At 63.7% G+C, this 40,847-nt stretch carries 24 protein-coding genes; 14 read left to right on the top strand and 10 right to left on the bottom strand.

Going from position 1 to position 40,847, the window contains the following annotated elements:
* Positions 1–197 precede the first annotated feature (197 nt).
* Together ON45_RS23980 and ON45_RS21995 are read right to left on the bottom strand one after the other, a co-directional pair.
* Positions 198–515 carry a type II toxin-antitoxin system RelE/ParE family toxin gene (locus ON45_RS23980; RefSeq protein ID WP_083913987.1) on the bottom strand — a complete coding sequence of 106 codons (318 nt, stop codon included), beginning with the start codon at positions 513–515 and terminating at the stop codon, positions 198–200.
* Complete coding sequence (locus ON45_RS21995; protein WP_083913985.1) at positions 512–757, bottom strand: addiction module protein; 246 nt, start codon at positions 755–757, stop codon at positions 512–514. The genes ON45_RS23980 and ON45_RS21995 overlap by 4 nt, the downstream gene beginning before the upstream one ends.
* A 531-nt stretch (positions 758–1,288) precedes the next feature.
* Between ON45_RS21995 and ON45_RS00730 the strand changes: the two genes are divergently transcribed.
* The 8 genes from ON45_RS00730 (at position 1,289) to ON45_RS00695 (ending at position 19,958) form a co-directional block, all read left to right on the top strand.
* Entirely contained in the window at positions 1,289–6,514 is a 5,226-nt protein-coding gene (locus tag ON45_RS00730) for a DEAD/DEAH box helicase (RefSeq protein ID WP_040491065.1), read from the top strand.
* The gene (locus tag ON45_RS00725; protein WP_040491064.1) at positions 6,511–9,393 is read left to right on the top strand and encodes a DUF8741 domain-containing protein; all 2,883 of its coding nucleotides are present in this window, start codon (positions 6,511–6,513) and stop codon (positions 9,391–9,393) included. Before ON45_RS00730 ends, ON45_RS00725 begins: the two co-directional genes overlap by 4 nt.
* Positions 9,390–13,424, top strand: a complete 4,035-nt coding sequence (locus tag ON45_RS00720; RefSeq protein WP_040491063.1) for an Eco57I restriction-modification methylase domain-containing protein — start codon at positions 9,390–9,392, stop codon at positions 13,422–13,424. The genes ON45_RS00725 and ON45_RS00720 overlap by 4 nt, the downstream gene beginning before the upstream one ends.
* Entirely contained in the window at positions 13,411–14,310 is a 900-nt protein-coding gene (locus tag ON45_RS00715) for a hypothetical protein (RefSeq protein ID WP_040491062.1), read from the top strand. Before ON45_RS00720 ends, ON45_RS00715 begins: the two co-directional genes overlap by 14 nt.
* On the top strand, positions 14,307–15,449 hold the full coding sequence (locus tag ON45_RS00710) for a hypothetical protein (protein WP_040491061.1): 1,143 nt from the start codon (positions 14,307–14,309) through the stop codon (positions 15,447–15,449). The genes ON45_RS00715 and ON45_RS00710 overlap by 4 nt, the downstream gene beginning before the upstream one ends.
* Before the next feature lie 95 nt (positions 15,450–15,544).
* Positions 15,545–17,419 (top strand): AAA family ATPase, encoded by a 1,875-nt coding sequence (locus tag ON45_RS00705; protein ID WP_051062186.1) that lies wholly within the window; start codon positions 15,545–15,547, stop codon positions 17,417–17,419.
* Positions 17,419–18,672 carry an McrC family protein gene (locus ON45_RS00700; protein WP_051062185.1) on the top strand — a complete coding sequence of 418 codons (1,254 nt, stop codon included), beginning with the start codon at positions 17,419–17,421 and terminating at the stop codon, positions 18,670–18,672. Before ON45_RS00705 ends, ON45_RS00700 begins: the two co-directional genes overlap by 1 nt.
* Positions 18,669–19,958, top strand: a complete 1,290-nt coding sequence (locus ON45_RS00695; RefSeq protein WP_040491060.1) for a DUF6602 domain-containing protein — start codon at positions 18,669–18,671, stop codon at positions 19,956–19,958. Before ON45_RS00700 ends, ON45_RS00695 begins: the two co-directional genes overlap by 4 nt.
* Positions 19,959–20,175: 217 nt before the next feature.
* Here ON45_RS00695 and ON45_RS00690 read toward each other — a convergent pair whose 3' ends face one another.
* The 3 genes from ON45_RS00690 to ON45_RS00680 form a co-directional block, all read right to left on the bottom strand.
* A complete protein-coding gene (locus ON45_RS00690) occupies positions 20,176–21,378 on the bottom strand; it encodes an McrC family protein (RefSeq protein WP_158412114.1) in 1,203 nt (400 codons plus the stop codon).
* Positions 21,356–24,133, bottom strand: coding sequence for an McrB family protein (locus ON45_RS20775; protein WP_051062183.1), 2,778 nt, complete (start codon positions 24,131–24,133; stop codon positions 21,356–21,358). The genes ON45_RS00690 and ON45_RS20775 overlap by 23 nt, the downstream gene beginning before the upstream one ends.
* Positions 24,134–24,321: 188 nt before the next feature.
* Positions 24,322–25,407, bottom strand: a complete 1,086-nt coding sequence (locus ON45_RS00680; RefSeq protein WP_158412112.1) for a zinc-ribbon domain-containing protein — start codon at positions 25,405–25,407, stop codon at positions 24,322–24,324.
* Positions 25,408–25,605: 198 nt separating this feature from the next.
* Between ON45_RS00680 and ON45_RS00675 the strand changes: the two genes are divergently transcribed.
* The 3 genes from ON45_RS00675 to ON45_RS23975 all read left to right on the top strand — a co-directional run bounded on the left by ON45_RS00675 (position 25,606) and on the right by ON45_RS23975 (position 31,287).
* Positions 25,606–25,875: a helix-turn-helix domain-containing protein gene (locus ON45_RS00675; RefSeq protein WP_051062182.1), complete on the top strand. Its 270-nt coding sequence runs from the start codon at positions 25,606–25,608 to the stop codon at positions 25,873–25,875.
* Between the two features lie 342 nt (positions 25,876–26,217).
* Positions 26,218–30,522, top strand: coding sequence for a MobF family relaxase (gene mobF / locus ON45_RS00670; RefSeq protein ID WP_083913979.1), 4,305 nt, complete (start codon positions 26,218–26,220; stop codon positions 30,520–30,522).
* Positions 30,523–30,759: 237 nt separating this feature from the next.
* Positions 30,760–31,287 carry a helix-turn-helix domain-containing protein gene (locus ON45_RS23975; protein ID WP_083913977.1) on the top strand — a complete coding sequence of 176 codons (528 nt, stop codon included), beginning with the start codon at positions 30,760–30,762 and terminating at the stop codon, positions 31,285–31,287.
* 507 nt (positions 31,288–31,794) lie between these two features.
* On the opposite strand, the gene ON45_RS00665 is transcribed toward ON45_RS23975, so the two are convergent.
* The 5 genes from ON45_RS00665 to ON45_RS00650 form a co-directional block, all read right to left on the bottom strand.
* Entirely contained in the window at positions 31,795–33,558 is a 1,764-nt protein-coding gene (locus ON45_RS00665) for an ATP-dependent helicase (RefSeq protein ID WP_083913975.1), read from the bottom strand.
* Positions 33,551–35,290, bottom strand: coding sequence for an ATP-dependent nuclease (locus ON45_RS00660; protein WP_158412110.1), 1,740 nt, complete (start codon positions 35,288–35,290; stop codon positions 33,551–33,553). Before ON45_RS00660 ends, ON45_RS00665 begins: the two co-directional genes overlap by 8 nt.
* Before the next feature lie 236 nt (positions 35,291–35,526).
* Positions 35,527–36,438, bottom strand: coding sequence for a tyrosine-type recombinase/integrase (locus ON45_RS00655; RefSeq protein ID WP_148288461.1), 912 nt, complete (start codon positions 36,436–36,438; stop codon positions 35,527–35,529).
* 174 nt (positions 36,439–36,612) lie between these two features.
* Positions 36,613–36,789, bottom strand: a complete 177-nt coding sequence (locus tag ON45_RS22865; protein WP_158412108.1) for a hypothetical protein — start codon at positions 36,787–36,789, stop codon at positions 36,613–36,615.
* Positions 36,786–37,064: a hypothetical protein gene (locus ON45_RS00650; RefSeq protein WP_040491055.1), complete on the bottom strand. Its 279-nt coding sequence runs from the start codon at positions 37,062–37,064 to the stop codon at positions 36,786–36,788. The genes ON45_RS22865 and ON45_RS00650 overlap by 4 nt, the downstream gene beginning before the upstream one ends.
* 254 nt (positions 37,065–37,318) lie before the next feature.
* On the opposite strand from ON45_RS00650, the gene ON45_RS20770 reads away from it, so the two are divergent.
* From ON45_RS20770 to ON45_RS00635, 3 genes are all read left to right on the top strand, one after another.
* The gene (locus tag ON45_RS20770; RefSeq protein ID WP_051062180.1) at positions 37,319–38,107 is read left to right on the top strand and encodes a pentapeptide repeat-containing protein; all 789 of its coding nucleotides are present in this window, start codon (positions 37,319–37,321) and stop codon (positions 38,105–38,107) included.
* Between the two features lie 107 nt (positions 38,108–38,214).
* Complete coding sequence (locus tag ON45_RS00640; RefSeq protein ID WP_148288460.1) at positions 38,215–38,895, top strand: DUF8548 family protein; 681 nt, start codon at positions 38,215–38,217, stop codon at positions 38,893–38,895.
* Between the two features lie 100 nt (positions 38,896–38,995).
* Positions 38,996–40,552: a hypothetical protein gene (locus ON45_RS00635; RefSeq protein ID WP_040491053.1), complete on the top strand. Its 1,557-nt coding sequence runs from the start codon at positions 38,996–38,998 to the stop codon at positions 40,550–40,552.
* Positions 40,553–40,847: the final 295 nt, after the last annotated feature.

Below are 40,847 nucleotides of genomic sequence, written 5' to 3'. Positions count from 1 at the left end.
CGGGAATCGAACCCGCGTTCTCAGCTTGGGAAGCACTCGGGCCGCATCGGCATCGCGCCTGGTAGATAGCTATTCGACCAGCTCAGAGCCTATTTTCGGACCGTTCGTGTTGTTCGCTGTTGTGCCGAAATCCGCCCTGTTTCGCGTTGTTCTAGGCACGAATTAGGCACGCCGGTCAGCGCGCCCGCCGGGGTCGGTCACTCGTCGAGACGATCGATCCAGTATGCGGGTCTACGTCGCTCATGCATGACCGCGACAATGACGAGCTCGTCGGCCGAGACGGTTATGACGAGCTGGTACGGGAATCGCAGGATGGGGAGTCGACGAACGTCTTCGAGGTCTTCGAGCCTGGCGACGGGTGCACCCGGAACTCTGCGTCGACGAGCGAGGTCGATGGTTCGGTCGATTGCGTGGAGGAACTCTTCTCCGAGCCCGGCTCGTTGTTCGTCGTACCACTCGGCGGCTTCGAGCGTTTCGAGTCGTGCGGCTGGATCGAAGCGAACCGCACGGCTCACCTCTGAGCGAGTCGCCGTTCAGCTTCGGCGCGAACGTCGTCCCACGGAACCGTTGCACTCTCACCAGACTCGACTCGCTCGACGCGTCGCCGGATCTCGTCGGCCCACAATCGTTCGACGTCGTGATCGCTCGCGTCCTCGGGCGCTCGAAGGCTGGCGAGGAGCTCGGCGGCGATGTCCGCGCGCTCACGCACGGGCAGGTCGAGCGCTTCGGCCAAGACCGCTCGTCCAACTTCCGTCATGCTCACACCGTACCAAGGCGTACTCCGGCGCTCGTCTGCGCGCAGGAGTTGTTCGATGGCTTCTACGTCGATCTGGAGTGGCCCGATCTCACGGACTCGGTCGCGACGCGGACCTTGATTGCGTCGTAAAACATCCTGACCGTCGCGTACCGATCGGAAGCGGTCATCGGCGACTCTTCACCGGCCATGTCGAGCAGCGCCGCGGCGGGGGTGCGCAGGGTGAGACCGTCGAGTTCGTCGGGATGAATCGCTCCGACATCGAGCGCGTCTCGGAGGTAGGTGGCACCATGGCCGCACCAGGCCCAGAATCGTGACGGCGTCGGTCATGGCAAATACCCGGAAGCGCGTAGCACGGTCGAGCCGGTCCACACCCTCGGTGAATCTGTGTAGCTGTAGGTCGAGTTCTCGTTGGGTGGGGGAGAAGGCAGGCAATCGATCGTGTAGGCAATCTCGTGGCGGTGATCGGCGGCTGACGGGTCGGTCGCGTTCGGGGTTCTGCCACGAATTGACCGCTGCGAGTAGCTTCACAACGTGGACGTGTTTGGGGTGCGGGATCAGCTGGTCCGCGATTATCAGTCGTTCACCTCGTCGTTCGTCGAGGCGCGTGACGATCGGATTGCAGAATTACTGGAGAAACGATCGACCGAAGGGCGACAGTGGCCTCAACCCTGGCTCTCACTCAACCCGAACTTTGCGACGGGTGGATCCGTCGACGAACTCGTGGCCGCCGGCCTCCTTCATCCCACGTCAGGGAAGGTCTTCCGGGTGAAGGACAGCGAGTTGGATACAGGGGTTGGCTCGCCCATTCGCTTTCATCGCCATCAGCGTGAAGCGATCGAAGCGGCTCGGACCGGCAGCTCGTACGTCCTCACGACTGGCACCGGTTCCGGAAAGTCGCTCGCCTACATTGCGCCCATCGTCGATCGGGTGATCCGGGCGAAAGAAGAACGGCCCGACGAGCGCAGGGTCCGGGCGATCATCGTGTATCCGATGAACGCGCTTGCGAACAGCCAGATGAATGAGCTGCGCAAGTTCTTGGAGTTCGGCTTCGGCGTCGGCAACGAGCCGGTCACGTTCGCTCGCTACACGGGGCAGGAGACCCCCGACGATCGAGCCAAGATTCTGGCGCATCCGCCCGACATCATCCTGACGAACTACGTCATGCTCGATCTCGTCCTGACGCGGCCCGACGAGCGCAAGCACCTCATTCGGGCTGCCGAGGGTCTCGAGTTTCTCGTCCTGGACGAGTTACACACCTATCGAGGTCGCCAGGGGAGCGACGTGGCGATGCTGATCCGCCGGGTGCGCAGCGCGTGTAAGTCACCCGCCCTCCAAGTCGTGGGCACGTCAGCGACGATGACGACCGAAGGGTCGGCAACCGACCAGGCCGCACTCGTGGCCGACGTTGCGACGCGCTTGTTCGGGACTCGGGTCGACCCCGACCATGTGATCGGTGAGACGCTCCTGAGGGCCACCGACGAGCAACCGGCATCGGCGGACGAGCTTCGACGGGCGATCGACGCGAACCCACCCACCGAGGTGGGCGAGTTCGTCAACGATCCGCTTGCACGCTGGGTCGAGTCGACGTTCGGAATCGCCGCAGGTCCGTCCTCGGGCGAACTCGCTCGGCAACGGCCGACGACTGTGACCGCAGCGTCGGAAAGCCTCGCCGAGCTCACCGGTCGCTCTGCCTTCCAATGCCGGATGGCGATCGAGTCGACGCTGCTTGCGGGCTCATCGCTTCGGGGGCCCAACGGTCGCCCGATCTTCGCGTTCCGACTACACCAGTTCCTGTCGAAGGGGGACACCGTCTACGCGAGCATCGGAGCGGAAGGCGACCGGTATCTCACCGACCGCTACCAGGTGCGGGTACCCGACGACTCCGAGAAGGTGCTCCTTCCGCTCGGATTCTGCCGGGAGTGTGGCCAGGAGTACTACGTCGTTGCCAAGACCGCTCCGTATGGCCAGGAAACCTTCGTTGCCCGGCGCGACGCAGATGCCTCGGGCGGCGATGCGGTCAACGGCTACCTCTACATCTCGACGGACTATCCGTGGCCACTCGATCCACTCGCTGAGGGTCGGGTGCCCGAGCACTGGACGAGTGAAGGTGACGACAACTCGGCTCAAGTGTTGCCGGTGCGCAAGAAATACCTCCCGACCAAGGTGCACGTGCGGCCCGACGGCGTAAAGACCGACGCTGCCGAGGACGTTCCGGCCTGGTTCATCTCGACACCGTTCTCGTTCTGTCTTCGTTGCGGTGTCACCTACGACCAGCCACGAAGCAATGACTTCTCAAAGCTCGCCACGCTCGACCAGGAGGGTCGTTCGTCGGCGATGACGGTCGTGAGCACCAGCGTGGTTCGAAGCTTGCGCCAGGCCGAGGATCTCGCCGACGAAGCACGCAAGCTGCTCACCTTCGTGGACAATCGCCAGGACGCCTCGCTTCAGGCCGGTCACTTCAACGATTTCGTTCAGGTCTCGTTGCTGCGTGGCGCTCTTGCTGAAGCGCTTGCGGACGCGCCGGACGGTCTCACCCACGAGTCGGTTGCGCACCGTGTCACGGAGGCACTTGCGCTCGGGCCGAGCGACTTCTCCGCAGCACCTGATGCGATCATCGGCCACGACCAGACGATGAGCGCCCTGCGCCACGTCATCGAGTATCGGCTCTACGTTGATCTGAAGCGCGGGTGGCGCGTGACGATGCCCAACCTCGAACAGGTCGGGTTGTTGCGTGTCGAGTACATCGGCCTAGATCAGCTCGCCGAAGCCGAGCAGATCTGGCAGATCGACCCTCATCTCGCCGCAGCGCCACCCGCGCTGAGGGCCGAGCTCATGGGCATCTTGCTCGACGAGTTCAGGCGCGTCTTGGCGATCGACGTGGACTGCCTGAGTGCTCACGGGTTCGAGCAGCTCCAGCGGACCAGCCGCCAGCGCCTCAACGCGCAGTGGCAGATCGGCGAGAACGAGCAGCTCGAGGATGTCGGTGTTGCCATTCCCCAACCTGGTCGACCCGGCCTCGGGCGTGGCGTTCTCAACCTGACCTGGCGCGGCGGCCTCGGCCGCTACATGCGCGGCTCGAAGGGGTTGGGTCAAGCATCGGGATCACTCGCTACCGACGAGGCACAGAATGCGATCGATCTGGTGTTGAAGAACCTGACCGACAATGGTGTCTTGGCTGAGGTCGACGTTGCGGTCGGGCCACGCGGCCGGGGGCCGATCGAACGTGGCTATCGACTGCGCGCTGCATCGATCCGGTGGCTGCCCGGCGACGGCACACACGGAGCGACAGACGCGCTGCGCAAGCATCTGAATCCGGAGGCCACATCGCGGGTCAATCCGTTCTTCCGCGATCTGTATCGCGATGTGGCGACCTCCCTCGTGGGCATGACGGCGAAGGAACACACCGCACAGGTCCAAGCCGTCGAGCGCGAACGGCGCGAGAACGAGTTCCGGTCCGGCGAGCTGCCCCTGCTGTTCTGCTCGCCGACGATGGAGCTCGGTGTCGACATCGCCAGCCTCAACGCGGTGGGTATGCGGAACGTCCCACCCACGCCGGCCAACTACGCCCAACGCTCCGGCCGCGCTGGCCGATCCGGGCAACCTGCGCTCGTCGTGACCTACTGCTCAACGGGTAACAGCCACGACTCGTACTGGTTCCGCCGCAGCGATCAAATGGTGTCGGGTTCGGTGCAGGCGCCACGCCTCGATCTCGCAAACGAAGAACTCATCCGTTCCCACGTGAACGCAATTTGGTTGGCCGAAACTGGCCAGTCGATGAAGTCCTCGATCACCGACGTCCTCGAGTCAGATGGCGACGAGGCGTCGCTCGACATTCAACCCGAGATCATGGTCAGGTTGCTCGATTCTGACGCGCGACGGCGCGCCGAACATGCGGCGATTGATCTCTTCGACGACCTGCGACAGACGTGGGATGCGTCGGGCGGAGTGCCGCTGTGGTTCACCGACGACTGGCTCGGCGACACGCTCCGATTCGCTCCGCAGCGCCTCGACGACGCATTCGACCGCTGGCGCGACCTGTACCGGGGAGCCATGGACGAATACCGCGAGCAGGGCCGCCTCGCAGTCGACACCACCGCCGGTAAGTACGTGCGCAACATCGCAGCGGCGCGCGAACGGGAAGCTCGCGATCGACTGTCAGTATTGCGCAACGACGATGCGTCCGAGGGCCAGACCGACTTCTACCCGTATCGCTATCTCGCATCCGAGGGGTTTCTTCCCGGCTACTCGTTCCCCCGGCTCCCGCTGGCCGCATACATCCCGGGTAGCCGGCGCCAGGCCGGTCGAGACCAGCGCGGCGACTTCGTGCAGCGACCACGATTCCTCGCGATCAGTGAGTTCGGTCCTGGGTCGCTCATCTATCACGAAGGCGCTCGCTTCGTCGTCAACCGCATCCAGCTCCCGCGCAGCGCGGACGAACCCGGTCAGGTCGCGACCGAGACGGCATTGCGGTGTCAGGCGTGCGGCTATCACCACATCGATGCTGACGGCCTCGATCGCTGCGAGTTGTGCGACGCTCGCCTCGGGGCGAAGACCTACGATCTGATCCGGTTGCAGACCGTCCACACTCGACGTCGCGAGCGCATTTCGAGTGACGAAGAGGAACGGCGGCGCAGTGGCTTCGAGTTGGAGGTCAGCTACCGATTCTCGACCCGTGCCGATCGCCCCGACAAGCTGGTTGCCGCCGTGAACGATGCCGACGACACCGAAGTGATGGACCTCACCTACGGCGACGCAGCGACCATCCGGGTGGCCAACATCGGTCGCCGTCGCCGCAAGGACCGCGACGATCGCGGTTACTGGTTGCACACGGTTGAGGGCCGATGGCTGAGCGATTCGGCAGTGTCCGGCGCTGACGATGGTGGCGACGGGGATCTCGAAGGTGCCGACGACGTGCAGACACGGAAGAAGGTGATCCCGTACGTCGAGGACACGCGCAACATCGTGGTTGCTCGCTTCTCCCGATCACTCGACGATGCCACCGCCATCAGCCTGCAGTACGCGCTCGAACGCGGGATCGAGGCTGAGTTCCAGCTCGAGGATTCTGAGCTCACGACTCAGCCGCTTCCGGACCTCGACGAACGGGGGCGCTTCCTGCTGACGGAGTCGGCCGAGGGCGGCGCCGGCGTGCTGCGCCGGCTCGTCATCGAACCGACCGCGCTCGCCCGAGCGGCACGATCGGCGCTCGAGATCTGCCACTTCGATTCGGGCACTGGCGAAGATCTCGGCGCGGCCGAAGGCGTCACGGAACGATGCGTGCAGGGCTGCTACGACTGCCTCCTGAGCTATTCGAACCAGTTCCAGCACAGCCTCATCGATCGCACGCTCGTGCGCGATCTGCTGCTCGACCTCGCCGGCTCGGTGACCGCCACCGGTGCCGGCGGGCGATCGGCCGATGCGGCGATCGACTATCTGAGCGCATTCGCCGACTCGTCACTCGAACGGCGCTTCCTCGACTTCCTGCACGATGGTGGATTCCGCCTCCCCGACCGGGCTCAGGTCACGGTGGATGGTGCCCGTGCTCGACCCGATTTCGTCTATGACCGGCCGGGTCTCGATGTCGCCGTGTTCGTCGATGGCCCGGACCACGACACCGACCACGCCGCCGCCCGCGACGCAGCGGCCGAGGATCGGCTACTCGATGCCGGCTGGCATGTCGTGCGGGTACGCCATGACGACGATTGGTCCAGCGTGGTGAAGTTGCATCCCTCTGTCTTCGGACAAGGGAACGGTCGATGACCGACACCGTCAGCCCAACGCATTCCTTCGCGCCGGGCGCACTCGTGCGCACTCGTGGCCGCGAGTGGGTGGTGCTCCCTGAAAGCGAACCCGATCTCTTGATCGTGCGACCACTCGGCGGCGGCGACGACGACACTGCCGCAGTGTTCCCTGCGCTGGAGGAGGTGGTGGAGGCAAGCTTTGCCCCGCCGACCGTCGATGACCTCGGTGATGCGACGAGCGCCTCAATGCTGCGGACGGCGCTCCGGCTGGGCTTTCGCTCGACTGCCGGGCCGTTCCGTTCGCTCGCCGGCCTCGCCGTGGAGCCCCGCGCCTATCAGTACGTTCCGCTGATGATGGCGTTGCGGCAGGAGCCGGTGCGCATGCTCATCGCCGACGACGTCGGAATCGGCAAGACAATCGAGGCGGGTCTGATCGTGACCGAGCTGCTCGCCCAGGGCGATGCGAGCGGACTGGCCGTGCTGTGTAGCCCGGCGCTAGCGGAGCAGTGGCAATCTGAGCTGCGCGAGAAGTTCGCGATCGAGGCCGAACTGGTGCTGCCGTCGACCGTGACGAAGCTGACTCGCGGGTTGATGCTCAACGAGTCGCTGTTCGACAAGTACCCCTTCGTGGTCGTGTCGACCGACTTCATCAAGTCACACACCAGACGCCAGGAGTTCCTGAATCACTGCCCCAACCTTGTAGTGGTCGACGAGGCACACGGAGCTGTGTCGGAATCGGTAGCGGCAGGTGCGCGCACGCAGCGCTACGAGTTGCTGAAAGACGTTGCCGCCGATACATCTCGACACCTCGTGCTCGTGACGGCGACCCCGCACTCTGGCAAGGAAGAGGGGTTCCGCAATCTGATCGGCCTGCTCGACCCCGAGCTGGCGACGATCGACCTCGAAACGGCTGCGGGACGCACCAAGCTTGCACGCCACTTCGTGCAACGTCGCCGGGCAGACATTCGCCACTACCTCGACGAGGAGACGGCGTTTCCGAGCGATCGCGAGACGAAAGACGCTCCGTATGAGCTGACGGCCGACTACCGCGCGTTGTTTGACAAGGTGGTCGACTTTGCCCGAGAGCAGGTCGCCGACCCCGACTCACCGACGGGACAGGTTCGCCAGCGAGTGCGATGGTGGTCAGCGCTTGCGCTGCTTCGATCTTTGGCGTCGTCCCCACCGGCAGCTGCGGCGACTCTACGAACAAGGGCGAAGGCCGCCGATGCCGCATCGGTCGCCGAGGTCGACGCCATCGGGCGAGAGACCGTTCTCGACACGGGCGTCGATGAAGCCATCGAGTCGGCCGATCTCGTCGCCGGTGCCTCCGAGATCGCCGACGACGACGAGGGCGAGGACTACTTGCGACAAAGCCGGCGACTGTTGGGCCTCGCCGTGCAGGCCGAAGAACTCGCGGGACCAAAGGGCGATGCCAAGCTCAAGGCACTGATCAGCGAGGTGAAGGGCCTCCTCCAAGACGGGTTCGATCCGATCGTGTTCTGCCGGTTCATCCCAACTGCGGGATATGTCGCCGAGCACCTCGCCGCGGGCCTCGGCAAAGGCGTCAGCGTCGCGGCGGTCACCGGCGAGCTACCGCCCGCCGAGCGCATCGCCCGCATCGACGAACTCACCGCCGACCCCGATCGCCGCCACGTGCTCGTCGCAACCGACTGCCTGTCCGAGGGGGTCAACCTGCAGGAGCATTTCCAAGCGGTCGTCCACTACGACTTGGCCTGGAACCCGACGCGCCACGAGCAACGCGAGGGACGAGTCGACCGTTTCGGCCAGCGGCGCGACATCGTGCGTGCCACCACGTTGTTCGGCATCGACAACCAGATCGACGGCATCGTGCTTGACGTCCTGATTCGCAAGCACCGCGAGATCTCGAGAGCGACGGGTGTGGCGGTGCCCGTCCCCGATCGGAGTGACAGCGTCGTCGAAGCGTTGATGGAGGGCCTGATTCTACGCGGCCAGCGCGACCCGAGCCAGCTCACCTTCGACCTCGGGATGCAGACCCAGCGCGACGACCTTCATCGTGAGTGGGAGAGCGCCGCTGAGCGCGAGCGTCGATCGCAGACCAAGTACGCCCAGGGCGCAATCCACCCCGATGACGTACAGCGAGAGGTGTCCGCGGCGCGCGCGGCGCTTGGCCGCCACGCCGATGTCGAGCAGTTCACACGCGAATCGCTGCGAGCGCTCGGTGCGAGTGTCACCACCGATCCGAAGGTCGACGGGTTCGTTACTCACACGGCGACACTGCCGATCGGCCTGCGCGATGCCCTGCCACCGGGCCACCGCGAGCCACTGCCGTTTCACCGTGACTTCCCGGTGCCTCGTCGCGAGGCGCTGCTGGCTCGCACCGATGCACATGTCGCTGCGGTGGCTCGGTTCGTGCTCGATGCCACGCTCGATGCTCAGGCGCTCGGGCCCGGTGTTCATCGACCGGCGACGCGCGCCGGGGTGATGCGCACGGATGCGGTGTCAACGCGCACGACGCTGCTCGTGGTTCGATTGCGTTTCCATCTCGACCTGCCCGGCACAACCGGAGTCCGCACGGTGGTCACCGAAGATGCGGTGACCGTCGCCTTTGAGGGCGCACCGGCGAACGCAACATGGCTCGCCGACAACGCGACGGTGCAGTTGCTAGATGCGGAGCCATCGGCCAATGTCCCGGCCGACACGAAGGCGCACGCCCTGCAACGGGTCCTCGATGGTTTGGACGAACTCTCCGAGCATCTCGACGGGATGGCGCGTACGAGCGCGGACGAGCTGCTCGCCGCTCACCGGCGGGTCCGCGAAGGCGCGCAAGCCGCAAAGCGCGGGCTAAGCGTCCGTGCGGTCACCCCCGTCGACGTCGTCGGTGTGTACGTGCTCCTCCCGACGGGAGCGGCGTCGTGAGTGCTGATGCGTTTGTGTCGGTGCGGGTGGCGGGTTCGGCTCTGCCGGCTGATGTGTTGTCAGCTGTATTGGCCGACGCCGATGGTTTGGGCGGGCTGCGCGCGGATGACTATCGCCTGGAGTTGGGTGTCACACCGCGTGAGGCTGCGAACCGGGCCTGGAGTGTGCTGACGAGCGCGTATGCCGCGTACCGCAGGGCGCTTGCCGATCGGCCCGACGGCGACCCAGCGGTCGGGTTGACCCGTGAGAAGTGGCTGGCGATCGTGCTGCGCGAACTCGACTTCGGGCGGGTGCCTGCCACGCCGGCCGGTGGGCTCGTCGTCGACGAGCGTCAGTTCCCGATCTCGCACGAGTACCGCACCGACGCCGGCCTGGTGCCGATCCATCTGCTCGGCTGGGGCGTCGAACTCGACAAGCGCACACCCGGCCAGCCCGGAGCAGCTGACCGGGCGCCGCACGCGATGGTGCAGGAGTACCTGAACCGAACCGACGAGGCGCTGTGGGGAGTGCTCAGCAACGGGCGCCGTCTGCGCCTGCTGCGTGATTCCTCGACGTTGATCGGGCAGAGCTTCGTCGAGTTCGACTTGGAGGCGATGTTCGACGGTGAGGTTTTCTCCGACTTCGTCGTGCTCTACCTGCTGTGCCATGCGACCCGGTTCGACACCCGCAATCCCGACGGCACCTCCGCTGACGATCTCACCGCGGCGGACTGCTGGCTTGAGCGCTGGCGCACCCACGCCGCCGACACCGGCACCCGCGCACTGACCGCACTGCGCCCTGCCGTCGCCAAAGCGATCGAGGCGCTCGGCACCGGCTTCGCACGCCACCCACGCAATGATCTCCACCGCCAACTCGCTGACCGGAGCCTCGAGCCCGACGATCTGCACCACTCACTTCTCCGGCTCGTGTACCGGCTGCTGTTCTGCTTCGTTGCCGAAGATCGAGAGTTGCTTCTTGACCCCGAGACGGATCCGGCTGCCCGTGAGCGTTACCACGACTGGTTTTCGACGGCCCGCCTGCGACGCGTCGCCACCCGCCGGCACGGCAGTGGCCACTCCGACCTGTGGCACTCGCTGCGGCTCGTGCTCGACGGCCTGGGCAGCGAGGGAGGTCGACCGGAACTTGGCATTCCGGGCCTTGGTGGCATCTTCGAGCTGGGCAAGTCCGACATTGTCCGCGACCTCGAGCTCTCGAACGCGGCGCTGCTCGAAGCCGTTCGTCATCTGACAGTTGTGCAACCGGCCGGTGGCGGCCCTAAGCGGCGGGTCGACTATCGCAGCCTCGGCGCCGAGGAGCTCGGGAGCGTGTACGAGTCGTTGCTCGAGTTCATGCCGCGGTACGACACGTCGCAGCGTACGTTCTCGCTCGAGTCGGTGGTGGGTAATGAGCGCAAGACGTCGGGCGCGTATTACACACCGACGTCGCTGATCGATTGCCTGCTCGACTCGGCACTCGACCCGCTGCTCGACGACGCCGAGAAGGCCGCTGACCCTGAGCAGGCTCTCCTCGGCTTGACGGTGTGCGACCCGGCGTGCGGCTCGGGCCATTTCCTTGTTGCTGCGGCCAAACGCATCGCTGCTCGACTGGCAACGGTGCGCGCCAGGGCCGAGGGAGCGGAGGAGCCAACACCGCTCGACGAGCAAGCGGCGATGCACGACGTGGTCGATCACTGCATCTATGGCGTCGACCTCAACCCGCTTGCCGCCGAGCTTGCCAAGGTCAGCCTGTGGCTGGAGAGCGTTCAGCCTGGCCGTGCACTCAGCTTCCTCGACGCCCACATCAAAGTTGGCAATGCTCTGCTCGGCGCGACTCCTACCCTGCTCGCCGCTGGGGTCCCTGATGAAGCGTTCGCAGCGCTCGACGGCGACGACAAGCAGGTTGTCAGCGCGCTGAAGAAGCGGAACAAGGCAGAACGGGCCGGCCAGGACGATCTCTTCTCGGCCGCTGGCGTTCCAGTCGGCAACAAGAAGTTCGCCGATGCAGCCCGCGAGATCGAAGCTCTCCGAGCGCTGGACCTGGTGAGCGTGCACCTCGCACAGCGGCGACAGCGGGAATTCGATTCATCCACGGAGCTTGGCCGCGCCCGGTTCCTGGCCGACGCTTGGTGCGCCGCGTTCATGATTCCCAAGTCGGAAACAGATCAGGCCATCACCGACTCAACACTGCGGACGTGGTACCAGGGTGACCTACCTCCGAGCGATCATTCACTGCGACGCCTGGTCGAACGCACGGCCACCGAGTACCGCTTCTTCCACTGGCACCTCGAGTTTCCACAGATCCTTACAGTCGACGAGAGCATCGGAGGTCCGGGTTGGAGTGGCGGCTTTTCGTGTGTGGTTGGAAATCCCCCCTGGGAACGCACGAAGCTGCAGGACAAGGAGTTCTTCAGCGCTGTCGGGCGCGAGGACATTGCTGGGGCACCGAACGCAGCGAGGCGTCAACGCCTGGTCGAGGAACTTCGCGAGAGCGCCCCGGCACTTCACGAGCGCTACACCGTGGCTCGTCGCGGGTCTGAAGCTGTGAGTCACTTCTTTCGGAAGAGCGGGCGGTTCCCGCTGTGCGGCCGCGGTGACGTGAACACCTACCCGCTGTTCGCCGAGCACGGCACAAGCGTGACCGGCTCGGACGGTCGCTTCGGAATCATTGCGCCGACCGGCCTGGCGACGGACAACAACACGCAGCCGTTCTTTCGAGCGGTCCTCGACAGCGGTCGGCTTCGCGTCTTCTACGACTTCTTGAACAACGACCGGCTCTTTTACGGCGTTGGCAACCGGACGTTCAAATTCTGCATCATGGTGTTGTCGGGTAGTGGCGACCTCGAGATACCAGCCGACTTTGGTTCATTCCTCGCGGGCCCTGCCACTCTCAGCGAGCCCGGGCGGCGATTCACGCTGACGAGCGCCGAGATTGCCAGGATCAATCCGAACACGAAGTCGGCGCCGCTCTTCCGAACGCGCGATGACGCCAGAATTCTGCTCGGGGTGCACGATCGGCTGCCCGTCCTTCGACTTGATGCCGAGCCTGGGCTCTCGGGCTGGGACGTCCGCTATCAGCGCCACTTCGAGATGAGCACTGACTCTGGGTTGTTCACGACGACATCGGAGTTGCTCGACAGCGGGGCCGAACGTGTGCGCCCCGACCGATTCCGTTTGGGCAACGTCGAGTACGTACCCCTTCTCGAAGGGAAGATGTTCAACCACTTCAACCCGAGGTGGGGTGATTATGCGATGCGAGCGGAGGGAGTTGGCGACTCAGAACTACCCCGCGTCGACGTGTCAGTTCTGGACAATCCGGCTTATGCCAACCAGCCCCGTTACTGGGTGGAAGCTCCCGAAGTCGAGGGACGACTTCGGGAACGATGGGACCGAGATTGGCTTATCGCTTTCCGAGACGTAGCCCGGTCGTATAACGAGCGCACCGTGATCCCATGCATGCTGCCGCGGTACGGGGTTGGCCACACTGGGCCGTTGCTGCAGTTCGGTGAACCCACTGTCGAAGACGGATTGTTTCTCGTAGCCATGCTCTCTTCGTTTGCCACCGATTGGTGCCTTCGGTTGCGGCAAGGTGGGACGCACCTCACGTACGGCTACTTCAACCAAATCCCGGTCGTCCACCGCAAGAGGCTTGGGGACCCCTGCCCATGGAGTCCTGGGGAGAGCGTCGGCAGATGGTTCGCAGTAAGGGCTTGGGAGCTCCTCTACACAACTATCCAACTGGACGGCGCCGCTAAGGAACTCGGGGACGCGAGCGCGCCATTCCGTTGGGATGCGGGTCGGAGGACGGTCATCAGGACGGAACTCGACGCTGGCTTCTTCCTGCTCTACGAGCTGTCCCCGCCGGAAGTCCATCGAATCATGGCGAACTTCCATGTCGTGCAGCGCAAGGACGACGAGTCCCACGGTCGGTTCCGCACTCTGGAAGTGATCCTCGGCGAGTACCACGCCATGCAACGCGCCATCGAAACCGGTGTCCCCTACGAGAGCCCTCTCGACCCACCCCCCGGCAGCGGCCCCAGACATGACGCCGGATGAATTCACTCCGCTCAAGGCGGACTCGCAACTCTGCCTACGGGTGGCGGAAGCACTCGCCATTCGTGACGGACTGGCACCGCTCTCCAATTGGGATGACCCTGACGATCCCTTGAACACAGCCGGAGCGCCCCAGGGCCAGAAGTTCATCGACCTCGTTGCCACGTGCGCCGACGGCTGCATGCTTGCGCTAGAGCACACGACCATCGAGAGCTACGAGCAGCAACTTCACGAGCACCGGCAGATCGAGAAGCTCCTCACTCCGCTTACCGGGCAGCTTGCCGGCGAGCTTCCCCATGACCGCAGCTACAACCTGTTGATTGGAATCGGAGCCGTTGCGGACGAGTCTCTCGAACCAGATGACGTGCATCGGCGCGTCGGCGAATGGGTTCGACACGTGGCACCTGACCTCCTACCTGGTAGTGCAGCGACAGCGCCGAATCACTTCGTCGAGGGTGGCCCTCCAGACTTGCCTTTTCCCATAAAGCTGTACGCCTGGCCGCCCAAGACGAGCCCCGGAGGCGGAAGTCTCTCGATTGGAGTCGGGATCAGCGAATCCGACGCCGAGCAGGCAGAAGCTCGCCGAACACGATTCGAACGTGCGCTGAGGGCCAAGCTGCCCAAGCTCCTCGAACATGCGTCCGCACGCACAGTCCTCGTCCTCGAGGACCGAGATATCTCGATGTCGAATGCATGGGTTGCGCGGGAAGCGGCGCGAGAGGCTTCGGTCGGCCTGGCCCTGAGCGACGTAATTGTGCTGGTCGAGCCCCTCGGCGCTGCGTCCGCAGTGGTGCTCTACGAAGACAGAAACTGGACGGAGGATCTATCCGCGCGTCGACTGACGCTCTCCAGTTCGCCCCGACTTCCGACCCGACAGGCCGGACCGTGACAAGGAACGCCTCACCCCGCGACGCTCGCGCCGGGTACCAGATCTATCGCGGTGCTGGCGGCGAGATCGGGCTCGATGATCTCAATGAGCGGTTGGTGACCGCCGGCTACGGACCGGTATCGATGCGGATGCTCACGCACTACCGGCACCTCGCCGATGCGGGCTACAACCGCTACATCTCGATCAACCGGTTCGACGTCGCACGAGCGGCATCACGGCATGAGGATCTCGGGGCGAGTCCTCGGTACCCGTTCTTCGAGCGCGGTGAGGGGGTTCGCCTTCTCGTGGCCAAGGGAAGCCGGCTCTGGACCGCATACGCCAGCGTCGAGGCCGTCGGCGAGGCCGGAGCCGTACTTCGCTTCGTCGATGATGAGTACGCCACCGGGCTCGCGCAGATCAAGGCCCGCTCCGGTGACGACGTGAGCATCAGCTTCCTCGAATCCGGCGTCGAGCAGTCGGGCCGAGTCGTCGAAGTCGATCTCGGTGCACAACCACCGATGATGGAGATCCAGTTCGCAGGGCTGGTCTCCCTCGCTGACCTCGCCGTGGGCCAACCCGCCCCGACCGTTCCGCTCGGCTTCCGCCTCCGAACACGCGACGATGCCGAGCCGCCGACCACCGACCAGCTCGGACGCCGGCTGCATTCCGTCTTCGAACTCGTCGACGAGCTTCGGTCAATCGCCAACACCGCAGTCGGACCGACCGGCGCTGGGAGATACTCGGCACCTGCGGTCGTCGAGCGGTTGTCGGTCGCGTCGCCGGCAGATGTGGTGTTGACCGTCTCCGAAATCGTCCGAGTGATCGCGTTGCCGTCGGTGATCGGATTCACGATCCGCGAACTCGCCAAGATCCCACTGCAGCGGAAGACATGGCTCGAGGGCGACGTGCTCAGAGCCGAGCTCGACGATCGCGACGATGCCAAGGCCGCCCGTGAGATGCGCGCCGAACGTGACAAGGCGGTCGCAGAGCTGGCTGTGCAGGTTCAGCGACGACTGGAAGAGCGGTACCCGTTGCGACCGAACTCAGCGGCTGACGTTGAGCGGATGGTGGTTGATCGCGTTGGGCCGCTCCTTGACGCCATGGTCGACGCCGGAATCGTCGACGTCGAGGACCTCGACGTCGCCGCGTCGGACGAGTGAGGATGCGGCGACCGTTCTGCGGGTGCGCCAGTTCGCACTGACGCCCGCATCGCGTTCTCCCGGATGGTCGGAGGGCCAGCACGTAATGTCGTTGCATGACGACGGTGACGGCGACGGAATGGCAGACGCGGACGATGCGACCGATCCTCGAGCTGCTCGTCGACGCCGGTGGGACCCTTCAACGCAGCGATGTCCAAGCGGCGCTCCGCGAGGAATGGCAGCCCACCGACCCGCACGAGATCGAGATCCAGTCCAACGGACAAGAGCGGTGGTGGAGTTATGTCGCCTGGGGAACGAGCGACCTCGTCAAGACCGGCGTGATGGCCAAGGACGGATCGGGCACCTGGTCGGTGACCGACGCAGGCACATCGATGCTCGGCGAGATCGCTGACCCTCGTGCGTTCGCGAACGAGATCCGCCAACGTGCCCGAAAGATCCGCAAGTCAGCTCGACTCGCGCGGGCGGACGAATCGCAACGGGCGTGGCTCGTGCGCGGGTCGTCGGTGTTGGGTGCGAGCCTTGTTCCGCGTTGGCTCGACGAAGGGTGGTGCAGCTTGGCGGCCTCGCAGCTGCCAGCGATCACGTCGGAGACCGGGCCGGATGAGATTGCGGCGCTCGCCGAGGCTGCGTACGCGCACCTGAAGCATCAGGAACGGGTCGCCAAAGTCGCTGAGATCGTCGACTTCATCAGCCGGATGAAGCCCGGCGATCTCGTTCTGACGACGAGCGAGAGCGGGGTCTTCGTCGGCGAGATCGAAGGTGCCTCGGAGTACGAGTCCTCCGAGGACGGCCGATCCAATCTGCGGCGGCCGGTTTCGTGGCGCAATCCGGAGGCGGGCGTCGACTTCGCCGATCTTGCGGCCACCCTCCAGGCCAAACTCCGCACTGGATCGACCATCGCCGATCTCACCGGCGAACTCGAGATCATCGACAATCTCACCTCGGCCGATGACGACGTGGACTCAGCTGCCGACGACCTGGCGGCCGAGCGCCGCCGTCACCGGCGACTCGACCCGCTCCCTGCCGATGTAGCCACGAAGCTGCTTGTCTCATCGCAGTGGCTCGACGACTTCGTCGAACTCCTCAACGACTCGCGCCAGATCGTGTTGTACGGGCCACCTGGCACCGGCAAGACCTACCTGGCGCGCAAGATCGCTGAGAACCTCGTGGGAACCGAGCGTGTCCGACTCGTGCAGTTCCACCCGTCCTACACGTACGAAGACTTCTTCGAGGGATACCGACCGAGCGGCGACGATCGTTCGGGAACAGTGTCGCTCGAACTGCGACCCGGCCCGCTGCGTGCACTGGCCAGCGAGGCACGAGACCATCCCGAGCGGGCGTTCGTAATGATCATCGATGAGTTGAATCGGGCCAATATCGCCAAGGTGTTCGGCGAGCTGTACTTCCTCCTCGAGTACCGCGACGATGCCGTCGAGGTGATGTACGGCGGAGAACCGTTCACGCTTCCGAAGAACCTCTACTTCATGTGCACGATGAACACCGCCGACCGTTCGATCGCCCTCTTGGATTCGGCGATGCGTCGACGTTTCGCGTTTCTCGAGCTCCACCCCGCCACCGAACCCACGAAGTCGATGTTGCCGAAGTGGCTTGCCGAGCGTGAGTTGCCAGCCATGTCAGCTGAGCTGCTCAAGTTGACGAACTCCCTGATCGACGATCGTGACGCGCACATTGGCCCGTCGTACTTCATGCACGACGACCAGTCCGCGGCTCGCATGCGTCGCGTGTTCCGCACGCAGATCGAACCGCTCCTGCAAGAGACGTTCTACGACCGATGGTCATCACTGGGTTCGCGGTTCGACTTCGATCGCCTGTGGGCAGAGGTCGGCAGCGACGCTGCACCGATTGGTTCGGGCAGCGGTCGCTTCGAGGCGTCGAACAACCCGGTGTTTGAGTCAGTCGATTCGTCCGAGCTTCCCTCGCCCGTCGCTGAGCCAACAAGCGACACCTGATGATCGAAGTCGAGGTCGTTGAGACCGGCCCGGGCCGGACATACCAGCTCACGAACAGCCAGGCCGGGCTGCTTCAACAGAGCAAGCTGGTCACGGTTCGGCTTGGCGTAGATGGTGCGTGGGAGGTCAGCGGTGCTGGCAAGGTTGGCGTCGCCCGAATCGGCGACATGGTGGTGCGTGCCCGGCCGAAGGTGTCGATCCATCGGCTCTTCTACCTACTTGGCTACGGACGCAATCTCGCATGGCGCGACGACCTCGTGCCGTATGACTCAGCGGCGGGTCTCGTCCACGTGATCGCCGAATCGTTCGCTCGACAAGCCGACCGGGCACTCGGCCGCGGGCTGATCCACGGTTACGTCGAGCGCGACGACGAACTTGCTGTCGTTCGCGGGAGGCTTCGGTCAACCGAGCAAGTCACCCGGCGCTTCAGCCAGATCACCCCGCTGCTCGTGCGCTACGACGACTTCACTCCCGACGTCGCCGAGAACCGGATCCTCAAAGCCGCCAGTCGAGTCCTGCACACACTCCCAGATCTCGACGCCCAGGTCAGACGGCAACTCCGCACCATCCTTGATCGACTCGCCGCCGTCACCGACCTGCCCTTCGGCGCCCCGCTGCCGACGTGGCGACCGAACCGACGGAACACTCACTACGAGACATCGCTCTGGTTCGCCGACCTCGTCCTCCGGCACCACTCGGTCGACCTTCCACCCGGGTCGATCGAGATCAACGGATTCATGGTCGACATGCCCAAGGTGTTCGAGGACTTCGTCACGATCGCGCTCTCGTCCTCGCTCGAGGGCATCGACGGCCACGTCGTTGCGCAGGACCCGCACACGCTCGACGCGGCGGGCCGCGTCCAAATGAACCCGGACCTTGTCTGGCATCGGGGCGGACAGCCCGTGGCCGTCATCGATGCCAAGTACAAGGCGGAGAAGCCGGCCGGCTACCCCAACGCAGACCTTTACCAACTGCTTGCCTACTGCACGGCACTCGGACTGCCAGAGGGCCACCTCGTGTACGCGAAAGGCGCGGAGGACCCTGCGGTCCATGTCGTTCGCCGAGCCGGAGTGCGCCTTGTCGCCCACGCCGTCGACCTGGATCAACCGACTGCTGATCTCGAGAGGGACATGTCCGCGCTCGCAGGTCGGATCGTCTTGGCGACCAGGACTAATCGTGCCGACCCTGATCCAATCGAACGTGGCCCCTCGATTGACCCAACGGCTGGAACAGCCCCACCGAGCTGCGAATGATCACTACCGTCGCCGACTTCCTTGGTGAGCTCAAGGACGCAGAAGCCGCGCGACTCGACGCCATGGAGATCGAGCACGGTCCAACCATCGGCAGCATGTACGAAGGCTTGTCTGCGGAGCTTCTGGAGCGAGCTGTTCCGCCGCAACTCGGACTGCAGATCGTCAACGGGTTCGTCACCGACGGACTCGGAAACAGATCGGGCCAAGTCGATTGCATGCTTGTGCGAGGGGAAGGTGACGTCATCCCGTACACGGACAGCTTTGTCTGGCCGGTGAAGGATGTAATCGCCGTCTTCGAGGTGAAGAAGACTCTGTATCACGACCAGCTTGTCGACGCCTTCGCCAAGCTCCGCTCCATCCGGGATCTCGACTCTGCGTACAAGATCGCGCTGCGAAACAGCGCGGGGACCGTGGACATCGGTTCCGCCCAACGAGCGTTCGCCGAGACAACGAGGACGGTCGCACCCGACTACGAGGAACTCAGCTCTCTACCGATCTCCTCGCAGCTGATCTTCCATGCGCTCGTGGGGGAGCAACTCGCTCCCGTCGGAGTTGTCCTCGGCTACCACGGGTATGCAACCGAAGAGGCCTTTCGGAAGTCCCTGCTGGATCATCTCAAGGTGAACATTGGCACTCTCGGGTACGGTCCGGGATCCTTCCCTCAGCTGATGATCTCCGGGCGATTCTCGGTGGGCAAGGCCAACGGGCAGCCCTACTCGGCCCGACTGCACGGGAACTGGTGGCCGTTCTACTTCTCCTCTCGCCTCAATCCCGTGCTTCTCCTGCTCGAGTACGTATGGACGCGCCTCGATCTGGAGTTCGGGATTGGCGGACTATGGGGCGAGGACTTGTCGGTGGACGTCCTCAGCCCATTCCTCCTGGCCGAGGGCACGCAGCAGGGGACGCAGATGGGCTGGAATCTTCAGTGGGTTGAGTTGGACGAGGCGACGCTTGCAGAGACGCCTGGTCGAGAGCCGTGGGAGCCGGCCGTACTCAGCGAGGAGGAGTTTGTGGTGATCACTCAACTCTGTCGAGGCAGCCAAGTCTTCTTCGACGACCCGGACTTCCTGACCTACCTCGACGAGCACTCCGTAGAGCCTGCGACACTGCAGGATCGACTGCTCGATACGGGACTCGTCGCGATGAACGGCATCGAGATGGAGCTGATTACCGATCGCTGTGCAACAGCATTCCTGCCCGATGGCAGACTCGTCGCCGGCGAGGACAACACGGGGCGACTGACCCGATGGGTGGAGAAGTTCACGACAGAGTGGAAGGCAGTGTGAGCGATACAGGCCTTGACGGTGACGCGATTGCAGGCGGTCACGAGACGGTCACAGGATTCGCCGGACGAGGCCGATCGATGCGGTGCCAGACGGACAGCACGGACGTTGAACCCGCACGAAACCTGGCGCAATGGACCAGACCGCACCAGACGGACGGTTTCCGGCAGTCTTAAACCTCTCCAACCGACGGAACCGGAGAATAGCGGTCCAACTACAATTACGATGCTGGTGCGGTCACCACCTTGGCGAGTGCAGTCACGTTCGCTCGTAGGTCGTCGATTGAGCCACTGATGTCGAGGGCTGTCGTGACGATCTCGACGCCAGCGTTGCGGATGGTCGTGGAGTCATGGATCGTGTCGCCGAGATCGGCATACACAAGTACGCCTCGCCGTAGGCCGAGCCGGGTGCAGTAGGCGAGCATCTGGTACGCATCTGCGTTGGGAAAATCGTCGCTCGTGGCTCGTTTGTACTTGGCGTCGATCACCGCAAGGCAGTGATCGCCAGACCACCAGGTGACGTCAGGCTTCATCGCCACGGTGTCTGCTTCGTCGAGGAAGGTCTGTCGCTGGCCGACCACCCGACCGCCACGGCTTTCAAGCGCCCGTCGCAACTCAGCTTCGACGTACTTCTCGAAGACGTGATTCATATTGAAAAGGAAGGCGGATCCTCGTTGTGTTCGGTCAGGAAACTCGAGTGAGCCCTGCTCGACGATCAAACGAGCGAGCGCCAGGGAGGCGCGGTAGCGGTCGTTCAATCGAGTGAAGTGAAACGCGGGAACGCTCATCCCCGTCGGCCACGGTTCGACGCCGTCGAGACGAAAGCGAAGGTGGGCGAGACGGCGGGACAGGGCGGGATCGGGAGTATGCCGTTCGACCAGACCGAACGCCGTCTTGAGAACACGGTTCTCGACGACGTTGACCTCGTATTCGTCGTATCGGAGCTCGATGGGCAACTGAATCCCGGCGCGCCGACTCAGTTGTCGATCAAACAGGACTCGGCCGCGCAGTCTCCGCTCAGCCTCCTCGTGGGTGACGTATCCCTGAATCGGCGTCGGCCGAAGCGCAGCTTCGCCGTGGTACGCCAGTGCGTGCGCGAGTGCTGAGAGCGGATCATCGGCGGCGCCGAGCAGAGTGTCGAGTTCTTCCCACGCGCTGGAGTCGTGGCTGTACGAGGCGAGGTAGAGCAGACGGCTGACTGCAACCTTGGGGACAATGCGGAGCTCGACGCCGCCGTACCGAAGGACGCCAACCTTGTGTTTGGCCTTGATCGTGTGAAACCCGGGCGCGAGCGATGGCGCCACGGACACGTGCCCGTCAGCGTGCATGTCGGCCGCGACCTTCGGACCGATCTCGATGTCGACCGACTCGTACTCGGAGAGTGAGTACTGACGCAAATGGTCAGCTCGGAGCGTCGTCGCCAAGCGCATCACCGTCCGCGAGGGCGCCCGCCGGCTGCCTCGCTGAGCGACTCGTCTCAACCGCTCGTTGCAGAGCGATCAGCTCGAATCTGTCTGCTGTGCCTGGCTGGCCATAGAAGTGTTCGGTCAGCAGCGGCATGATTGCGTGCTTCCAGATCCGCTCGAGTTCGCGCTGTTGATCGACGCGTTCAGTCATGAGGTAGGACGGGCCGATCGAATAGTCCGAGTCGTCGAGGCGCCTGTTCAACTCTTCCAGTAGCTCGGCTACTCCGTCGTCGAGTCGTTCTCGTTTCAACCACTCTCGTAGGAGTCCGGAAATGGGCTTCTCGGTCGGGGAGAACTCGATGAAGTAGAACCGCCGGCGGATTGCGGCATCGACCATCGCAATCGAGCGGTCGGCGGTGTTCATCGTGCCGATTAGGAAAAGGTTCTGCGGCAGCGAGAACTCATCGTCGGAGGTGTTGCCGTACTGCAGAATCAAGCTCTCGTCCCGATACTCCAGCAGGTAGTAGAGCTCGCCAAAGATCTTCGCCAGGTTGCCTCGGTTGATCTCGTCGATGATGAGAAAGTACGGGTCGTCTGGGTTCTGCCGGGCGGCTTCAGCCAGATCCTTCACAGGCCCAGGGCTGAGCTCGTAGGTCATGTTGCCATCGGTGACGCGGGGTCGAAATCCCTCGACGAAATCCTCGTAGGTGTACGACGGATGGAATTGCACCATTTGATAGCTGCCACCGTTCGCAGTGAGTTGGGTGGCCAGCTTGGTGGCGAGGTACGTCTTGCCGGTTCCGGGCGGCCCGTAGAAGATGACTTGCTTCTTCGACGACAACATGTCGACGATTTCCTGTAGCCATTCGCGGTCAAGCATCCACGTCCGCGCGGTGTCGATGTCGATCGCCCGAAGCTGGGCCTCAGGATGTACCAGTGGCTGCACTTCGTCGGAGTCGACGAAGCTTCGCAATTCGTCGGCCAGCTCACTGATCTCGGTGACGGTGAGCAGAGTGCGGAGACGCGAGTACAGCGCTGGGCTGACATCGGCTCGGTCGACAGGCGCATCACCGTTGGCCCATTCAACGTCCCGGCTCCACTCGACTGCTGCCGGGTCAAAGACGGCGTCGCCGACGATCGTGCCGAAATAGATGTCGGACTTGTCGGGCATCACGACCAAGTCACCGGGCTGCATACGCGTGGTGAACCGGTGAAGGTTGCCTGCGCTGGTTCCGACAGCGTTGTTGGACAGGTCCGGGTCCGAAGCCCTGAGCGCCGATCGCACGTCATCGATTGACGATCCCGCTGGGACGTCGATATCCCAGAACACCTTCGTCTTCGCCTCTTCGAGCGCTTCGGCCGCACCGGTCCCGTCGTCGCGTTTCACACGAACGATCCACGCTCGCGCTCCCTCCATGGTGGCCTGCGCTTGAGCTGGGGGTCGTGGGAGCTCGACTCCGAGCGCTTCTTCAACGTGGACGACCGCTTCTTCGCTGAACGACTTGTGAAACGGGGTGTTGCGGCTTGCCGTTGCCTTCACAGCAGCCGTGAACCTGTCGGAGAGCGCAGCCTTTGCCGTACCAAAACCGCTCGGCAGGTTGACCTTGATGTAGTGAGCGTCTTCGGGAAACGAATACGGAGGAAGCACCTCCGCGTTGGCGCCCGCCTCCGCGAGCGCATCCACGAGCTCTGACTCGGACCCCGTCGCAAAGAACCCGACACCAGCACCCGAGGCGCTCAGCGCGCGGTTCGGTCCGACGTTCAGCGAGATTCCGTTGTCTCGGCGAGACACGGACCACGAATACGCATTCACTTGGTCGGCCGCTGTGATGGCCTCCGCCATCGCGCTCAGAAAGCCGAGGCGGTCGTCGGCGAGAGGAAAGACGGCTTCGATGTCTTCGCTCAACGACGTCGGTCCGGTGCGCGCCGCTGGTGGACTCTTGGCGACGTCCCAGAGCGGCCGGACCTCATTCGAGTACCAACTGAATTCGGGTCCGAACCGTTCCGAGAGAGCACCGCGGACGGCGAGAAGCTGGCGATCCAGATCGGGGCTATCGCCCGCAACTTCTTGAAACCCGGCAATGATTCGCTTCTTGTGGTCGTTCGAGCTGATGTCCTCGAAGTTGCCCGGAAACAGGAGAAAGAGCACGGCGTTGCGCTGTGCATTGGCTCGACGCTGCGGAAGCTCGACCAACATGGCCTTGAACGCCCACGGGTCCTCGAGCAGGCGGGACCGATCCTCTTCCGACAAGTCTGACCAGTGGGCCGCAAACTCAATGAGGAACTCAACGAGGTAGTACCGGTTCGTATTGAACCCGGCGCCACCGTTGATGAGGCCGAGGCCTAGCGGCTCGACAAACTGCTTCGGAACCTCGAAAGGTTCGGGAGCGAGCGCTCCCACCCCATTGATGTTCTCGAGCTTCTTTTCGACGGAGACGTTCGACAAGGCCAGCAGGTGGATGTACAAGATCTCGGCCGCGAGAAGATGAACCTCCTGCGACGCTCCGGCGAGCTGATCAGCGAGCTTCTCGCTGAACGATCGGGCGGAATCGTCGTACTGCTCGACGAGACGGCGGCGAAAATCCGACACAACATCCGAGGTCCAGGCCATTCGCTCAGGATCGAAGAGCGACGCACTGGTCAGCAGTGATGTATCGCGCCATTTGCTCGCAGCTTTGTAGGTCGGTTCGTACGTGGGGTCGCCCACGCGTCGAACCGGTACATCGCCGAGGTCGCCGGCGACTTCGCGGTTCTGGAGATCTTCGTCTGCCACGGTCGTTCCCTTCGGTACCTGCGACTTTCTAACAGATCAGTTGTTCGGGGGTCCGGTGCCGACGGCACGCGCGATGAGAGTCGCTCTCGGGTTGCAGCTTGAGCGTCGCCGGTACCTGGGATTTCGGTACCCGTCGATAGCTGTCCGGATCACGTCGGCGTCGATGGGACGGGCTGGCCCGCGGTTGCCTACGGGTAGCGGTACTGAATGTTGAGCTGGTCGGCGATTGCTCGTAGGTCGTGGAGAGTTCGGGACCCTTGGTCGCGGAACATCTCGGTGGCGCCGCTGACGTTTGCGAGGAGCAGGTCTTGGCTGAGACCAGCGGCCTCCTCAGCGGTTGCTTCGAGCGCGTCGAGTAGGCGCCGTTCCACGAGTTGGGCGTGGCCTCGAGACGCGCACGGTTCGGTGTCGAGGACGGTCCATCCGTTGGTCTCGAATGCGGCGAGTCTGGTTGATCCGTGCACGGTCATTCCGACTTTGATCAAGCGGACGTCGTCTCGGTGGAGGAGGTAGACGAGGTGGGGGCGGTGGGCGTTGAGGTTGTCGCGCCGCTTGAGGAGTCTCGGGTCGCATCCGGGGCACCGTCCGGCGGATGTCTTTCGAGCGCTCGCTGGGGATCTCGCCCAGACGTGACCCTCGGGGCACCGCCACCAGTGTCTCGAGGTCGCGCTGGCTGCGATGCCCATCGCCGTGAGCCCGTTGTTCAGCTCGTTGGACCAGAACTCGGTGAGTTCAGGGTGCAGGGTCCCGAGTTCGTTGCCCGTGATCCGCTCGCACTCGTTGCATTCGGATCTCGCGCCGGTGCTGGAGTGCATTCGGGCATCGCGTGCGAGCCACCCGCGCGTCTTGATCGAGTTGCTCCACTCGTGGCCCTCGGCGCACCGCCACCAGACCTCGACGTCGACCTTGGCCTCATCGAACGACACGGGGTTGCGTCGGGACCATTCGTCCGTCAGGTGCGGTGCGCACGTGAGCGCATGTTGTCGTTCGCTCTGGTGGTACTCGAGGCGTGACGGTGCATCGTGGTCTCGGACGCCGGCCTGGAGGATGAGGTACTCGTGCTCCTCGGCGGGGCACCTCGTGTAGGGACTGGTTAGCGCGACACCTTCGTGCGTTGTGATCTTGTGGATCTCGATGCCCGGTTCGTGGAGGTTCATGATGTCCCAATTCGCTTGGGTCTCGACGTGCAGCTGCATCCGGTTCAGCCCGTAGTTGACGCGCATGAGGACGTCCTGATCGGAGTACTCCGCGTCCGTGGCGACGCGGACTCGCACGAACGCAGTCAGGGGTAGCTGTACGTCGACCACGCGTAGGCCAGCACGTCGTTGTCGTTCGATCAACATGTCGTCGTCGGATGGGGTAGCTCGCGGGTCCGGAAGTCGTTGCGTTCTTTCTTGTGGACGAGGCACACACCATAGGTATCAGGTAAATGATATGCCGCGAGCATCGAGCGCGTTCATGAAGGTGAAGTCGTGCCACGGCAACGACCACAAGACTCGGCGATCATCGACGAGTTCGGTCGTCGACTCGCCGAAGTTCGACGCGAGATCGGGCTGTCGCAAGACCAACTCGGCGAACTCATCGGCGTTCAGGACAAACACATCTCGAACATCGAGCGCGGCGAGGTCCAACCGACGCTGTGCACAGTTGTTCGGCTACTCACTGCTCTGGATGTGACCCCCGACGATCTCATGGGCGGCATCGCCGACCCTCAAGTGCGAACCCGTCACGACCTCGAGTAGTCGACCCATTTCGGATCGACGCGCGACTGGAGCGCGCCCGGAGACGGACGCGCGGTTCGGCTGATCGCGGCAGGAGATCGAGCCAGTTTGTCGGCAACAGGGTCAGGCCGCGTCCCCGTTCGTATTCCACCTCACAACGGAGCGGCGAATCCGAGGTCGCCGGATCGAACGCTGGCGGCAGACCGGAGAGAATCCGCACCCGACCGGCAGCCTCCTCACCGAAACGGTCGAACTCTCACCCAGTAGAACTCGCCCAGTTTCCTACACACATGCACCAAGTGCTGAACGATCTGAAGAAGTTGTGTAACGCGGACCCCCCTTTGATGCCTTATATGGGTAGTGATGTCTTTATGGAAGCTCCGCGTCGGGGCCGAGGACTACTACTTGGAGCAGGTCGCCAAGGGTCTCGACGATTACTACTCGGGTGCTGGCGAGTCGCGCGGTGACTGGATCGGGGCTGCTTCTTCGGCGCTCGGTTTGGATGCTGCGGTCGCTGGTGAGGACCTGCGGGCGGTCCTCGCTGGGCTCGCTCCGGGGACCGGCCTGACACCCAACGGGGACCAGGTTCGTACGTTCAAGAACCGTGTTCCGGGGTTCGATCTAACTTTCTCGGCACCGAAATCGGTGTCGATTCTGTACGCCTTGGGTGATCCGCTGGTGCGTTCCGAGGTGGTCGCGGCGACCGATACCGCGGTCAATGAGGCACTCGCTTGGTTGGAGCGCGAGGCATGTTTCGTGCGGCGCGGGACGAACAACCGAGCCGCCAAGTCGGCCACGGCATTCGAGCAGTGGGGCACCCGTCGCCTGCCAGGTCGAGGGTTCGTTGCGGCCCAGTTCCGGCACCGGACCAGTCGGCTCGGTGACCCCCAACTGCATTCGCACGTCCTGATCGCGAACATGACCCAGGGCCCCGATGGCAAGTGGTCGGCGCTCGACGGCCAGGCCCTGTACAAGTCCCGGATTGCGGCGGGGACCGTGTATCAGAGTGTGCTGCGTCACGAGTTGTCGACGCGTCTCGGAGTCGAATGGAGCCCGGTCCGCGATGGGCTGTCCGACATTGCGGGCATCCCCGCAAAGGTGCGTCGGACGTTCTCGAAGCGGCGTTCGGAGATCGAGGAGGAACTCGCCCGCACCGGCCGTTCCGGTCCCAAGGCTGCGGATGCGGCGTCGTTGGAAACGCGGATGGCGAAGGTCGATATCGAGCAGGCAACGCTCGATGCCCGGTGGCTCGCCGAGGCCGAAACGGTCGGCTACGGAACAGATGACATCGACCTGTTGCTCGCCAACGGCCACGGTCGCCGCACCGCGGCGGACGGCGAACGGCCCCTCACCGAAGACACCCGCATCGCCGTCCGCGGGATCGACACGAACACGGGCGAAGTCGTCGAGCAGTTGATCACGATCGACGCATTCGCTGTCCGGATCGGTGCCGAACTGCCGCTCACCGACGCGGTCGTGACCCGCCACGCCGTGCAGAACGCAGTCGCCGCCCAGCTCACCTCGAACGGTTCGGTGCGGCTCCTCGAGCGCCTCACCGACGCCGTGCTGGCGCACCGCGAACTGATCCCGCTGCCGGTCATCGAAGACGCCGACAAGGGCTGGGAACAGACCTGGACGACCCGAACCCTCATCGACGCCGAAGCCGAACTCACCGCAATGTTCACCCCGACACCGGGCACCGAAGTTGCCGCCCTCGACGCCCACTTCGTCAATGAAACCCTCGCTCGACTCGGTCACACGTTGGGTCCTGACCAGGCCGATGCTGTGTTGCGTCTGACCACCCAAGGGCTCGCTGTTGAGGCCGTGGTCGGCAAGGCCGGGACCGGCAAGACATTCACGATGAACGCAGTTCGCGAAGTGTTCGAGGCCGGAGGCTACCGAGTGATCGGGGCGTGCCCGACCGGACGTGCCGCCCGAGAACTGTCTGAAGGCGCCGGGATCGAGTCGTACACGATCGCCAAGATGCTCCACGGCGACGGCGTGATGATCCCGTCGAACGCTGTGCTGGTGATGGACGAAGCCGGAATGGTCGGCACTCTTCAGTTCAACCGGCTGCTCCACAAGGTGCAGGCGTCAGGGGCGAAAGTGATCGTTGTCGGCGACCACCATCAGCTACCCGAGATCCAAGCCGGCGGTGGTTTCGCCGCTCTCCTTGACGCTGTGGGCGAGCAGCGCAGCGAGTTGACGATCAACCGTCGCCAGCGCCACGAGTGGGAACACCCCGCCCTCGATCACCTCCGCAACGGCGACGTCGCAGAGTTCTGGACCGCCTATCTCGACCACAACCGTGTTGTCGTCGGACGGGATCAAGTCGAGGTTCAACGCCGCGCCGTCCGTGACTGGTTTGCTGCTTATCGGTCTGGTTCGAATGCGCACATGCTGGCGGGAACACGCGCCGAAGCACGCCTGTTGAACGACCTGTCACGGTTTCTCGCCGCCGAGTCCGGTCTGTTGCACGGCGACGCGATCGAGATCCGCGGCGACAGCTATCAGGTCGGTGACCGGATCTTGTTGACCCGCAACAATCCCGGCCAACTCGACATCGACACTGGCCGTACTGCGAGCGTCGACAACGGAATGATCGCCAACATCGAGTCGATCGACCACGAGAACACCACCTTCGATGTTCGGCTCATCAACGGCCGTCGCATCCGCCTCGACTCGGGCTACCTGAACGACGGTCACATCACCCACGGCTACGCGACCACGTTCCACAAAGCACAAGGACTCACCTGCGACGACGTTTTCGTCGTCGGCCCCGCCGGCATGTACCGCGAATCCGGCTACGTCGCGCTGTCGCGGGCACGAAACGAAGCGCACCTGTACGCCACGACCAAGGAAGCCGCGACGCTCGGCGAACGCGACCACTCGACCGGGATCCCATTGCCGTCCGAACACGCCGGCGATCCCCATTCCGACATCGTTGGCACCCTCAACATGTCCAAGGCAAAACAGTTCGCGCTCGCCCAACAACCCCACCTCGCAGAGATCGCCGACCTCGCCAACACCCACTCGGTCGGCCAACTCACCGACCGCCTGGCGTTCATCAAACGCACTGCCACGGAACTCCGCGACAGTGGCTACACGGACCCGACCGAGACGATCGCGAAGCTCACCCGAGCGGTCGAGCACCGTGCCGTGATGCACGTCGGCGGGCGCGTCAACGCCGCCGACTGGGACAACGTCGGCACCATCACCCACATCATCGACAGCGTCGGCTCCGCGGCCGTGCGCTTCACGAGCAGCGACGGAGAACGCACCACGACCAAGGTGTTCCTGTGGGACCAGATCAAACCGGTCGATCATCCCGAACCGGCCGAGATCACCCCCGAAGCCGCCACCTACTTCTCCGAGTACGACGAGATTCTCGTCGGTGACCTCCACCACTGGCAACGTGCACTCGCCGAACACGGAGTTGATCCGGTCGACTTCGAACTGCTCCCTGCAGCCATCGATCAACGACACCGCCAACTTCTCCATGGCCTGCGCGCGACACCTCCCGAGTGGCTGAGCTGGTGGGTCGGGGACCGGCCCACCGACCCCATCGGGGCGACCGTCTACGACGACCACCTGACTGAACTCGCCGTCTGGCGCGACACCCACCACATCGACTCGACGATCCCCGGCTACGGTCCCGCACCGACCGACCCGGAGCAGCTCGACGAGTGGCGTGACCTGCTCGACCGAGCGCTGACGACCCGAAACTGGCTCTCCGATCACGAGCCGGAACTCGATGAACAAGTTCCCGCACCGATCGCTGTCGACATGGCAAGGGCGAGGATCATCGAACTCGACGCCCTCTTCGAATCGGCACCGCCCGACGTCTCCCGCCTCGTGGACGACCTCACCAGCAACACCAGCCTCGACGTCAACGATCGGATCGTAGCGCTCGCCGCAGCTGTAGACGAGCAGCAGCTGCGCACCGATTGGATTCTCGAGCACTGGCCCCACATCATCGAACACCATCAACTCACCGAACTCACTGCTGATCTGCCGCCGCTCGCGCACTGGCCCACCCAGCTGGCCGCCGAAGCGCAAGCGCTGTTGGATGAGCTGGTTGCCTCCAGCGGCGACAGCCCCGAGGAACGATCCCTCGCCGAACTCGACGCCGCCGTCTACGACGCGCTGCCCATGCATCGCCTTCGCGAACTGCAAGTCGAACTCGACACCAACTGCACCCACGTCACCGAACTCAAGCGGGTCACCGACCCGACCCAGATCGTCGTCGCCGAACAACACATTGCACGACTCGGCGAGCGAAACGACATCCTCCGCGAGGGGATCCGAGATGCCGAAATGCGGCAACGGTTCATGGACTGGGGCGACTCAGCCAGCCCTGAGCTCGACCATGCGATTCTGGATCGAACAAACCATCTGACCCACTCCGCACTCACCGGGCACCACGAATGGGTCAGCGAACTCGTCGCCCAAACCTATGACGCCGATCCGACGATCGAAGTCGGGGAGATGCGCCACCTCGTCAACGAAGTCGCCGCCTACCGCGAACGAATCGGCCACACCGGACCCGACCCCCTCGGACCTGAACCGGCCCGGAACCACCCGCTAGCGGCCGTCCACGCCGACCTTGGCAATCAGATCGCGGCGGCACTCACACCTGCTCACGACCTCGGTTTCGATTTCCCCTGATCCTGATGTCGATCGGCGCGGGGCAGGATCGGTTCTGGAACCAATTGTCGTGATCGTCGGATTCGACTGCGTTTGCGGCACGGCTCGGCGACTGGCGAGTTGGCTGGCGTATTGGCGTGCGTAGCCATTCCCGCGGGGTCTGTAAGCGCTTCCACGGGGCGTAGAACGCGATCGCAACCGGCGCGGCAGCGCCGAGGCGTCACCACTTCCAACCGCTTTTCGCGGAAGAACGCGGCGATGTGTGCGCCAGGGAGCGCCATAGAACGCTTCGGAACCTGTTCTTCCAAGGCAAATAAATGGGTTAGTTTCCGGGAACGTTTCGCCACGGATAGTGAAACTGGGGGGTTTCTGGGTGGGATTTACGCCACGGACAGCGCGATGTGGGTGGGTTTCCGGGACGCGCCCGAATCTGGGACGAAAAGAATTTTGAGATTTCTTTCGCCGCAGGCCCGATTTGGGGGGGTTTCCGGGATGGCACTTCTTCATGGTCGACCTCATCAACCCCGGCGCAGCAAGTGCCACGACCCGAGAGGGAACAGCAAGAGGACAAATCACTCCGATCCAAGGCGAATCCGCAATCAGGATGACGAACCACTCATCGACATCGCGGCGTTGGCGGCCGCCCTCGACGTCAAGGTGTGCTTCGTGCGCCGGCTCGTGTGGGAGCGCCGCATCCCCTACTACAAGGTGGGCAAGTTCATTCGGTTCAAGCTCAGCGAGGTCCGCCGTTGGCTTGACGGTCGTCGGATCGACCCGCTTCGGTGATCCGACCGGTACGGCTGCATCTCGCCGGATGTTTCAACCGCGGCGTAAGGCGCGATGCGGCCCTTGCACCACCTGGAGTCGGTCGTTCGATGGCTCGCGGGTCCGCCGCGGTCAGCCCACAACCCGGAACGCTCCAGCGCGTGCGTTCGTTGCGAGGCCGAGCTTCGGGATTATGGGTCCGCGGTTCCGGTCGTAGCCGAAGCGGCGTTACGGGACGCGGTGGTGACGCGCGATATCACTGCTCGGTAACGCGGACACTCGTTGCCGTCGAACGCCTCGTCTCATACGCGGACTCGCGGTCGAACCTCACGATGCGCGTAATCGCGTATCAGCGCGGCCGCATCAACAAGGTGGTGTTCGACGGATGTGAGCCCAAGGGGTGGTTCGCCTACATCGACCCGCCGGCCGAGGAACCCGCAACGCGCTAGTCGAACTCGACCAGCGCGTCAGCCAACGTGCGCCTCGTTGGGGAGTGACCGCGAACCGGCGATAGGTGGCACGTCGGCGCTAAACGACAGCCCTATGTGTGGCGTGCCTCTCCACCGTTTCAAGGAGGACGGACTTCGCCTTCTGTGCGTCGTAGATCAACACGACGCGGTCCAGTGCGCGAGTGATTGCGACGTAGAAGACGCGTCGCGCCTCCTGCCAGTCCATGGCTTCGTTCCGGCGTTCGTACGGCACAATGCCGGCGTTTAGAAAGGGCAGGACCACTACTCGGTACTCAGTTCCCTTTGCGGTGAAGCTGGTCATGATCTTGACCGCCTCCTCCGCGCGGAGAGCTGCTAGCTCGAAACGATCCCAGTCCCGCAGGACGAGTTCGGCGAGGTCGGGTGCGGTGCTCGGCTTGCCGTCGTCGATCGCAATGCGGATCATGCGACCAAGAAGGCGGAGTTCGTCTTCGAAGATATTGGGGTTGGAGGGACGCCCGAGTGAGAAGGCCTCCATCACACGGGCGAGCAGGGCTCGGGGCGGCCCTTGGGCAGCGGCGCTTGCTGCAGCGACGATCTTGGCAACGAGCTCGTCAGGCACCCCCATTTCTCCAAAGCCCTCGTCGGCGACGTCGGACGATGCGACGACACCACCCGCCACTGCTCGAAGCACAAGCCTGAGCAGCTTGATGATTTGGTTGGCAGCCAGCTGACTCCGGCCGGCATGGACGAAGCGAATACCTGCGGCGTCCATAGCGGTGACAACGTTGTCGAACTTGAAGTGGTGCGGAGCGAGGATTGCGATCTCGCCGAGCGGGACGCCGTCGCCGACTGCGCGCTCGACCTCAGCAACAATGGCATCCGCCTCTGTGGATCGGCTCGCCCCGATGACGACTACCTCGCCGAGTCGGTTTGTCACCCGGCTTTTCATCAGGACGTCGCGCCGCCGATCGTTCAGCACGATGATCGCGTTGGCCGCTTCAACGATGCGGGGTGGGCATCGATAGTTGCCAAGGAGTGGTTGCTCCTCTGCCGCAAACCGCCGAACGAAGTAATCGATGTTCTCGGGATGTGCGTCGCGCCAGCCGTAGATCATCTGGTCGTCGTCGGCGACGGCGAATACTCGGCTTGAGTCGGCTGCAAGATGGTCCAGTAGGTCGAGCTGGAGGAGGTTCGTGTCCTGCAGTTCGTCGATGAACACGAATGGATAGGCATCATGCAGGATTCGCCGTACGGTTGGTTGCTCCGACAGGAGCTTGTGCGCGTGAAGGATGAGGTCATCGAAGTCACGAAGGTGACGCTCGGCGAGTATCTCGTCGTACCGAACGCGAAGTCGGTGAAGCGTGTCGTTGCTGTCATCGATTGCACGCCTCCCCTTGAGTTCCTGCACCGCTCGCGCTGCCCCTGACGCCTGCAGTCCCTTTATGCCGAGGACTGCGATGGCTTCGGCCAACACGGTCTCGTTCGCCGGCGCCGGAAGTAGCCCGGCGTCGCGCGGCCATCCGATGAGATGTCCGTAACGACGTAGCAGGTGAGCCGACAATGCGTGGTAGTTGCCGACCCACATCCGATTTGCCGGTATTGAAAGTGGGTGTCGCTCGATTCGTGTTCGCATCTCGCGTGCAGCGTCAGTACCGAACGTCAGACACAAGACGCGCGCGTGTTCATGACCAGTGAGCGCACGTGCGTTTCGTATGCGGTGGGCCGCAGCGTTAACCAGCGCCCTGGTCTTGCCGCTGCCAGGAGGTGCCAACACAAGGAGGTTTCGGTCAGTCACGCTTGCCAACGCAAGTTGCTCATCGTCAAGCTGCTCCCTCAGCAGCGCATCGATGTGTTCACTCATCCGAGGGTCCTGGCGATGGATCGGACAGCGTTGTGAGTTCTTGGACGAACTCCAGTAGGCGGCCGACCTCAGCGGGAACGCCGATGAACCTCGCGGCGCACTCAGCAGCAAGCTCTGGCTTTCGAATTCGACGCAGGTTGACGTAGCGACCGATGATCTCACTGTCGTCGTCGACGACGCCCTCGCTCACCTTGGATGCACGAAATCTGGCCAGGTCTCCGGCGCCGTAAAGGAAGTCGGCAGCCTCCTCAAAGAATGGGTAGCCGCCCGCCCCCACCAAGTACCGCTCGAGATCCCCTGTGGTCCAGGAGAAAAAGCCAGCGCTCCGTAGCAGGGCAAGGGAGTTTGCATCCAAGGCGTCCTTCGAGCTGACGTTCTCAGGCAATCGGCCTAGCTGGTCCAGTGTCTGCACAAGCTTCGCAAGGGCAGCGTCGTTGTCGCACACAACGACGTGTGGGATGTCGAACCCGGACGGGCCGAGAAGCTTGAGGTATGGCCCAAATCCACTTCCTCCGATCGAAAGCACCGATACGCCGGTCAGGTCGAGGTCGACACCATGCTTTCGTCCAAACTCCGGAAGCGCGCCGCGCTCGCTCGCACCTTCGCAAAGGAGAACTGCGCGACTGAACAGGAACTCCGTGCCGACAGATCGCAACTCACGCTGAATTCGAGCCAACTCCTCGCTGTCGAAGAGATCGCCGTCGAGAGCACGCGCGACCGTCCCAACCGTCGTCCGACGAAGCACCCTCACTTCACCTATTGGTACGGCATCGCTAATCGCCGGAGAGTGTGAAGTGAGAATGACTTGATGCCCTGACTCAGACGCCAAAGCGACGAGCGATCGTGCCACGTGTGGAGCGAGGTGAATCTCAGGTTCTTCAAGTCCTGTAGCGACCAGATGGCCCCCGGCGGTGTCAAGAAACGCCCGAAACAGCCCAAATAGTGCGAGCGTCTGGACTCCCGTCGAATGTTCGGTCAGGGGAACCAGTTGGCCAGCGCGGCCGACGACGAGTGAAGTGCCACGCATCAGCGACCTGAAGTCGACGGCAGTTGCACGCAACTCCGCTTCAAGGTTGGTGTCGCCGTACATGGTTGAGACGAACCGTTGGACCGTGCTCCCAAGCTCGTTGAGCCGGTCCTCGCCAAGCACCGCGCCGACGAGTTCCTGCCCGGCCGCCGACGTCAGCGTGTCCAATCGCGCTGGGTCGTGGGCGGCCTCTAGAAGGTCCGTCAACCGAGACCACAGACCCGCACGATCGTCGAACTCGCGACGAGCGTCGCGAGCCGCTGGCAGAAAGAAGAAGTTGAGGAGAGACCTCGTCGCTTGGTCGAAGTTCCCATCCGCATTGCCGTCCGCCTTTACAAAGACTCCTCGGGAGCGAAACACCCCGTCGTCCTCGAATCCGGCGATCGCTCGAACGCGAACGACCTCCCGCACGTCATCTTCAACATCTACATGTGTCTCGAACAGCCCGTGCTCCGCTGCGGTGAACGTGAGGCCATCGTCGGGACGGATCTCCAGGTCGATCTGAAGCTCGTCCGCGCCGGGCGCTAGGTCTTGTTCCCGGAAGCCATAGTTGCGCCGACCGGCCCCAAGTACCTTGTCGATGGCCTCGAGTACGGACGTCTTCCCCGCGCCGTTTCCGCCGATCAGCAATGTGCGCTGTCCAAGCGTGATGTCGACACTCGCGTGACATCGATAGTCCCGCATTCGAATCCGTGAGAGGAACATGGGGGACCTTCCTTTCCGAGTTCTCTCGTCGCACCGCACGAGCGTGGCCAACGTACAGAACTCTTGGCTCGAGTTCGGCATCTTCCGATGAAGGTGAGATCTCAATAGGTTCGTTCGCCTCGGGTATCACAGGCTTCACGCGAGGCATTCCGACGGCGCAGAACGTCCGGTACCGATCAGCGGACTGTCCGTAGCGCCGAGCGGTCGCGTTGCCGAAGTGCCGTGAGGTCCTACTTTCAGCCGACGGCGACGAAGGCGACGACGACGTATGCGGCGTGGCGGTCAAAGTTCTGGCGGCGTCGGTCGTAGATGGTGGTCGTGCGCGGGTCGGCGTGGCGGGCGGCGAGCTGGACGTCGCGTAGAGGGACGCCGGCGTCGAGGGGGCCATGATGAACGCAGCGCGCAGCATGTGCGGGTGGACGTGGCCGAGTCCGGCTCGTTTTGCCGATCGAACGCACCCAGCGATGAGCGGTTCGCCGATCGAGCCGCTGGCCGTCGCGTCGCAACAGGATCGGGCCTTCGTGGCGTTCACCGATGGCGAGGTCGATTGTGCGGCCGGAGCGCGGGACCAGCGGGATCACGGCGGGTTTGTTGCCCTTGCCGACGATTCGCAGAGTTCGGTGACCGCGCTCGAACCCGAGGTTCTCGATGTTGGTCGCGCATGCTTCGGTCACGCGTAGGCCGTTGAGGCCGAGCAACACGGCGAGCGCGGCGTGAGCGCGGTCGTGGTTCTCGGCGGCGAACAGGAACCGGCCGAGTTCGCCGCGATCCATCGCGTGCTGCTCGGTCGGCTGCATCCTGGGGCGACGCACGTACTGGGCGGGGTTCGCGGCGATGCGGCCGTCAATGTGAGCAAAGCGGTAGTAGCCGCACACCGTTGTCAGTCGACGATCGATCGTCGACGCTGCGAGCCCGCGTTGTTCCATCGTGGAGCGGTAGATCTCGATGTGTGCTCGCGACGCGTCGAGCACGGCGAGGAGTTGGTCGGCGGCCCATTGGAAGTAGTGGCGCAGGTCGTGGCGGTACGCCTCGAGTGTTCGGCCGCTGTACCGGGCGAGGAACGCAGCAGCCGCCACCTGGGCGTCGTCGGGCGACCACGATGGATCGTCGGAGCAAAGGGCGGCCTCGTTGGTGAGCAGTGTGGGCATGGTGTCCTCCTTGAATGGTGGGAGATCCACACAACCCCATCACCGTCACCGACGCCTCGAACTTCGACCACGCCCCGCAGCCGGCGTTAGGGGGTGCCCGAACGTGCCCGAGGGGCGGGTCGAGGTTGTCAGACCCGGCGCTTCTCGTGTCGCGATTCTGGCCAAGCAGCACGTCTACTCGATGCCAACCACCGCGAACAGGAGCGCACCAATCAGGGTCATCGGAATGGCAGCTCCTACTGCCAGCGCGATCGAGAACTGGAACGAACGGCGCTCGGCCTCGCCAGAGGTTCGATACAGTTGTCGGGCCCATTGGACCGGCCAGACATTCAGGGCGACCAATGCGATCACGGCGAGCGTGATACCGATAGGCGCCAAGCCCGCGACCGCTTCACCGAGCGGAGTGGCTGTTGGGGGATGTTGGACTCGCATGCGATGCCGTCCTGGTCGTTGTCCATCGCATAAACGTCCTCGCCGACGACCTCAACGTGCCCGACGCCCCACTGGACGAGGTCCGAACAGTCGATGTCGCCGCCACCCGGGACACACGGCTCCTCTGCTGGGGTTAGGTAGTCATCGCTGCATGCGCCCGACTGCAGTTGATCTCTCTCGTCGCTCACGGTCATCTACGGATTGTGGCAGCCCCCGCGGGCAGTGCCCCGCTGCCGATGTGTCTTCGCCCGCTGGAGCGAGAGCCGCAAGCGTCGTTGAATCGGCGATCGGGAACACTCCCCACTGTCGCGAGTACTCTAGGTGACCATCATCGCTAGTTCAGCTAGGCCTCGGGGGTGTGTGAGCGTTGGCTGTAAAACGGTTAGCCAAGTTGCGGCTCGCTCTCAAGCGCCAGCGCCGGACGTGGCGTTCAAGGCTTCTCACCGGGGTGTTGGCATTGTTGGCACTCTTGGCAGTCGGCGCGCTCATTCTTGGTCCGATCTCGAGCTGGATGTCCGACAGCGATACCAGTTTGGATTCCACGCGTGAGCGATGGATTCAGTTTCTGGCGCTCACAGCCGTGCTGGTCGCTGTGCTTCAGTGGCGAGTCGCGACCAGCCAGCGACACGACGACGCTTACTACAACGCCGTTCAGCTTCTAGGCGCAGAGTCCGCAACTCAACGAGCTGCCGGCGCCTTGGCCCTCGAGAGCGTGATGCGCGACCAACCCCAACGTCATGCACAGATCGTCGAACTCCTCGGCACGCTCGCACGCGAAGTTGCGCGAGATCCCGACTATGAAGCGCACGTCAGTACTACGACCAAGAAGATCCGCCCGAGGGTGGACATTCAGACGGTTCTCACGGTCCTCGGACGACGCGACCCCGAGGCGCAGCAATTCGACAAGATTCGGCTGGCCGATGGCTATTTTGCGGGAGCGAACCTTCGCGGGGCTCACCTGGAGTCGGCCACGCTGCGAAGAGCCAACCTAGAGAACGCACGCCTTGAAGAGGCGTTCATGAGATCGGCCGAACTCCGCGGAGCGCACCTCAACCATGCCGACCTAGAGGACGCCGACCTGAGGTACGCAAATCTCAGCGGTGCGTCGCTACTCGACACGAGGGTCGACGGCGCGCACTTCGCTGGAGCGAAGCGCGCCGATCTGAGCACTGCGCAGCGGGAGAACGTTCACTGCAAGCCAGAAGACTCGTGCCCTGGCCGCGAGCCCGGTGGGTAGCGGAAATTCTTGCCCGAGGTGCCATCCAAGGTCAATTCGCGAACGTCCTCGATCCGGCGATAGGTGACAGGTTCGGCCGTCCCGTTATGACGTGGGACCATGGCCCGATGGCTACCAAGACTCCATCGCTGAAGTCGGCTCTTGATCGCGATCGAGTTAGGCCCGGGGCCGTCTGGTTCCCGTGGCCCGATGGATGGCGGTGCGAGATCTCCACAGCCCTCATTGATGCGATCTACTCGGCGCGTGCGACATACAAAACCCGTCAGGGGCGTGGGATCTACCCGCTGGTTTCGAAGTGGCGCGAGAGCCACACCGTTCATCAACGGGACTCGTTGACGGCTCTGGTCGACGAGATCGCAGACGACGGCCCGCTGATCTGGGCGGAGCGGTTCGGCAACTCGCAACACTCGCCGCGGCGGTCGACGCAGCGACCAGAATCACCATGGAAATCATCGGCAATCCTTGAGGCGGCCCAGATTCTCATCACCGATGGGGTCGAGTCGTCCATCGATGTCGATCTGGCGAATCATCGCAACCTCGAGGTTCGCCTTCGTGAGGTGCCCGGCATTGGCGAGGCGACCAGCACCTACTTCATGATGCTCCTCGGAATCCCGGGAGTGAAGGCCGACGTGATGATCCGCCGATACGTCGGCCGAGCGCTGGGAGCGAAGAACCCACCGACCAAGGTTGCTGTCGATGCGGTTAGCGCGGCGGCGGATGCCATGGGGGTGGAGTTGATGGATCTGGAGCACACCATTTGGGAAGTCGAACGCGACCGCTCGGCGTAGCACGACCGCTGTCTCCACGCTCCCCGTCCCGGCGGTCTGGGATACTCGCCCCGGCCGTGGCGGCCGTTGCGATCCTGCGTTCGCATAGGGTCCACGGCCGATGGCTCATCATTTCATCTTGCTGCCGAAAGGCTCTCTAGGAAGCCGGTTCATAGACCACGCGCTGTTGAACGACCCAGACCTACAACAAGACCTAGATCAGATATTCGATCTAGAGCTGGTCCACCCGGACGACCCCAGGTTGACCAGTGAGACTGTCGAAGCGTCTCTGATCACGCAGACCGATCCGATGATCTTCAAAGCAGTCGTGGCACGAGACGGAAGACTCTTCGAAGCGCCAAGGAAGCTGTCTCGTCCCCTAGACAGCCCGGCGGGAGCCCAGGCCTTCCTCCCTCAGGCACGCGTTGCCGTGATGGATGCCGTCGCCGCCAGCCGTGGTGCCGAACGACAGCCAACGAACCAAACTTGGCTGAGCAACCCCGCGGCCCTCATTCATCGCTCGAGCGGTCCGAACGAGGACTACGAGCTGACCAGCAGAATCGTCGCTGAACTTGGCAACGGGCGCCCGCTGAACGTGGACCCAGGCTTCGCTGACCCGCTATACGACGGACGACGACTCGCCGACGTGTCCGGGCCAACATCCATCGTGATCGAGGTATCGGTGCCGGCCGACGCTCCAGGTGGAGCCGGAACTATCACAGCGACCCACGTCGATACAGGGGTCCAGCGAACCACCACACTGAAGGCGTTCCCCGCACGCGCTGAGGTGGTGTTGCCGGCGATCCAGCGACTGGTCGAGAAATTGCGCAACGACGTCATTGCACACAGCCCCGCGGACTCCTCGCAAAGAAACATCGGAGATGCCAGCAATCCCGAGTTCGAGTCGAGGGACTCCGTGGCGGCCGGCGACAGCTTCGATGTCGTCGTCGACTCTCCACCGCTCCGGGAAACGCTCAGCCTCGAGCCGAACCCTGAGCCGTCGCATGAGCAGAACGCAACGTTCCAGGCAAGGATCGAGATCCTTCTGGGTGTAGCGAATCAGTTCATCGACGATGGCTCCTTCGACGATGACCCGTACATCAGAGACCTCGTCGAGCGCGACCGGAACTACATGCGTGCAGAGGCATTCGAAACCGATGAGCCGTTCGCGCTCGGCGATGCGGTCGGAGCGATCGTCGCCCGCCTCGAACGCAACCTGCTATCGGTCGCAAGGGTCCCCGACACGTTGGGCCCGCTTCTGGACGATCTGGTCGAGGCGACCTCGGCTGACTCGCCCGACACCCTGCCCGACATCCTCGATCACCTAATCGACACGGCCCGTCTCGATGACCCTGAATGGCTGGCATCGCAGAACGATTTTGACGCGTTCGCTAGCGAGATCCACGAGTTAGCCCGATACGGCGCACGCAGATGGCTAATGAAGGCTGGCGACTGGTGGCAGACAGCCGAGGCCGAACAACTACGCCACGGCACCGGTTGGGGAGTAACCGTGGGTGGCCCCGCTGGCTCCGCAATCGGCCTCGTCGTCGCAGCGGTGAGCGCCGCAACTCTGGGCGCCGCCATGGCCGTCGGTGGCGTCGTCGGCGCAGTTGTAGGGCTGTCGCTCGCATGGTTCTTCGGCCGATACCGAAATTCCGACGAGTCGTCCGCCGACTGAAGTCCGGTCATTCGACGCCGCCTGCCGACCGCCCACATGTCCCGGTGCGCGAGACACGGGCTGTCCTTTCCTGAGGCACCACAGCCAGGCGCTCGGCCTCCGCAGGATGCAGGCGGCTCACGACCGTCCCGGAAGCCGGAGTTCTGATCGCCGATGACCGTTGTCTCACGGGCGGAGAATGACCCGTGATGCCGATGAGCGTGCACGATCAGCCGTTCGGCCGCGTTGCCGAAATGCCTTCGGCGGCGACCCCGAAGTGCCGGTCGGGGACATCCCTAGCCCTTTCATCGCGCAG

This window comes from Ilumatobacter nonamiensis YM16-303 (genome assembly GCF_000350145.1).
Classification (GTDB): domain Bacteria; phylum Actinomycetota; class Acidimicrobiia; order Acidimicrobiales; family Ilumatobacteraceae; genus Ilumatobacter_A; species Ilumatobacter_A nonamiensis.
Note: the sequence above shows the minus strand (reverse complement) of the source record. Positions and strands in the feature narration are given on the sequence as shown.

Excerpts from the sequence above, each read along its gene's own strand:
- ON45_RS00705 (WP_051062186.1), top strand. The coding sequence starts at position 15,545 with ATGACGACGGTGACGGCGACGGAATGGCAGACGCGGACGATGCGACCG.
- ON45_RS00665 (WP_083913975.1), bottom strand. The coding sequence starts at position 33,558 with ATGAGTGAACACATCGATGCGCTGCTGAGGGAGCAGCTTGACGATGAG.
- ON45_RS00635 (WP_040491053.1), top strand. The coding sequence starts at position 38,996 with ATGGCTCATCATTTCATCTTGCTGCCGAAAGGCTCTCTAGGAAGCCGG.
- ON45_RS00655 (WP_148288461.1), bottom strand. The coding sequence starts at position 36,438 with ATGCCCACACTGCTCACCAACGAGGCCGCCCTTTGCTCCGACGATCCA.
- mobF (WP_083913979.1), top strand. The coding sequence starts at position 26,218 with ATGTCTTTATGGAAGCTCCGCGTCGGGGCCGAGGACTACTACTTGGAG.
- ON45_RS23975 (WP_083913977.1), top strand. The coding sequence starts at position 30,760 with ATGTGTGCGCCAGGGAGCGCCATAGAACGCTTCGGAACCTGTTCTTCC.
- ON45_RS00700 (WP_051062185.1), top strand. The coding sequence starts at position 17,419 with ATGATCGAAGTCGAGGTCGTTGAGACCGGCCCGGGCCGGACATACCAG.
- ON45_RS00650 (WP_040491055.1), bottom strand. The coding sequence starts at position 37,064 with ATGACCGTGAGCGACGAGAGAGATCAACTGCAGTCGGGCGCATGCAGC.
- ON45_RS00695 (WP_040491060.1), top strand. The coding sequence starts at position 18,669 with ATGATCACTACCGTCGCCGACTTCCTTGGTGAGCTCAAGGACGCAGAA.
- ON45_RS00715 (WP_040491062.1), top strand. The coding sequence starts at position 13,411 with ATGACGCCGGATGAATTCACTCCGCTCAAGGCGGACTCGCAACTCTGC.
- ON45_RS00725 (WP_040491064.1), top strand. The coding sequence starts at position 6,511 with ATGACCGACACCGTCAGCCCAACGCATTCCTTCGCGCCGGGCGCACTC.
- ON45_RS00660 (WP_158412110.1), bottom strand. The coding sequence starts at position 35,290 with ATGTTCCTCTCACGGATTCGAATGCGGGACTATCGATGTCACGCGAGT.
- ON45_RS00640 (WP_148288460.1), top strand. The coding sequence starts at position 38,215 with ATGGCTACCAAGACTCCATCGCTGAAGTCGGCTCTTGATCGCGATCGA.
- ON45_RS21995 (WP_083913985.1), bottom strand. The coding sequence starts at position 757 with ATGACGGAAGTTGGACGAGCGGTCTTGGCCGAAGCGCTCGACCTGCCC.